Annotated in this window: 42 protein-coding genes; 12 read left to right on the forward strand and 30 right to left on the reverse strand. The window is 68.2% G+C overall.

All coding sequences use genetic code 11. The features are described 5' to 3' along the window. The first annotated feature begins 192 nt into the window (after positions 1-192). Positions 193-708: a GNAT family N-acetyltransferase gene (locus Q8Q77_RS20065; protein WP_305585795.1), complete on the forward strand. Its 516-nt coding sequence runs from the start codon at positions 193-195 to the stop codon at positions 706-708. A gap of 25 nt (positions 709-733) precedes the next feature. Further along, positions 734-1,150, forward strand: a complete 417-nt coding sequence (locus Q8Q77_RS20070; protein ID WP_305585797.1) for a VOC family protein — start codon at positions 734-736, stop codon at positions 1,148-1,150. Here Q8Q77_RS20070 and tpiA read toward each other — a convergent pair. Next, entirely contained in the window at positions 1,147-1,890 is a 744-nt protein-coding gene (gene tpiA / locus Q8Q77_RS20075) for a triose-phosphate isomerase (protein WP_305585798.1), read from the reverse strand. The two genes, Q8Q77_RS20070 and tpiA, sit on opposite strands and share 4 nt — an antisense overlap. A gap of 136 nt (positions 1,891-2,026) precedes the next feature. Between tpiA and Q8Q77_RS20080 the strand changes: the two genes are divergently transcribed. Together Q8Q77_RS20080 and trpE are read left to right on the forward strand one after the other, a co-directional pair. Then, positions 2,027-3,964, forward strand: a complete 1,938-nt coding sequence (locus Q8Q77_RS20080) for a peptidyl-prolyl cis-trans isomerase (RefSeq protein ID WP_305585802.1) — start codon at positions 2,027-2,029, stop codon at positions 3,962-3,964. Beyond that, entirely contained in the window at positions 3,961-5,493 is a 1,533-nt protein-coding gene (gene trpE / locus Q8Q77_RS20085) for an anthranilate synthase component I (protein ID WP_305585804.1), read from the forward strand. The genes Q8Q77_RS20080 and trpE overlap by 4 nt, the downstream gene beginning before the upstream one ends. Here the strand turns inward: trpE and Q8Q77_RS20090 are convergent. Then, positions 5,490-5,690 carry a hypothetical protein gene (locus Q8Q77_RS20090; protein WP_305585806.1) on the reverse strand — a complete coding sequence of 67 codons (201 nt, stop codon included), beginning with the start codon at positions 5,688-5,690 and terminating at the stop codon, positions 5,490-5,492. The genes trpE and Q8Q77_RS20090 overlap by 4 nt on opposite strands. Positions 5,691-5,770: 80 nt before the next feature. On the opposite strand from Q8Q77_RS20090, the gene Q8Q77_RS20095 reads away from it, so the two are divergent. The 5 genes from Q8Q77_RS20095 to lexA all read left to right on the forward strand — a co-directional run bounded on the left by Q8Q77_RS20095 (position 5,771) and on the right by lexA (position 9,934). After that, the gene (locus Q8Q77_RS20095; RefSeq protein ID WP_305585809.1) at positions 5,771-6,361 is read left to right on the forward strand and encodes an aminodeoxychorismate/anthranilate synthase component II; all 591 of its coding nucleotides are present in this window, start codon (positions 5,771-5,773) and stop codon (positions 6,359-6,361) included. Positions 6,362-6,365: 4 nt separating this feature from the next. Then, complete coding sequence (gene trpD / locus Q8Q77_RS20100) at positions 6,366-7,382, forward strand: anthranilate phosphoribosyltransferase (RefSeq protein ID WP_305585811.1); 1,017 nt, start codon at positions 6,366-6,368, stop codon at positions 7,380-7,382. After that, on the forward strand, positions 7,379-8,167 hold the full coding sequence (trpC, locus tag Q8Q77_RS20105) for an indole-3-glycerol phosphate synthase TrpC (RefSeq protein WP_305585812.1): 789 nt from the start codon (positions 7,379-7,381) through the stop codon (positions 8,165-8,167). Before trpD ends, trpC begins: the two co-directional genes overlap by 4 nt. Next, positions 8,164-9,129, forward strand: a complete 966-nt coding sequence (locus tag Q8Q77_RS20110) for a hypothetical protein (protein ID WP_305585814.1) — start codon at positions 8,164-8,166, stop codon at positions 9,127-9,129. The genes trpC and Q8Q77_RS20110 overlap by 4 nt, the downstream gene beginning before the upstream one ends. Positions 9,130-9,244: 115 nt before the next feature. Continuing rightward, positions 9,245-9,934 (forward strand): transcriptional repressor LexA, encoded by a 690-nt coding sequence (lexA, locus tag Q8Q77_RS20115; protein ID WP_305585816.1) that lies wholly within the window; start codon positions 9,245-9,247, stop codon positions 9,932-9,934. Here lexA and Q8Q77_RS20120 read toward each other — a convergent pair. Next, entirely contained in the window at positions 9,915-11,999 is a 2,085-nt protein-coding gene (locus Q8Q77_RS20120) for a ComEC/Rec2 family competence protein (protein ID WP_305585818.1), read from the reverse strand. The two genes, lexA and Q8Q77_RS20120, sit on opposite strands and share 20 nt — an antisense overlap. A gap of 103 nt (positions 12,000-12,102) precedes the next feature. Here Q8Q77_RS20120 and gltX point away from each other — a divergent pair, with 103 nt between their 5' ends. Continuing rightward, positions 12,103-13,506, forward strand: coding sequence for a glutamate--tRNA ligase (gene gltX / locus Q8Q77_RS20125; RefSeq protein ID WP_305585819.1), 1,404 nt, complete (start codon positions 12,103-12,105; stop codon positions 13,504-13,506). 54 nt (positions 13,507-13,560) lie between these two features. Then, the gene (gltA, locus tag Q8Q77_RS20130) at positions 13,561-14,841 is read left to right on the forward strand and encodes a citrate synthase (protein WP_305585821.1); all 1,281 of its coding nucleotides are present in this window, start codon (positions 13,561-13,563) and stop codon (positions 14,839-14,841) included. On the opposite strand, the gene lpxB is transcribed toward gltA, so the two are convergent. The 15 genes from lpxB to rpsB all read right to left on the reverse strand — a co-directional run bounded on the left by lpxB (position 14,838) and on the right by rpsB (position 29,617). Then, the gene (lpxB, locus tag Q8Q77_RS20135; RefSeq protein WP_305585822.1) at positions 14,838-15,995 is read right to left on the reverse strand and encodes a lipid-A-disaccharide synthase; all 1,158 of its coding nucleotides are present in this window, start codon (positions 15,993-15,995) and stop codon (positions 14,838-14,840) included. The genes gltA and lpxB overlap by 4 nt on opposite strands. Further along, positions 15,992-16,834: an LpxI family protein gene (locus Q8Q77_RS20140; RefSeq protein ID WP_305585824.1), complete on the reverse strand. Its 843-nt coding sequence runs from the start codon at positions 16,832-16,834 to the stop codon at positions 15,992-15,994. The genes lpxB and Q8Q77_RS20140 overlap by 4 nt, the downstream gene beginning before the upstream one ends. Before the next feature lie 10 nt (positions 16,835-16,844). Beyond that, positions 16,845-17,636, reverse strand: coding sequence for an acyl-ACP--UDP-N-acetylglucosamine O-acyltransferase (gene lpxA / locus Q8Q77_RS20145; RefSeq protein WP_305585866.1), 792 nt, complete (start codon positions 17,634-17,636; stop codon positions 16,845-16,847). A 2-nt stretch (positions 17,637-17,638) separates the two neighbouring features. Next, positions 17,639-18,109 (reverse strand): 3-hydroxyacyl-ACP dehydratase FabZ, encoded by a 471-nt coding sequence (fabZ, locus tag Q8Q77_RS20150; RefSeq protein WP_305585826.1) that lies wholly within the window; start codon positions 18,107-18,109, stop codon positions 17,639-17,641. Beyond that, a complete protein-coding gene (gene lpxD / locus Q8Q77_RS20155; RefSeq protein WP_305585828.1) occupies positions 18,106-19,125 on the reverse strand; it encodes a UDP-3-O-(3-hydroxymyristoyl)glucosamine N-acyltransferase in 1,020 nt (339 codons plus the stop codon). Before lpxD ends, fabZ begins: the two co-directional genes overlap by 4 nt. A 42-nt stretch (positions 19,126-19,167) precedes the next feature. Then, entirely contained in the window at positions 19,168-19,818 is a 651-nt protein-coding gene (locus Q8Q77_RS20160; protein WP_305585829.1) for an OmpH family outer membrane protein, read from the reverse strand. 8 nt (positions 19,819-19,826) lie between these two features. Further along, positions 19,827-22,223, reverse strand: a complete 2,397-nt coding sequence (bamA, locus tag Q8Q77_RS20165; RefSeq protein WP_305585831.1) for an outer membrane protein assembly factor BamA — start codon at positions 22,221-22,223, stop codon at positions 19,827-19,829. A 29-nt stretch (positions 22,224-22,252) separates the two neighbouring features. Continuing rightward, the gene (gene rseP / locus Q8Q77_RS20170; RefSeq protein WP_371130489.1) at positions 22,253-23,470 is read right to left on the reverse strand and encodes an RIP metalloprotease RseP; all 1,218 of its coding nucleotides are present in this window, start codon (positions 23,468-23,470) and stop codon (positions 22,253-22,255) included. A gap of 13 nt (positions 23,471-23,483) precedes the next feature. Then, positions 23,484-24,677, reverse strand: a complete 1,194-nt coding sequence (gene dxr, locus Q8Q77_RS20175) for a 1-deoxy-D-xylulose-5-phosphate reductoisomerase (protein ID WP_305585833.1) — start codon at positions 24,675-24,677, stop codon at positions 23,484-23,486. After that, positions 24,665-25,501, reverse strand: a complete 837-nt coding sequence (locus Q8Q77_RS20180; protein WP_305585834.1) for a phosphatidate cytidylyltransferase — start codon at positions 25,499-25,501, stop codon at positions 24,665-24,667. The genes dxr and Q8Q77_RS20180 overlap by 13 nt, the downstream gene beginning before the upstream one ends. Next, on the reverse strand, positions 25,479-26,240 hold the full coding sequence (locus Q8Q77_RS20185) for an isoprenyl transferase (protein WP_305585835.1): 762 nt from the start codon (positions 26,238-26,240) through the stop codon (positions 25,479-25,481). The genes Q8Q77_RS20180 and Q8Q77_RS20185 overlap by 23 nt, the downstream gene beginning before the upstream one ends. 37 nt (positions 26,241-26,277) lie before the next feature. After that, on the reverse strand, positions 26,278-26,844 hold the full coding sequence (frr, locus tag Q8Q77_RS20190; RefSeq protein WP_305585837.1) for a ribosome recycling factor: 567 nt from the start codon (positions 26,842-26,844) through the stop codon (positions 26,278-26,280). A 38-nt stretch (positions 26,845-26,882) separates the two neighbouring features. Further along, the gene (gene pyrH, locus Q8Q77_RS20195) at positions 26,883-27,602 is read right to left on the reverse strand and encodes a UMP kinase (RefSeq protein WP_371130490.1); all 720 of its coding nucleotides are present in this window, start codon (positions 27,600-27,602) and stop codon (positions 26,883-26,885) included. A gap of 98 nt (positions 27,603-27,700) precedes the next feature. Continuing rightward, on the reverse strand, positions 27,701-28,636 hold the full coding sequence (gene tsf, locus Q8Q77_RS20200) for a translation elongation factor Ts (RefSeq protein ID WP_305585841.1): 936 nt from the start codon (positions 28,634-28,636) through the stop codon (positions 27,701-27,703). A 96-nt stretch (positions 28,637-28,732) separates the two neighbouring features. Further along, the gene (gene rpsB, locus Q8Q77_RS20205) at positions 28,733-29,617 is read right to left on the reverse strand and encodes a 30S ribosomal protein S2 (protein ID WP_305585843.1); all 885 of its coding nucleotides are present in this window, start codon (positions 29,615-29,617) and stop codon (positions 28,733-28,735) included. 232 nt (positions 29,618-29,849) lie between these two features. Between rpsB and Q8Q77_RS20210 the strand changes: the two genes are divergently transcribed. Continuing rightward, positions 29,850-30,155: a hypothetical protein gene (locus Q8Q77_RS20210; protein ID WP_305585845.1), complete on the forward strand. Its 306-nt coding sequence runs from the start codon at positions 29,850-29,852 to the stop codon at positions 30,153-30,155. Between the two features lie 13 nt (positions 30,156-30,168). Here Q8Q77_RS20210 and Q8Q77_RS20215 read toward each other — a convergent pair whose 3' ends face one another. The 12 genes from Q8Q77_RS20215 to Q8Q77_RS20265 all read right to left on the reverse strand — a co-directional run. Continuing rightward, positions 30,169-30,537, reverse strand: a complete 369-nt coding sequence (locus tag Q8Q77_RS20215; RefSeq protein WP_305585847.1) for a VOC family protein — start codon at positions 30,535-30,537, stop codon at positions 30,169-30,171. A 4-nt stretch (positions 30,538-30,541) separates the two neighbouring features. Further along, a complete protein-coding gene (gene dnaE, locus Q8Q77_RS20220) occupies positions 30,542-33,979 on the reverse strand; it encodes a DNA polymerase III subunit alpha (RefSeq protein WP_305585849.1) in 3,438 nt (1,145 codons plus the stop codon). A 17-nt stretch (positions 33,980-33,996) separates the two neighbouring features. Beyond that, complete coding sequence (gene sidA / locus Q8Q77_RS20805) at positions 33,997-34,086, reverse strand: cell division inhibitor SidA (RefSeq protein WP_082531887.1); 90 nt, start codon at positions 34,084-34,086, stop codon at positions 33,997-33,999. Between the two features lie 102 nt (positions 34,087-34,188). After that, positions 34,189-34,878, reverse strand: coding sequence for an ABC transporter ATP-binding protein (locus Q8Q77_RS20225; RefSeq protein ID WP_305585851.1), 690 nt, complete (start codon positions 34,876-34,878; stop codon positions 34,189-34,191). Then, positions 34,871-36,157 carry a lipoprotein-releasing ABC transporter permease subunit gene (locus Q8Q77_RS20230; RefSeq protein ID WP_371130491.1) on the reverse strand — a complete coding sequence of 429 codons (1,287 nt, stop codon included), beginning with the start codon at positions 36,155-36,157 and terminating at the stop codon, positions 34,871-34,873. The genes Q8Q77_RS20225 and Q8Q77_RS20230 overlap by 8 nt, the downstream gene beginning before the upstream one ends. A gap of 298 nt (positions 36,158-36,455) precedes the next feature. After that, positions 36,456-36,719 carry a DUF1467 family protein gene (locus Q8Q77_RS20235; protein WP_305585855.1) on the reverse strand — a complete coding sequence of 88 codons (264 nt, stop codon included), beginning with the start codon at positions 36,717-36,719 and terminating at the stop codon, positions 36,456-36,458. Beyond that, on the reverse strand, positions 36,719-37,141 hold the full coding sequence (gene mce / locus Q8Q77_RS20240; RefSeq protein ID WP_305585857.1) for a methylmalonyl-CoA epimerase: 423 nt from the start codon (positions 37,139-37,141) through the stop codon (positions 36,719-36,721). The genes Q8Q77_RS20235 and mce overlap by 1 nt, the downstream gene beginning before the upstream one ends. A gap of 87 nt (positions 37,142-37,228) precedes the next feature. After that, on the reverse strand, positions 37,229-38,911 hold the full coding sequence (locus Q8Q77_RS20245) for a ribonuclease J (RefSeq protein ID WP_305585859.1): 1,683 nt from the start codon (positions 38,909-38,911) through the stop codon (positions 37,229-37,231). Continuing rightward, complete coding sequence (locus Q8Q77_RS20250; RefSeq protein ID WP_305585860.1) at positions 38,911-39,687, reverse strand: type III pantothenate kinase; 777 nt, start codon at positions 39,685-39,687, stop codon at positions 38,911-38,913. Before Q8Q77_RS20250 ends, Q8Q77_RS20245 begins: the two co-directional genes overlap by 1 nt. A 3-nt stretch (positions 39,688-39,690) precedes the next feature. Beyond that, entirely contained in the window at positions 39,691-40,431 is a 741-nt protein-coding gene (locus Q8Q77_RS20255) for a biotin--[acetyl-CoA-carboxylase] ligase (protein ID WP_305585861.1), read from the reverse strand. Next, positions 40,432-41,871: an NADH-quinone oxidoreductase subunit NuoN gene (gene nuoN / locus Q8Q77_RS20260; RefSeq protein ID WP_305585863.1), complete on the reverse strand. Its 1,440-nt coding sequence runs from the start codon at positions 41,869-41,871 to the stop codon at positions 40,432-40,434. It lies immediately after the preceding gene. Positions 41,872-41,887: 16 nt separating this feature from the next. Further along, positions 41,888-42,980 (reverse strand): NADH-quinone oxidoreductase subunit M (locus Q8Q77_RS20265; protein ID WP_305585864.1); only part of this gene is annotated, 1,093 nt, incomplete at its 5' end.

Consider the following 42,980-nt stretch of genomic DNA (forward strand, 5'->3'; position numbering starts at 1 on the left):
TTCGGAGCGCTGCAGCAGCACCACGCCGATGAGCGAGATGCAGACGATGATGTGGATGGTGAGCAGAATGCCGAGCAGCATGACGTGGTCCGATGCGTTCGGGCGGTCGCCCGCGCCGAAATGAAGCGCGCGCTCTACCACCGAGAGGATCGCAAGGCCATAGCTAGGGCGTCGCAGTTCGCAGGCAAGCCTATGATTCTCGAAACCGAACGCCTCAGCCTGAGACCCCTGGAGGCCTCCGACGCCGAACTGCTGTTCCCGATCCTCAGCGATCCGGAGGTCATGGCCCACTGGGACGTGCCCGAGATCGACGACCCCGACGTGGTGCGCGAGGTGGTCGAGGGCCAGGTCGCCGACGTGGAGGCCGAGCGCGCTCTTCACTGGACCATCTGGACCCTGGAAGAGGCGGAGTTCCTGGGCGCCTGCGACCTCTCCGACATCGACCGCCGCCACAAGCGCGCCGAGATCGGCTTCATGCTGGGGCGCGGAGCCTGGGGCCAGGGCTATGCGCTGGAGGCGATGCGCGCGGTGATCGCCTTCGCCGCCTCGTCAGGCTTCCGGCGGCTGAGCGCGCGGACCCACTTGGGCAACCTGCGCTCCGACACCCTGCTCCAGAAATTGGGCTTCAAGGAGGAGGGCCTGCTGCGCGGCCACGTGCTGCGTGACGGCGACCGCCGTGACTGCCGGCTGTTTGGCCTCTTGCTTTAGAGCCCCGCGCCCCGATCTGAGACCCATGAGCGAAAACCCGATCACCCTCGCCGGCTTCGACCACATCGTCCTGCGCATCGTCGACAAGCCGCGGATGCTGGCCTTCTACACCGAGGTCCTGGGCTGCGCCGTCGACCGGGACCGACCGGAGTTGGGCCTCACCCATCTGCGCGCCGGCGACGACCTCATAGACATGGTGACCATCGACGGCCGCCTGGGCTCGATGGGCGGCGCCGCGCCGGGTGTCGAGGGCCGCAACCTCGATCACTTCTGCCTGAGGGTGCGCCCCTTCGACGAGGCGGCCATCCGCGCCCACCTCGCGGCGCATGGGGTGAAGATCGTCGACGAGGGCGACCGCTACGGCGCCGACGGCGACGGCCTGTCGCTCTACCTGCTGGATCCCGAGGGCAATACGGTGGAGTTGAAGGGGCCGAGCGCCTAGAGCGCCCGGATGATGCCCAGGAAGTCCTCGGCCTTCAGCGAGGCGCCGCCGACCAGGGCGCCTCCGACCTCCGCCGCGTGCAGGATCTCGGCGGCGTTGGAGGGCTTCACCGACCCGCCATAGAGGATGGGCGGGGTCTTGCCGTGGTCGCCGAAGACCTCGACCAGGGTGGCGCGGATGGCCACATGGACCTCCTCGATCTCGGCGATGGACGGCGTCAGGCCGGTTCCGATGGCCCAGACGGGCTCATAGGCGACCGAAAAGGCCCTGCCCGCCAGTTCGGCGGGGAGCGATCCCCTCACCTGCCCGGTGACGATCTCCAGGGCCTTGCCGGCCTTGCGCTCTTCCAGGGTCTCACCGACGCAGACGATCGGCTCCAGGCCCGCGGCCAGGGCCGCCGCCGTCTTGGCGGCCACCAGGGCGTCGGTCTCGCCGTAACCGGCGCGGCGTTCGGAGTGGCCCAGGATCACCAGGCTGGCCCCAGCGTCGGCCAGCATCGCGGCGGAAATGTCGCCGGTGAAGGCCCCCGAAGCTTCGGCCCGGCAGTCCTGCCCCCCAATGAGCAGCTTGGTCTCCCGAAGCGCCCAGGCCGCCCGCGCGGTCAGCGTGGCAGGCGGGCAGATGGCGACCCGGGCGGTCGTTTCGCCAAGTCCGGCGGCGGTGGCGACCGCCTCGGCCAGCGAGGCCGCGACCCCGTTCATCTTCCAATTGCCGGCGATCAGGGGGGTGGGAGCGGTCATCAAGGCCTCGTTTGCGGATCGTCGCTGGCGCGTTAAGGCAAGCCGGTCTTTCTGTCACGCGCTTGCCGGGGGGAAGCCGCCTCCACTATACCCCCGGGTTCCACGCTTCACGCCGAACAGGCTCAGGTAAGATCAGATGCTCGCCGCCACACGCAAATTCTCGAGGTCCTGGGTCGCCGCCGTGCTGATCGGCCTCCTGGTCGTCAGTTTCCTGATCTTCGGCGTGAACGACGCCTTCAAGGGTAATTTCTCGAACGACGTGATCACGGCGGGCAAGCGCGGCGTCACGGCGGTCGACTTCAAGCGGGAGTTCGACCAGTTCCGCAAGAACGCCGAGCAGCAGATGGGTCAGCCCGTCACGCTTGAGATGGCGATCGAGAACCGGGTCGACACCCGCGTCCTGCAGGAACTGGCGTCCCGCGAGGCGTTCGGCGAGATGATGCGCAAGGCCGGGATCCGGCCGTCCCAGGCCCTGATCGAGAAGGAGATCGGCAAGATCCAGGCCTTCTTCAACCCGATCTCGGGCGCGTTCGACAAGGACCTGTTCCAGCAGCGGCTGGGCGAGGCGAGCCTCACCCCCGACAAGTTCTACCTGATCATGACCGACGAGATCGCCCAGTCCCACACGATCTCGGCCATGGTGAATGGGCTGCGTGTGCCGCGCGCCTACACCGCGCTGGGCGCGGTGTTCAGCATGGAAGCCCGCGACGTCGGCTACTTCCCAATCGATCCGCGCAGCGTCGAGCCGCCCAAGCCGCCCACCGATGCCGAACTCACAGCCTTCATGAAGCAGAACGAGAAGCAGCTCACCCGTCCGGAGCTGCGCGTCCTGACCGTGGTGGCCTTCAGCCCGGCCATGGTCCAAGGCGCCGTCGCTCTCGACGAGGCCGAGGTCCAGAAGCGCTACGAGTTCCGCAAGGACACCATGGCCCAGCCGGAGACCCGTTCGCTGGTCCAGGTCCCGGCCAAGGACGCCGCTGTCGCTCAGTCCGTTGCCGCACGCCTGGCCAAGGGCGAGGATCCCAGCACCATCGCCAAGTCCATGGGCGTCGAGGCCATCGTCTATGTTGACAGGCCCCGCTCGGCCGTGGCCGATCCGCGTGTCGGCCAGGCCGCCTTCACGCTCAAGGCCGGCGAGATCTCCGGCCCGATCCAGGGCGCGCTGGGCTATGCGGTGATCAAGGTGACCAAGGTGACCCCCGGCAAGACGATCTCGCTGGACGAGGTTCGGCCGCAAATCGAGGCCGAGCTGCGCAAGGACGCCGCCTCCGAGAAGGTCTATGCGCTGAGCCAGGCCTATGAGGACGCCCACACCAAGGGTGACAGCCTGCCCGACGCCGCCAAGAAGGCCGGCGTGCCCTCCATGACCATCGGTCCTGTGACCGCCCAGGGCGTGAGCGCACAGGGCCAGCAGATGCAGGGCCTCAGCCCCAAGATCCTGGAAGCGGCCTTCGCCCTGCCGGCTGGCGGGGAGAGCGACATCCAAGAACTCGGCAACGGCGAGTACTTCGCCGTCCGCGTCGAACGGGTCATTCCCCAGTCGATGCCGCCCCTGGCCGAGGTGAAGCCGCAACTGACCCGCGTCTGGATGATGCGCGAGCTGGTCAAGCGCCTGCAGGCCCGCGCCGACGGCTTCGCCGCCCGGGTGCGCAAGGGCGAGAGCCTGGAGGCGGTCGCCACGGCGGCCGGAACCAAGGTCACCCGCGTGGTCGGCCTGGATCGCCAGAACGCCAGCCAGTCGCAGGCCCTGTCGCGCGACGCCCTGGGCAAGGCCTTCGGCGGCAAGCCCGGCGAGGTCTTCGTGGCCGACGATCCGCGCTACGGCGTGGTGGTCGCCAAGCTGGAGGCCGTTCGCGCGCCGTCCGGCCCGACCCTGGCGAGGATCACCGAGGACACCCGTCCGCAGATGAGCATGGGGATCTTCCGCGAGATCGGCGAGTCGGCGCGCCGCGCCGCCCGCGACGAAGTGAAGGTGAAGATCTATCCGGACAAGGCGCGTGCGGCCCTGGGCCTGCCGCCGCTGACCGAGCAAGAGAAAGCCGGCGCCGCCGGCAAGACGGAGCTGGCGAAATGACGATCGAACCTGCGTTTGCGGCCTTTGAGGCGAAATATGCTCAAGGCGCGCCGCAGGTGGTCTGGACCCGCCTGATCGACGATCTGGAGACGCCGGTCTCAGCCTATCTGAAGATCGCTCACGGGCGCCCCTACGCCTTCCTGTTCGAGAGCGTCGAGGGCGGCGCGCACCGGGGCCGCTATTCGGTGATCGCCATGAAGCCCGACCTCGTCTGGAGATGCCGCGGCGACCAGGCCGAGATCGCGGTCGGACCCGACATCGAGGCGGGCCGCTTCCAGTCCCAGGCCGGCGGCGCGCTGGATTCGCTGCGCGACCTCGTGGCCCGTTCGCGGCTGGACCTGCCGGAGGGCCTGCCGCCGATGTCGGCGGGCGTGTTCGGGGCCATCGGCTACGACATGATCCGGCTAGTCGAGCGCCTGCCCAACGTCAATCCCGACCCACTGGACCTGCCCGACGGCCTGATGACGCGGCCCTCGATGGTGGCGATCTTCGACGCCATCGCCCAGGAGATCGTCCTGGTCACCACGGTGCGGCCGTCGGAAATGCCCGCCAAGGCCGCCTATGATGACGCCAAGGCCCGCCTGGGCGAGGTGATGGCCGACCTGCGCGGCTCAGCCCCGCCTCTGGCCGGCGACGGCGTGGCGGAACCCGACCGCTTCACGACCCCGGTGAGCCGGCAGGACTATCACGCCATCGTGGCGCGGGCGAAGGACTACATCCTGGCCGGCGACATCTTCCAGGTCGTGCCCAGCCACCGGTTCCGGGCGCCATTCAGCCTGGACCCGTTCGCGCTCTACAGGTCCCTGCGGCGGACCAACCCCTCGCCGTTCCTGTTCTATCTGAACTTCGGGGATTTCCAGCTCGCGGGCTCGTCCCCTGAGATCCTGGTGCGCCTGCGCGACGGCAAGATCACCATCCGCCCGCTCGCCGGCACGCGGCCTCGCGGCGCCACGCCCGAGGAGGATCGGCGGCTCGAGGCCGAGCTGATCGCCGATCCCAAGGAGCGCGCCGAGCACCTGATGCTGCTGGATCTCGGCCGCAACGACGTCGGCCGGGTGGCGATGCTGACGAGCGCCGGCGCCAACGAGCCGCCACAACCGTCCCGCGGTCCCCGAGTCCGCGTCACGGGCTCGTTCTTCGTCGAACGCTACAGCCACGTCATGCACCTGGTCTCCAACGTCGAGGGCGACGCGCCGGAGGGGCTGGATCCCGTCGACGTGCTGATGGCCGCCCTCCCCGCCGGCACGCTTTCGGGCGCGCCCAAGGTGCGGGCCATGGAGATCATCGACGAGCTGGAGCAGGAAAAGCGCGGCATCGCCTATGCCGGAGCGGTCGGATATTTCGGGGCCGACGGTTCGGTGGACACCTGCATCGTCCTGCGCACCGCCTGCTTCAAGGACGGGACCATGTACGTCCAGGCCGGCGGCGGGGTGGTCGCCGACTCCGACGCCGACGCCGAATACGACGAGACCATGCACAAGGCGCGCGCCCTGCGCAGCGCGGCCGAAGAGGCCTGGCGGTTCGTCTAGCGGGCCTGTTGCACCACGTGCGTCGTGGTGACCGGCGGCGCGACGATCATCGCCGTGGCCAGGGCCAGGGCGGCCGAGGCGGCGAAGGCCGCGGCGCAGAGGGCGGGCCAGACACGCTCGCGCACTTCCGGCCCGTGCAGCAGCCGGCGGGCTCTGGCGATCATCACGGCGTCGAGGGCGGAATCGGGCGGCGGCATGGTCACAACATCCCGCCAACCGCACGCAACCGCAATGCGGGCTCTTGGCGCAGCGCCAAGCCCGGCTTAGAGAACCAATCATGATCCTGGTGATCGATAACTACGACAGCTTCACCTACAACCTGGTTCACTATCTGAACGAGCTGGGCGCGGAGACGCTTGTCTATCGCAACGACGCCCTGACCGTTCAGGAGGCGCTCGGCCTGCGTCCGCAGGGCGTGCTGCTGTCGCCCGGTCCCTGCACCCCCAACGAGGCCGGCATCTGCCTGCCCCTGCTGGGCGCGGCGCCGGAGGACCTGCCGATCCTGGGTGTCTGCCTGGGCCACCAGGCTATTGGCCAGGCCTATGGTGGCGACGTGGTGCGCGCCAAACAGGTGATGCACGGCAAGACCAGCGCCATCAGCCACAACGGCAAGGGCATCTTCAAGGGCCTGCCCGACCCCTTCACGGCCACGCGCTATCACAGCCTGTCGGTCGAGCGCGACACCCTGCCCGCCGAACTGGAAGTGTCCGCCTGGACCGAAGACGGCGAGATCATGGGCTTCGCCCACCGCACGCGGCCGGTCCACGGCGTGCAGTTCCATCCCGAATCCATCGCCACCGAGGGCGGCCACCTGATGCTGGCCAACTTCCTGCAGCTCGCCGGCGTGACGCCGCTGGAAGTCGCCTAGCCCGATGTCGGACGCTTTCAAGCCGTTGCTGGGCCGCCTGGCCGATGGCGGAACCCTCACCGAGGACGACGCTGGCGAGTTCTTCGCCGCCTGCCTGCGCGGCGAGCCGACCCCGGCCCAGGTCGCCGCCGCCGTCACCGCCATGCGGATGCGCGGCGAGACGATCGGCGAGATCACCGCCTGCGCGCGCGCCATGCGCAAGGCCGCGGTGCATCTGGAACTGCCCTATGAGACGATGGACGTCTGCGGCACCGGCGGCGACGGCCTGCATACGCTGAACATCTCCACCGCCGTGGGCTTCGTGGTCGCCGGCGGCGGGATCAAGGTCGCCAAGCACGGCAACCGCGCCCTGTCGTCGAAGTCCGGGGCGGCCGACGTCCTGGCCGAAATGGGCGTCAATATCTCGGCCTCCTCGATCCGCCAGCGCCAGGCCCTGGACGAGGCCGGCATCTGCTTCATGTTCGCCCCGACCCATCACGGCGCCATGCGGCACGTCTCGCCGATCCGCGCGGAGCTGGGCTACCGGACCATCTTCAATCTGCTGGGCCCGCTGACCAATCCGGCCGGGGCCCAGCGTCAGGTCATGGGTGTGTTCGCCGACCGCTGGGTCGAGCCCCTGGCCCGGGTGCTGGGCGCGCTGGGCTCCACCCGCGCCTGGGTCGTCCACGGCGGCGGCATGGACGAGATGACCACCACAGGCGAGACCAGCGTGGCGGAATATCGTGACGGCCAGGTGCGGCTGTTCACCATCACGCCCGAGGCCGTGGGCCTGCCCCGTTCGGCCCTGGCCGACCTCACCGGCGGCTCGCCGGCCGAGAACGCCGTGGCGCTGGGCGAACTGCTGGACGGGGCGAAGACCCCCTATCGCGACATCGTGCTGCTGAACGCCGCCGCGGCCTTCCTGGTCGGTGACCAGGTCGAGACCCTGCGCGACGGCGTGAACCTCGCCGCCGCGGTGATCGACGACGGCCGGGCCAAGGCGACGCTCGCCAAGCTGGTGGCCGTCACCAACATCCCATGAGCGACATCCTCGACAAGATCGCCGCCTACAAGCGCGACGAGGTCGCCGAACGCAAAGGCCTCCGGTCCCCGGCCGATCTGGACGCCGCCGCCAGGGCCGCCTCCCCGCCCCGCGGCTTCCGCGCCGCCCTGGAGCGCCTCCACGCCCCGGGCCGCCTGGCCTTGATCGCCGAGATCAAGAAGGCCTCGCCGTCCAAGGGGCTGATCCGCGAGGACTTCGATCCCCCCGCCCTGGCGCGCGCCTATGAAGCGGGCGGCGCAGCCTGCCTGTCGGTGCTGACGGACGCACCCAGCTTCCAGGGAGCCGATAGCTTCCTGACCGCGGCGCGCGACGCCGTCGCCCTGCCCTCCCTGCGCAAGGAGTTCCTGGTGGATCCCTGGCAGGTGGCCGAGTCGCGCGGTTTCGGCGCCGACGCGATCCTGGTGATCCTGGCCATGGTCGACGACGCGGTGGCCGCCGACCTGATGTCGGAAGCCGCCCGCCTAGGCATGGACGCCCTGGTCGAGGTCCACGACGAAGCCGAGATGGCGCGCGCCGGCGGGCTCGGCGCGACCCTGGTGGGCGTCAACAACCGCGACCTGCGCACCTTCACGGTGGACCTGGCGATCACCGAGCGCCTGGCCGCCGCCGCGCCCAAGGACGCCCTGCTGGTCACCGAGAGCGGCGTCTTCACCCCCGCCGACGCCGAGCGCCTGGAGCGGTGCGGCGCCAAGGCCATGCTGGTGGGCGAGAGCCTGATGCGCCAGGCCGATGTGGCCGCCGCCACCCGGGCCCTGCTCGCTTGATCGGCGCGCGCCGCCGGGTCGCGGCCGCCAAGGCCCGGCAGGCGGGCAAGGCGCTGATCGCGCCCGGCGGCTGGGTGTTCCTGGTCAACGACACCCACGACTTCCTGAGCTGGCAGTTCGGCTTGAAGCGCTGGTCGCGCGCCGAGCGCGACCGGGTCGCCGCTACCCTCGTCGAGCGCCAACGGCTGATCGGCCCCGCGCCCTATCTGATGCTCATCAGTCCCGAGAAGAGCGTCGCCTATCGCGAATGGCTGCCGATGGGCCTGGACCGACTGAAGCTCTCGCGACACCGTCCGGCGCTCGCCCTGACCGCCATGGCTCCCCGCGCAGTCACCTATGTCGCCGATGCCTTCGAACGCCTGAAACGCCTCGGCCTGCTCTATTTCCGGGGCGACACCCACGTGAACTGGCTGGGTGCCTACCACCTCTACCGCATCGCCATCGAGGCTGTGCGCCTGGCCGGGATCGCGACCCATCCGCCCAAGACCTACGGCGAGATGCGCTCCTGGATCGCGGGGATGGAGGGCGACATCTATGTCCAGATCGACGAGGACCAGAAGGCCGAGTTCGAGGCCGAGGCCGCTCTCGGCCGGGCGCGCGGAACCATGCTGGAACTGACGATCGCACTTTCAATCCGCGACGAGGAGGTCAAGGCCCGGACCGTCGAGATTCCGCCGGACTACGCGGAGATCTTCGATGGCCGCGAGCTCATCATCAAGGAGCAGGACGACAAGAGCCTGCCGACCGCCGTGGTGTTCCGCGACTCGACCGCCACACTCAGCATCGACTTCCTGGCCGAGCATTTCTCGCGGTCGGTCTATGTCTGGCACGAGGGCGACGTGGTCGCCGACTTCATCGAGCGAGAACGGCCCGACGTCGTGCTGCACTTCGTGGCCGAGCGATTCCTGGCCGTCTATCCGACAACGCAGCCGCTGAGTCGCCTGCCGCCGAAACCGGCCTGACCGGTCCGCGAAAGGCCTGAAATTTCAAGGATCAAGCCGGTAACTTGACATTAACCGGGAACACCTAGAGAACATTACCAACGTTTGCGCTTTGTTCTCCAAGGGCTCGACTGCCATGCTAACCCGTAAACAGCACGAACTTCTCATGTTCATCCATGAGCGGATCAAGGAAAGCGGCGTCTCGCCGTCCTTCGATGAGATGAAGGAGGCGCTGGACCTGGCGTCCAAGTCCGGCATCCATCGGCTGATCACCGCGCTCGAGGAGCGTGGCTTCCTGCGCCGCCTGCCACACCGGGCCCGCGCCCTGGAGGTGGTGAAGCTGCCGCAGCAGGCGACGACCACGGCCCCGCCCAAGGGCCGCTCCCCCTTCAAGCCGCAACTGGTGGAGGCCGGCCAGGCCGCCCCCATGGTGGCCAACGACACCCGCGACCTGCCCGTCCTGGGCAAGATCGCCGCCGGGACGCCAATCGAGGCGATCCAGCAGGAACGCGACCGCCTCCCCGTCCCCGAGACCATGCTGGGCGCCGGCGAGCACTTCGTGCTCGAGGTGCAGGGCGACTCGATGATCAACGCCGGCATCCTCGACGGCGACTATGTGGTGATCCGCAAGACCGACGCCGCCAATTCCGGCGATATCGTCGTGGCCCTGATCATGGGCGAGGAAGCCACGCTCAAGCGCCTGCGTCGCAAGGGCGCCTCCATCGCGCTGGAGGCCTCGAACCCCGCCTACGAGACGCGGATCTTCGGTCCCGACCAGATTCAGGTCCAGGGCCGGCTGGTCGGCCTCATCCGCCGCTACCACTAAGCGTCCAGGGGCGCTGGCCCCGCAGGTCCTGCGCCCAGACGATCCGCCACCCGCTGGGTTCCCGATAGAGTTCGGCCGACCCACCGCGCGCGAAATCCGCCTGGGTAAGGGTCAGCGCGTTGGGGCAGGCCTGCGCCTCGCCCCGGACCACCACCACCTCGGCCCAGTCGCAAAATACCGGCAGCTTGCGGTCTATGGTCGAGGGCCGCCGGGTCATGATCGCCGCCACTCGGGGCGTCCTAGCGCCCTGACGGGGTGCGCAGGACCAGCGATCGCAGTCATAGCTGCGGTCGCGGATCGCCAGGCCGTCCTCCGCAATCTCCAGGCCACGCCGCCGGGCCCACAGTTCGGCGGCGAACAGCTTGGCGTCGGGACGGAACAGAATGGCGTCGCCGCCTGACCGCACCGCCGCCGTCGATCCGTCGGCGGATATCCACAGATCCGGCGCAGGCGGGCGGGGATAGAGGGCCACGGCCAGGGCGAACGGCAGCCCGACCCAGCGCAGCGGCCCCTTCCAGAGGCACAGCCAGAGGATACCCAGGAACGCCGCCGCCAAGGTCCAGTCCGGCGCGCTGGCGATGGTGAGCTGCGCGCCCGGGAGCGCGGCCGCGGTCGCGGCGATGCGGTTCATGGCGTCGATAGCGAGATCGGCCGCCGAGAGCGGGGCGGCGCCGAGCCCCAACGGGGTCAGGACGGCGCCCACGGCCAGGGCCGGCATCATCAGGAACGAGGAGATCGGCGCGACTAGCAGGTTGGCCGCCAGGCCGAAGGTGGCCACCCGGTTGAAGTGCTGCATGGCGAAGGGTCCGGTGGCCAGTCCCGCCACGAAACTCGCGCCCAGGCTGGCGGCGGTCCAGACGCCGACCGCCTGGACCGCGCGAATCGGCCAGGGGGTGTTGATCTCCTTGACGGCGCGGGGCCAGGCCTCCGCCAGGGCCACCAGCGCCGCGGTCGCGGCGAACGACATCTGGAAGCCGGGCTCCGAGACCGCTTCCGGGTGCAGGATAAGGATGCCGAGGGCCGCGATGGCCAAGGTGCGCAGGCTGATCGCCTGGCGGTCGACCAGGATCGCGCCGAAAGCCGCCGCCGCCGTGATGGCCGCGCGTTGGGCCGGGCTCGGCGCGCCCGACAGCACCAGATAGGCCAGCACCGCGGCGAAACCCGCCAGGGCCGCGACCTTCTTCGAGGAGATGCGCAGCGCCGCCCACGGCCAGGCGGCGATCAGCAATCGCATCAGGGCGAAGGTGAAGCCGCCGACGATGGCCATGTGCAGGCCCGAGATGGAGACGATGTGGGCCAGGCCGGACGCCCGCAGGGCCTCGACCTGTTCGCGGGGGATGAAGGCCTCGTGGCCGGTGACCATGGCCGCCGCCAGGCCGCCGCTTTCCACGCCCATCTCGGCGACGATCTGCCGGGCCAGCGACCAACGCGCGGCGTTGACCCGCATTTCCCAGTCCAGAAGCCAGGGCGGCGGCGCGGCCTCGATCTCGCGGACGGGGGTCAGGGCGAAGCCCACCCCGCCGATCCCGTCGAAGAAAGCGTCGCGGGCGAAGTCGTAGGAGCCGGGACTGGCCGGCGGCGGCGGCGCGTTCAGCATGCCCCTCAGGCGGATGGCGGTCCCGGGCGCAGGCAACGGGTCGTCGTCCTGCAGGGTCACGCGGGCCCGGATCGGCGTCGCCTGGGGCTCCAGGCCGCTGACCCGGATCGGGGCGATCACGACGCGGGGCCCTCCCTGCCCGGGGCTGACCACATCGACCACGAATCCCTCGAGGGTTATGACACCGGTCGCGGCGGGTGTGATCGGCGCGCGGACGGCCTGGGCGCGCAGCTTGCCGGCGGCGAAACCGCCAAGGCCGAAGGCCGTCAGGACCAGCAGGACCGTCAGGGTGCGGCGTGGGCTCCACTGGACCGCAGCGATCAGAAGAGCGGCGGCCGCCAGCGCCAAAAGCGCCACCAGGGTCAGGGGTTCAGCCGGCAGGGCGAGATAGAACGCGGCCCCAGTTCCGAAGGCGACGGGCGTCCAAAGGGTCCAGCGATCGGTCTGGGCGCGCGCCTGATCGGCCACCCATGTTGCGATGCGGCGAAAGCTAGGACCGGCGCGAAACCTCGTGCTAAGACGCGGCGCGCGCTCTCGCGGCGCAACGTCCTGACCCAAGACCTGAGTATCGATGCCCGACCGTCCCGTCGTCACCCGTATCGCCCCCTCGCCCACTGGCGCGATGCATATAGGCACGGCCCGGACGGCGCTTTTCAACTGGCTTTATGCACGTCATACGGGCGGCAAGTTCCTGTTGCGCGTCGAAGACACCGATCGCGAGCGTTCCACCGAGGCCGCCGTCCAGGTGATCTTCGAGGGCATGAAGTGGCTGGGCCTCGACGTCGACGCCGAGCCGGTCTTCCAGTTCGCCCGCGCCGACCGCCACGTCCTGGCCGCCCAGGACCTGCTGGCCGGGGGCCGCGCCTACCGCTGCTACATGAGCGTCGAGGAGACCGCCGCCGAGCGCGAGATCGCCCGCGCCGAAGGCCGGGCCATCCGGTCGCCCTGGCGCGACGCAGAGGCCAATTTCAACGACCGCCCCTATGTGATCCGCTTCAAGGGTCCGCAGGACGGTGAGACCATCGTCCACGACCGGGTGAAGGGCGACGTCTCCTTCAAGAACAAGGACCTCGACGACCTGATCCTGCTGCGCACGGACGGGACGCCCACCTACAACCTGGCCGTCGTGGTCGACGACCACGAGATGGGGATCACCCACGTGATCCGCGGCGACGATCATCTGAATAATGCCGCGCGCCAGACCCTGATCTATGAGGCCCTTGGCTGGGACGTGCCCACCTGGGCCCACCTGCCGATGATCCACGGCCCCGACGGCGCCAAGCTTTCCAAGCGTCACGGCGCCCAGGCGGTCAGCGAATTCGCCGACATGGGCTACCTGCCCGAGGCCATGCGCAACTATTTGGCCCGCCTCGGCTGGGGGCACGGCAATGACGAGCTCTTCTCCGACGAGCAGGCCATCTCCTGGTTCGAGCTCGAGGACGTGGTCGGCGCCCCGGCCCGGCTGGACTGGGACAAGCTCAACCACATCAACAACCACTACCTGCGTCTGGCCGACATCGACCGGCTGGCCGATCTGGCGACCGTTGTCCACAAGAGCCGCGACCTGCACCTGGCGGACGGCGACCGGGCCACCCTGGTCCGCACGATTCCGCTGGTCCGCGACGGCGCCAAGACGACCCTGGAACTGGCCGACGCCACCGTGTTCGCGCTTAGGCGCCGGCCGCTGGAGCTGCCGGAGAAGATCATCGGGCTGCTGACCGACGAGACCCGAGCGCGGATGTCGCGCCTGCGCGATCACCTCGCCACGCAGGATCCCTGGGCGGTTGCGGACCTCGAGGCCGCCCTGCGCGGCTTCGCCGAGGGCGAGGGCGTCGGCCTGGGCAAGATCGGCCCGGCGCTGCGCGGTATGCTGTCGGGCGGAGCCCCGGCGCCTGACCTCGCGGGAGCCTTGGTAAGCCTCGGAAAAGAAGAAAGTTTAAGCCGCCTCGACGATGCGCTTTCACCAGCGGCGTAAGGCGTTATAAGGCACGCCGAACAGGCGTTTTATTTTCATGCGGAAGGGGATGGCATGGGCGATACGGCGAAAGTGAGCTTTGACGGGAAGACCGTCGAGCTGCCGATCCTGAGGGGCACCGATGGCCCGGCGGTCGTGGATATCCGAAAGCTCTACGCCGAAGCCGACGTCTTCACCTACGACCCGGGCTTCACCTCCACGGCGTCGTGCGAGAGCAAGATCACCTTCATCGACGGCGATGCGGGGGTCCTCCTCCACCGCGGCTATCCGATCGACCAGCTGGCCGAGCAATCGAGCTTTCTGGAGGTCTGCTATCTCCTGCTGAACGGCGAACTGCCGAACGCCAAGGAGTTCGAGAAGTTCAACCACAACATCACCTATCACACGATGCTGCATGAGCAGTTCGATAGGTTTTTCATGGGCTTCCGTCGGGACGCCCACCCGATGGCGATCATGGTCGGCGCCGTCGGCGCCCTGTCGGCCTTCTATCACGACAGCACCAATGTGGATGATCCCGAGCAGCGGATGATCTCGTCGCACCGGCTGATCGCCAAGATGCCGACGATCGCCGCGCGCGCCTTCAAGTACTTCCGTGGCCAGCCCTTCGTGCACCCGCGCAACGACCTCTCCTACTCGGAGAACTTCTTGCGCATGTGCTTCTCAGTGCCTGCCGAGGACTGGAAGCCCAACCCGGTCCTGACCCGCGCCATGGACCGCATCTTCATCCTGCACGCCGATCACGAGCAGAATGCGTCAACCTCGACCGTCCGCCTGGCCGGTTCGTCGGGGGCCAACCCGTTCGCCTGCATCGCGGCCGGCATCGCCTGCCTCTGGGGCCCCAGCCATGGCGGCGCCAACGAAGAGGCGCTGAACATGCTCAAGGAGATCGGCACCGTCGATCGCATTCCCGAGTATGTCCAGGGCGTGAAGGATCGCCGCTATCGGCTGATGGGCTTCGGCCACCGGGTCTACAAGAACTACGATCCGCGCGCGACCGTGATGCAGAAGACCTGCCACGAGGTCTTGGCCGAGGTGGGCAACACCGACGACCCGCTGCTGAAGGTCGCCATGGAGCTCGAAAAGGTCGCCCTGAGCGATCCGTACTTCGTCGAACGCAAACTCTATCCGAACGTCGACTTCTACTCGGGCATCACCCTGCGCGCCCTGGGCTTCCCGCCCGAGATGTTCACCGTGCTGTTCGCCCTGGCCCGCACCGTGGGCTGGATCTCGCAGTGGAAGGAAATGATCGAGGATCCGTCGCAGAAGATCGGCCGCCCGCGGCAGATCTACACCGGCGCTCCCGCCCGCGACTACACGGCGGTCGACAAGCGCTAAGCGCGTTGCGCCAAGAGCTTTAGAACGGCCTCCGCGGCGGCCTCCGAGGGATCGGGGCCGCCGCGACCCATTTTGTCGAGCGCCGCGTACTGGGCCTCGATCTGCAGGTAGCGCATGCCGGGCACGTCCAGCCGCTCGGCCACGGCCTGGGCCAGGGCCTCGCCATTGCAGGCGTCCTGCATGAATTCCGGCGCCACGAAGTCCTCGGCGGCGATGTTGAACAGCGTGATGTAGGGCGGCTTGAACATCCGCTTCAGCACGGCATAGGTGAAGGCGCCCAGGCGGTAGCCCACCACCATCGGCACGCCGGCCAGGGCCAGTTCCATCGTCACGGTGCCCGAACACGCCAAGGCGACCGTGGCGGCCTTCATGGCGTCCAGCTTGGCGTCTTCGCCCTCGACGATCAGCGCCCAGCCGCCGGCCTGGGCCTTCACCGCCTCGGCGACGGTGGGCGCGGCCGGGATCACCACGGCGAGGTCGGGCCGCTGCGCCTTCAAGCGCGCCACCGCGTCGGCGAAGGCCGGCAGGACACGGGCGATCTCGCTGGGGCGGCTGCCCGGCAGCACCAAGAGGACGGGCGCATCGGGCGCGATCCCCAGGTCATCGCGCAAGCGCGCGCCGTCGGCGCCGCTGAAATCCACATTGAGCGCCGAGTTGCCGACGAAGGTCACCGGCAGGCCCTCGGCCTCGAAGTACGGCGCGTCAAACCTGTGGATCGAGAGCAGGTGGTCGACGGTGGCGGCCAGGGTCTTGGCGCGGCCCGGCCGGGTCGCCCAGACCTGCGGTCCCACATACTTCACGATCGGCAGGTCCGGCCACCGGGCCTTCAGCCCCTGGGCGACGCGCAGGGTGAAGCCCCAGGAGTCGATCAGGATGGCCACGTCGGGCTTTTCGCGCTCGGCCAGGGCGATGGTGTCCTTGACCCGGGCGACCACCCGACGATAGGCCAGAAGGCCCTCCAGCAGGCCCAGGATCGATATTTCGGCCATGTCAAAGGGGCTCTGGACCCCTTCCGCCGCCATCTTTGCGCCGCCGACGCCGACGAAACGCGCCTGGCCGCCCAGCCTGCGCCGCAAGGCCTGGGCCAGGCCCGCCCCGCGGTCGTCCCCGGAGGCCTCTCCGGCCACCAGCATGACGCACAGCGGCTGGGTCACGGCGTGTCCGGCGGCTCCACGCCGATCACGAAGAGGCCGAGCTCATCGGCCAGTTCGATCACCGCCTCGCGGTCGAGGACCAGGAGGCGTCCGGTTTCACCGGCGATGCCCGCCAGGCCCGCCTCAGCGGCGCGCCGGATGGTGTTGAGGCCGATGGTAGGCAGGTCGATGCGGGTTTCCTGGATGGGCTTGGGCGCCTTGGCGAGCACCCCGCGCGGGGCGTCCGGCGCGCCGCGTACGGCCGGCGACAGATGCGCCACCCGGCCCAGCATGGCGTCGGTGCCCTCCTGCGCCTCGACGGCCAGCACCAGGCCGTCGCAGACGACGGCCCCCTGCCCCACGTCCAGGCGGCCGATCTCGCGGGCCACGTGCAGGGCCTGTTGCACGTCTATCATCTGCTCTTCGGTGGGTGTGACCGCGCCCAGGGGTCCGGCAGGAAGGGTCAGGTCGCCCATCACCTCGTGAGCGCCCTCGACAGCGAAGCCTTCCTTCTCGAACTCGCCCATCAGGGCGCGCAGAAGGGCGTCGTCGCCCTTCCGGGCCGCCGCGATCACCGCCGGCAAAGCCAGCAGGCCGCGCATGTCGGGCGCCAGATTGCGGAAATCGGGGCGGTCGACGTTACCGACCAAGGTCACGGCGCGGCATCCCGCTCGCTTCAGCGCCTTGAAGCACTTGCCGAGCTCGGCCACGCCGATGTCGGCGCCGGGAAAGCGGGCGATCTCCGCGCCCGCGAAACCCTTCAGGCGCACAATGAAAAAGGGCCGGCCCGCCTGCTGGCAGTGTTCGGCGATCTCGACCGGAAGGGTCCCGCCGCCAGCGATCAGTCCAAGCTTCTGCATGGAGGCCAGCCTAGACCTCGCGTTCGGGCAAGCACAGGGGGCGACTTGCGTCGGCGCGGATGAAGTCGATGATCTCCATCACCTCCGGCGAGTCCGAATAGGTCTCCTCCGTGTCGTCGAGGCGCTCCTGGAAGGTGCCTTCGTCGGCGAACATCATGCGGTAGGCCGCGCGCATGGTGTTGATGGTCTCGCGGCTGAAGCCGCGGCGCTTCAGGCCCACCAGGTTCAGGCCCTCGAGGTGGGCGTGGTTGCCCCAGACCGAGCCGTAGGGGATGACGTCCTTCACGACCGCCGCCAGGCCGCCGATCATCGCGTGGCGGCCGATGCGGATGCGCTGGTGCACCGCGGCCAGGCCGCCCAGGATCACGAAGTCGCCGACCTCGCAGTGACCGCCCAGGGTCGCCTGTTTGGTCAGGATCACATTGTCGCCGACCATGCAGTCGTGGCCGATGTGGCACTCGATCATGTAGAGGCCGTCGGATCCGATTTGGGTCAGGCCGCCGCCGCCCACCGTCCCGGTGTTCATCGTCGAATGTTCGCGGATCAGGTTGCGGTCGCCGATCACCAGGCGAGTCGGTTCGCCCTGATAGGCCGTGTGCTGCGGCGGTCCGCCCAGCACCGCGAACGGATAGACTACGTTGTCGACGCCGATCTGGGTGTGGCCATCGATCACCACGTGGGAGACCAGCCTGACCCGCGCGCCCAGCTTCACGTTGGGCCCGACGGTGCAGAACGGCCCGATGCTCACCCCGTCGGCCAGCTCGGCCTTGGGATCGACGATGGCGGTGGGATGGACGTCGATGCTCACGGGGTCTCCACCAGCATGGCGGCGAACTCGCACTCGGCGGCGGTCTTGTCCCCCACCAGCGCCTTGCCCTCGAACTTGAACAGTCCGCCGCGGGCGCGCACGACGCGCACGTTCATGCGCAGCACGTCGCCGGGCCGCACCGGCGCGCGGAACCGGCAATTGTCCAGCGAGGTGAAGAAGATGGTCTTTCCCGCACGATCGACATTCAGCGACTTCGACATCAGCACCGCCCCGGTCTGGGCCATGGCCTCGACGATCAGGACGCCCGGCATGACCGCGTAGTCGGGAAAATGACCCTGGAAATAGGGCTCGTTGATGGTGACGCACTTGATGCCGACGATGGATTCGCTCGGCCGGTACTCCTCGGCCCGGTCCACCAGCAGAAACGGATAGCGATGCGGGATCCGCGCCAGGATCTCGGTGATGTCGATGGAGGTCTGCGCCTCGACGACGGTGGCCTCGCTCATGTGTCAGATCCTTTGCGGCCGCCGGACGACTTTGCGATCCAGGCGACTTCGCGCATCCATTTGCGGAACGGCTTGGCGGGAACGCCGCCCCAGGTCTCGCCGGCCGGCACGTCGCGGAACACGCCCGCGGCCGCGGCGATCTGGGCCCGGTCGCCGATGTTGACGTGGTCGGCCACGCCGGCGCGTCCGCCAAAGGCGACACCGTCGCCGATCGTGACGCTGCCGGAGATGCCGGTATAGGCGGCCATGACGCAGTTTCGTCCCACGCGCACGTTGTGGGCGATGTGGACCTGGTTGTCGATCTTGGTGTTCTCGCCGACCACGGTGTCGTCGAAGGCGCCTCGATCGACGCAGCTATTGGCGCCGATGGTGACGCCATCTTGCAGAATGGCCCGGCCCAACTGCGGCACGTCGATCACCCCGGTGACCGACCCCGTCGCCCCGAAACCCGGTTCGCCGATCCTCGCGCCCGCCAGGATGCGCACCCGGTCGCCCAGCAGGGCGAAGCCGACGCTGGCGTTGGCGCCGATCAGGCAGTCGCGGCCGATGGCGACGCCGGGGCCGATCACGGCGTTCGCCCCGATCTGGGTTCCGCGGCCGATCCGGGCCCCGGGCCCGATGACCACGCCGGGAGACAGGAGCACCCCCTCCTCCAGGACCGCATCGCGCGACACGGCCTCCCCATCGCCGTGGATGCGGGGACGATGCAGTCGTTCGGCGGCCATGGCGTAGGCGGCGTGCGGCGTCGGCGTCACCAGGATCGCGCAGCCCGCCGGAACGAGATCGGCGTTGGCGGCCGAGATGAAGACCGCGCTGGCGCGGGTTTGCGCCAGGGCTTCGCCGTACTTGCGATCGGTCAGGAAGGTGACGGTGTCGGCCTGGGCCTGGGCCAGGATCGCCACGGCGGCGATCGCGCGCTGGGCATGGCCTTCGTCGGCGAGCTTGGCGCCCGCCACCGCGGCCAGTTCGGCCAGGGTGACGGGTCCAAGGTCTTCAAAGAATCGCGGGTCGGGCATCGAAATCCTTCGGCTCGACCCGGGTCTAACGCGAGTCGCGGCCTACCGGCGGACGGCGGGAGTTTGCGCGGCGGGCGAAGCCTGGTCCAGGCGCTCGCGGTCGAAGTTGAACTGGGTTATCTTGGCGTTGAGCGCGGTGACCACCGGGCCCGAGATGTCCATGGCCGGATTGGCGATGACCACGGCGTCGCGGGTCAGCAGCAGGCTGCATTGGCGTTGCTGATAGACCTGACGGATGATCGGATCGAGCTCCTGGCCGACGCGGCCAAGCGCCTTCTGCTGGGTGGCCTGGAGCTCGCGTTCACGAAGCTGGGCCTTGCGCTGGAAGGCGTTGCCCTTGACCTGCAGAGCCGCGGCGCGGGTCTCGAAGGTGTTCTGGTCCAGGGTGGCTCGCTGGCCCTCGAGGGTCTTGGCCTCGGTCTGCAGGGCCGTGTCCTCGGCCTTCAGCTCGGCCTGCACCTGGGTGGCGATCTGCTGGAGACGGGTCTGGACATACTTGCCGACGGTCGAGGCGCCGATGACGCCTTCCAGCGCAACGATGCAATGTCCCGGCAGGGCCGGGCCATGGGAAACCGTCGGCGCGGCGGCCGCGGCCGCGGGCGCCGGCGCGGCGGCCTGGGCGAACGCGGCGCTGGAGGCGGACGCGGCGATGGCGGCGACACAGGTCGCCGCGACGAGGGCTTTGATCGTCATGAGTGGAATTAGAACCTAGTTGAGGTGGAAAACCGGAAGGTTTCGGTCTTGTCGTAGTTCTCTTTGGCCAAAACTTGGCTGAAGTCGAAACGAATCGGACCCATCGGCGAACGCCAATGGATCGAAAGGCCCGCCGTGGCCCGCAAGGACAGGTCATCGACGATCAAAGGATCGCGAGTTCCGGGGGGATACGGCAGGTTGGTGACCGGGTTGATGGCGCCGACCTGATAGTTCTTGTCGGCCTCGTCCAGCAGGCCCAGCGTCCCGAAGTCGGTGAACACAGCGGCCTTGATGCCGTACTGCTCCGGCAGGAACGTCGGCACGGTCAGCTCCACCGAACCGATGGCGTAGGCGCGGCCGCCCAGGGCGTCCGTCCGGTTCAGATTGGTGTCGCGCGGGCCGATGCCGGCGGTCTCGAAGCCGCGGAAGTTGTTGCCGCCCTTGTAGAAGCGGTCGTTGATCCGGATCGTGTCGTCGCTCCAGCCGGTGATGTAACCGCCCGAGCCGGTGACGCTGAGGACGAAGGTCTTGTTGAACCCGTGATACCAGCCGGCGGTCGCTTCGGTGCGCAGGTAGTTCACGTCGCCGCCGACCCCGGCCAGGTCCTGGGACACGTCGAAGCGGAAGCCCCGGGTCGGATTGATCGGATCGTTCCGGCGATCATAGAGGTAGGTGTAGCCGACTAGCGAAGTGATGAACTTACCGCGCTGGGCGCAGAGCGACAGCGAGACAAGGCCGGCGCTGCAGAGCGAGTTGTCGATCTGCACGTCGTCGCTGCGCAGCGTGTAGCGTGTCGACATCCGTGACGAGACCGTCAACGGGAAGGCGAAGCGGATATTGCCGCCGAGCGTGGCCGTGTCGTAGGCGGAGAATTCCGAATAGTCGTTGCGATAGTAGTAGAGGTCGACGCCCGCCCCGAGGTCCCGGCCCAGGAAGCGTGGCTCGGTGAAGCCGAAGTCGACCTGCTGGCGCAGCGAGCCCACGGAGACACGGGCCCGCACGCTCTGGCCGCGGCCGCGGAAGTTGCGTTCGGTGATGCCCAGGTCCAGCACGAGCTGGTCGACCGACGAGTAGCCGGCGCTGAACGAAAGCTCGCCCGTGGGCTGCTCCTCGACCTTGACCTGCAGTCCGGTGCGGTCCGGCGCCGAGCCAGGGACTTCCTCGATATCGACTTCCTTGAAGAAGCCGAGCGCGCGGATGTTGTTCTTCGACCGGTCAACCAGGGCGCGGTTGTAGGCGTCGCCCTCGACCAGGTTCAGCTCGCGGCGGATGACATAGTCCAGGGTGCGGGTGTTGCCGGTGACGTCGATGCGCTCGACATAGACCCGCGGGCCCTCGCGGACGTTGAAGACTACGTCGACGGTGTTGTTGACCTTGTTGGGCGCATAGCGCGGACGCACGTCCACCGCGGCGAAGCCGGCCGCGCCGGCCGCGAAGGTCAGGGCGTCGGTCGCCTGCTCGATCTTCTCGTCCTGATAGGCCTCGCCGGGCGAGATCGGTACGAGCTGCTGCAACACGTCCTTGTCGAGCTTCTGCAGCTCGGTCTCGACGGTGATCTTGCCGAACTTGTACTCCACGCCCTCCTCGAGGGTGTAGGTGATCACGAACCCGTTCTTGTCCGGCGCCAGCTCGGCGATCGCCGAGATCACGCGGAAGTCGTAGAATCCGCGATTGCGGTAGTGCTTGCGCAGCTGCTCCTTGTCGTACTCAAGCCGGTCGGGGTCGTAGTTGGCGTTCGATGAGAAGAATTTGTACCAGCTGGTCTGCTCGGTCACGACCACGTCGCGCAGGTCGTTGTCGGAGAACTCGCTGTTGCCCAGGAAGTTGACGCGCAGCACGCCGCTCTTGGGGCCCTCGTCGATCTCGAAGATCAGGTCGACGCGCTTTTGCGGCAGTTCGACGATCTTGGGCGTGACCGTCGCCGAGATGCGGCCGGACCGGCGATAGAGTTCGACGATGCGCTGGACATCCTGCTGGACCTTGGCGCGGGTGAAGATGCCGCGCGGGCGCACGGTGACCTCGTCGCGCAGCTTCTCTTCCTTCAGGCCCGAATTACCCTCGAACACCACCTTGTTGATGATCGGGTTCTCGACGACCGTGACGATCATGTCGGCGCCCTGCAGCTCGATGCGGACATCGGCGAACAGGTCGGTGCGGAAGAGGGTCTTCAGCGCCAGGTCGGCCTTGGCCGGATCCAGGATCTCGCCCGGCTGGATCGGAAGGTAGGACAGCACGGTCGACTGCTCGATCCGCTCATTGCCGCGGACGATGATCCGTTGGACCACGCCGGACTGCTGGCCCTGGGCCTGGGCCACGGCGAGCGTCGGGACGACAAGCGCGGTCGAGCCCATCAAGAGGGCAAGTCCGGAGGCGAGCGCGGCGCCGTGGGCGCGGGTTCTTTGCATCGTTTAAGCCGTTAGCGGAAAAGGGCGGGTCAGGAGAAGACGCCGCCGAGGATTTTGAACACACGCAGCTGTTGCAGATCGTTCCAGGTGGCGAACAACATCAATCCCAACAGCAGCGCAAGGCCCACCCGGTAGCCCGCGGCCTGAACCTTGGCGGCCAGGGGCCGGCGGGCTATGGCCTCGTAGGCGTAGAACAGCAGGTGACCCCCGTCCAGGACGGGGACCGGCAACAGGTTCATGAAGCCGATGCTCACCGAGACGAAGGCCGCGAGTTGCAGGAGATTGACCGCGCTGCCCAGCAGCATCGCACCGGGGGTGGAGGCGCCCTCGGCGCCGGCCTGGGCGACCTTGCCGGAGATTCGCGCGATTCCCAGCGGGCCGCTGAGCTGGTCGGCCGAGACCTGCCCGGTGACCATGCGGCCCAGATAGTAGACCGTCGTGCCGAGCGTGCTCCATGTGCGCTCCACCCCGCCGCCCAGGGCCTCGATCGGCGTGTAGCGGATGTGGATGACGTCGCTCGGCTTCTGGGCCGGCTCGAAGCCCAGCACGCCCATCCGGCGCTCGCCGGCGATCGGGTCGGAGCGAAGCTGCCACTCAGGCGTCGCCTTCAACGTGACCTCGCGGCCGCGGCGCTCGACGACGAGCTCCATGGGCACATTGGCGCGAACCTGGATGATGGTGCTGAGTTGGTTGAAGGTCTCGATCCGCTGGCCGGCCGCCGAGACGATCAGGTCGTCGGCCAGCAGGCCCGCGCGCGCGGCCGGGCTGTCAGGCACGACGCGACCCACCTTGGCCGGCAGGGCCTCGGAGCCGAACGCCATCAGCAGGGCGGCGAACAGGGTAATCGCCAGGACGAAATTCGCCAGGGGGCCGGCGGCGGTGACGATGGCGCGCTGCCAGACCGGCTTGAAATGGAAATAGCGCTGAAGCGCCTCTGAGCCCTCGCGGCGCACCACGTCCGCCCGGAGGCTCTCCAGGCTCTCGTGATCGGGCAGGCTGGCGGCGTTCTCGTCGCCGGAGAAGCGCACATAGCCGCCCAGCGGGATCCAGCCCAGGCGCCACTCGACGCCGGACTTGTCCTTCCAGACCGCCAGGGCCCGGCCGAAACCGATGGAGAACTGGTCGATGGCCACGCCGAACGCCTTGGCCGCCAGGAAGTGGCCCAGTTCGTGGATCGTCACCACCAGGCCGAGGACCAGCAGGAACGGAACGATGAAGGTCAGGGAGGTGAGGACGAAATCGATCACGGCGGGGTGCTCCTCAGCGGCCTAGACCGGCCACGACCTCGGCCGCCACGCGGCGGGCGGTCGCATCGATGTGCCGGGCCTGTTCCAGCGCGTCTCCCGAGAGGCCCGTCATCAGTCCCTTCCCGTCCACCCGGTCCAGGGTCTTGGCCACCGTGGCGGCAATATCGAGAAACCCGATCTGACGGTCAAGGAAGGCGGCCACGGCGACCTCGTTGGCGGCGTTCATCACCGCGGGCGCGGCCCCACCGGCCGCCAATGCTTCTTTCGCGATCTTCAAGGCGGGAAAGCGGCGCAGGTCGGGTTCTTCGAAAGTTAGTTGGCCCGCAGCGGCCAGGTCGAGTTTCGGCGCGGGCCACGGGAGACGGTCGGGCCAGGCGAAGGCGCAGGCGATCGGCGTGCGCATGTCCGGCGGCCCGAGCTGCGCCAGGGTCGAGCCGTCGGCGTACTCCACCAGGCTGTGGATGATCGATTGCGGATGGATCAGCACGTCGACCCGCTCGGCGGGCATGGAGAACAGGTAGGCCGCCTCGATCATCTCGAGGCCCTTGTTCATCATGGTCGCCGAGTCGACTGAGATCTTCACGCCCATGTCCCAGCGCGGATGGGCCACCGCCTGTTCCGGGGTGGCGTGCTCCATCTGGCCGATCGACCAGGACAGGAACGGGCCGCCGGACGCGGTCAGGATCAGGCGCGAGACGTGCTGGGCGTTCATCGGGTCCAGCACCTGGAAGATCGCCGAATGCTCGGAGTCCACCGGGATCACCGCCCCGCCGGCCAGCTTGGCGGTGCGCAGCAGCGAGGGGCCGGCGCAGACCAGGCTCTCCTTGTTGGCCAGGGCCACGACCGCGCCCGCCTTGACGGCAGAGAGGGTCGGCGGCAGGCCCGCGAAGCCCACGATGGCCGACATCACCCATTGGGCGTCGGCGCCCGCGGCCTCGGCCACGGCGTTCCCGCCGGCTGCGGCCTCGATTCCGGAGCCCTTGAGGCGGTCGCGAAGCTCGTCGAGGCGGGTTTCATCCTCGATCACCGCCAGCCTGGGCCGCCAGCGCAGCGCCTGCTCTGCTAGGCGCTCGACATTGCGCCCAGCGGTCAGGGCCTCGAACTCGACCTCGGCCCGCGCCTTGTCGAACAGGTCCAGGGTCGAGACCCCGACCGAGCCCGTGGAGCCCAACACGCTGACACGCCGCGGCAAGGTCAATTCGCCCACCCCCAGTGATTGATGAGGCGGGCCGCCGCCAGGACCACGACGGCGAACATCAGGCCATCGACCCGGTCCAGCAGGCCGCCATGGCCCGGGATCAGGTCGCCCGAGTCTTTCACGCCGAACCGGCGCTTGAGCATGGACTCCCAGAGGTCGCCGGCCATGGTCGCCAGGCCCGCGATGAACCCGATCAGGGCCCCGGCCTGCAGGCTGAGCACGATGTCGCTGAACGCGGCCATGGCGACCCCGGCCAGGGCCGCGGCGATCAGGCCGCCGACGAAGCCGGACCAGGTCTTGTTGGGCGAGAAGCGCGGCCAGAGCTTGGGGCCCTTGAGCGCGCTGCCGACCGCGAAGGCGGCGATGTCGGCGGCCCAGGCCACGGCGAACAGCAGCAGCGTCCACTGGCGGCCTTCCGGCATCCCGCGCAGCCAGACCAGGCAGACGATCGGGATAGCCAGGTAGATCACGCCATAGGCGGCGTTGGCCGGCCGTTCGGAGACCCCGCGCGCCACCAGGGCCGAGGCCGCCGCGCCGATCGCCAGGGCGCCCCAGGCCAGGGTCATCTGATGTTGATAGGCCAGGAAGGTCCCGGCCAGGATCGCCACCGTCAACGCCGCCGATACCCTGATGGGCGCGTTCGGGGCGGTCATGGCGCCCCACTCGATGCACAGCAGGGCGACCGCCACGGCGATCAGGACGAGGAACAGCCACCGCACGTCGTCGGCGAACCACACCGCGCCCAGCGCGGCGGGGACAAGCACGGCGGCCGAGGCCACGCGTACGCCCAGATTGGACCAGTCGAAGGTCCTAGCCCGTGGCAAGGACATCATCGGCGACGGCTCCGCCGTATCGCCGCTCGCGTTTCTGGAACTCCGCGATCCCCTCGGCGAGGTGTTGCGGCGTGAAGTCAGGCCAGAGCACGTCGGGGAACACGAACTCGGAATAGGCCGACTCCCAAAGCAGGAAGTTGGACAGCCGCTGTTCGCCGCTCGTACGGATCACCAGGTCAGGCGACGGCAGGCCGCCGGTGGAGAGCCGGGCTTCGAACAGGGAGTCGGTAATGTCCTGCGGCGCGATCCGGCCCGCGGCGACCTCGGCGGCCAGGGCGCGGGCGGCGTCGACGATGTCGGCGCGGCCGCCATAGTTGAAGGCCACCTGCAGGAAGAACTTGTCGTTATGGGCGGTCTGTTTCTCGGCGCGCTCGACGATCTCGGCCACGTCGGGCGGCAGGCCCTCGCGGCGGCCCAGGATGCGGATCTTGACCCCCTCGCGCACCAGCTTCTCGAGGTCGGAGTTCACATAGAGCTTCAGCAGCCGCATGACCTCTGCCACCTCGCCGGCCGGCCGGCGCCAGTTCTCCGTGGAGAAGGCGTAGAGGGTCAGCCAGCGCACGCCCTGGTCGGGGGCGGCTTCCACGACCTTGCGGATCGCCTCCACCCCCTTGGGATGGCCTACCTGGCGCGGCAGGCCGCGGCGCTTGGCCCAGCGCCCGTTGCCATCCATGACGATCGCAACATGCAGAGGGGCGTCTGGCGCGCCCTTCGGCTGCTCATTCTCGGCGATAGCCATGGAGTTCCCGTTCGTCCTTCAACCAGACCGCGGACGATCAAACCTGCATGATCTCTTGTTCTTTGGTTTTCAAGGCTTCGTCCACCCGCTTCACCGCCTCGTCGGTGAACTTCTGGACCTCGGCCTCCATCTTGCGATGTTCGTCCTGGTTGATGGCGCTGTCCTTCTCCGCCTTCTTCAGGTCGTCGTTGGCGTCGCGGCGCACGTTGCGGATGGCCACCTTCTGCTGTTCGGCGTACTTGCCCGCAAGTTTGGCCAGGTCCCGGCGGCGCTCCTCGGTGAGCGGCGGAATGGGGATGCGCAGGTTCTGGCCGTCGACGACGGGGTTGAAGCCCAGACCCGCATTGCGGATGGCCTTCTCGACCGAAACCACCAGGCCCTTGTCCCAGATGCTGACGCTGATCGAGCGTGGCTCGGGCACGCTCACCGAGCCCACCTGGCTGATCGGCACGGTCGAGCCGTAGGCGTCGACCATCACCTGGTCGAGCAGGCCGGCCGAGGCGCGGCCGGTCCGAAGCGAGGCGAACTCGTCCTTGAGGGCGAGAATCGCCTTGTCCATGCGGTCCTTGTACCTCGCAAGGACGGGCTTTTCCGCAGTCGCCATGGGGCTTTCTCCCGATCTTCTCGTTTGAGTCGCGTGGTTCAGGCGATGGTCGTGAAGACGCCCTGCCCCTGCAAGACCTTCATGAAATTGCCCCGTTCGCGGATCGAGAACACCACGATCGGTACGTTGTTGTCGCGCATCAGGGCGATGGCAGAGGCGTCCATCACCCGCAGGTCCTTGGCCAGGACCTCCTGATAGCTGAGCGTCTCGTAGCGCTGGGCGCTAGGATCCTTCTTGGGGTCGGCGGTGTAGACGCCGTCGACGCTGGTGCCCTTGAACAAGGCGTCGCACCCCATCTCGGCCGTGCGCAGGGCCGCGGGGGTGTCGGTGGTGAAGAACGGGGCGCCCAGGCCGGCGGCGAAGATCACCACCCTGCCCTTTTCCAGGTGCCGCAGCGCCCGGCGGCGGATGTAGGGCTCGCATACCGCCTCCATCGGGATGGCCGACTGGACGCGGGTATAGACCCCGACCTTCTCCAGAGCGCCTTGCAGGGCCAGGGCGTTCATCACCGTGGCCAGCATGCCCATATAGTCGGCGCTGGCGCGATCCATGCCCTTTCCCGCCAGCGAGACGCCGCGGAAGATGTTGCCGCCGCCGACCACCAGGCAGAGCTCGACGCCGGCGTCGACCACTTCCTTGATGTCCTCGGCCACCGCCTCGATGGTCTTAGTGTCGATCCCGAAGAGCGCATCGCCCATCAGGACCTCGCCCGACATCTTCAAGAGGATCTTCTTGTAGCGGGGCTTGGGTTCGGGCATCGGCGGCATCCGGAGAATCTTAGGCGGTACTTACATAAACCAAGGGCGTGGTGCGCGTCGAACGCACCACGCCCCCGTCGGTTCTTTTTAGTCTTGGATCAGGCCTGACCGGTCATCGACGCGACTTCGGCGGCGAAGTCGTCGACCTTCTTTTCCACGCCTTCACCGAGGGCGAAGCGCACGAAGCCCTTCACCGAGACCGGCGAACCGGTCTGCTTGGCGGTTTCGGCCAGCAGTTCCTCGATGGTCTGATCCGGGTTCATGACGAAGGGCTGCTTCAGGAGCACCACTTCTTCCTGCCACTTGCGGATCCGGCCCTCGATCATCTTTTCCACGACGCCGATCGGCTTGCCCGATTCCAGCGCCTGGTCGGTAAGGAACTTCTTTTCCTTCTCGACGGCGGCGGGATCGAGGTCGGCCTCGGTGAGCGCCAGCGGCGGGGTCGGGGTGCCGGCCACGTGCAGGGCGATCTTGCGGCCGACATCCTTCAGCACCGCCTGGTCGCCGGCGCCCTCGAGAGCCACCAGCACGCCGAGGCGGCCGACGCCGTCACCCTGCGCGTTGTGCAGGTAGAGGGCCACCGCGCCCTGGGCCACCGAGAGGCGGGCCGAACGGCGCAGGCGCATGTTCTCGCCGATGGTCGCGATCAGGTTGGTGATCACGTCGCCGACGACTTCGCCCTTGGCGGTCTTGGCCGCCACGATGGCGTCCACGCCCTCCACATCCAGGGCCACCGTCGCGAAGTCGCGCGCGGCGGTCTGGAAGGTGTCGTTCTTGGACACGAAGTCCGTCTCGGCGTTCAGCTCAACCAGCACGCCGGTCTTGCCGTCGTCGCTGAGCTTGCCGGCCACCAGGCCCTCGGCCGCGGCGCGATCGGACTTCTTGGCGGCCTTCGAGAGGCCCTTGGTGCGCAGCCAGTCGATCGAGGCTTCGACGTCGCCGTCGTTCTCCTGCAACGCCTTCTTGCAGTCCATCATGCCCGCGCCGGACTTCTCGCGCAGGTCCTTGACGAGCAAAGCGGTGATTTCCGCCATGGTCAGCTCCTGTATCTAAAATGGGTCGGCGAGGCCCGCATAGGGCCTCGCCGTGATCGTTTCATGTCGGACGGCGAGCGCTGGCGCTCGACCGGCCTATTCCTGCGTCGCGGTCGGGTCAGCCGCCGGGGCTTCCGCCGCGGTGGTCTCCGGTTCCGGCGCCGGGGCCTCGGCCATGGTCAGTTCCGGTTGCGGTTCCGCGGCAGGCGCCGGGGCCGGAGTCAGCTCTCGAGCCAGGGTCGGCTCGATCGGGGCCACCGAGGCGCCCAGGTCGACGCCGGCGGCCGATTGGCCGGCGGCCAGACCGTCGAGCACCGAGTCGGCGAGCAGGTCGCAATAGAGCTGGATGGCGCGCGCGGCGTCATCGTTGCCCGGGATCGGATAGGTGATGCCGTCCGGATTGCAGTTGGTGTCCAGGATGGCGATGACCGGGATGTTCAGCTTGCGGGCTTCCTGGATCGCGATCGCTTCCTTGTTGGTGTCGATCACGAACATCAGGTCGGGAATGCCGCCCATGTCCTTGATGCCGCCCAGCGACAGCTCCAGCTTGTCCCGCTCGCGGGTCATCTGCAGCAGTTCCTTCTTGGAGCGGCCGACGCTGCCGTCGCCTTCCAGCAGGCCTTCCAGCTCGCGCAGGCGGGCGATCGAACCCGAGACGGTGCGCCAGTTGGTGAGCGTGCCGCCCAGCCAACGGTGGTTCACATAGTACTGGGCCGAGCGCTTGGCGGCGACGGCAACGGGCTCGGAGGCCTGGCGCTTGGTGCCGACGAACAGCACGCGACCGCCGGAGGCGGCGACTTCGCGCACCTTCACCAGGGCCTGGTGCAGCAGCGGGATCGACTGCGAGAGATCGATGATGTGGATGTTCGACCGCGAACCGAAGATGTAGCGGTCCATCTTCGGGTTCCAGCGGTGGGTCTGGTGACCGAAGTGCGCGCCAGCTTCCAGGAGCTGACGCATGGAGAATTCAGGAAGCGCCATACGCTTTTAAGTCCTTTTTCCGGTTAACCGCCGCAGGCAAACCCCCCGAGTTGGGGACCGGAATGGATATGGCGGGATGTCTCCCCGTCATCGCCAAACACCTGCGTGTGGAATGAGGCGGGGATGTAGGGACAAAGCGCAGGAAAAGCAAGCCTCTCCGGGTTCGCAGCGGTCACAAGCCCTTGCAAGCTTGGCTGTTGATGTGCACTCTTAGGTGGATTTGGAGTGCGACATGAAACCCATTGTAGTGTTCGGTCTGGGCCTGACGGTCCTCGCCGCCGGCGGCTTCGGATCCTCGGGCGGAACCATGAAGGATAAGCCCGGAACCTGGGGCGCCTATCGGGCGCCGGCCGCGCCACGGCTGGGCGCGCCGCCCGCGGCCGCGCCGAACCCCTATTCTCCTCGACCCGTCGCGCCGGCCGCCGCGCCGTTCCGGCCTTATCAGGGGACCTCGACCTATTCCAACCGGGGCGGCGTCAACGCCTATCCCAGCGCGCCCAAGCCCAAGGGCTATATCAGTCCGTACGGCAAGCCTTGAACCCAACGCCCGCCTATTGGTGGACCGCCTCCAGGCGGTGGCCGTCAGGATCGGTCACGAAGGCCGCGTAGTAGCTCGGCCCATAGGCCGGCCGGAGCCCAGGTCCACCGCGGTCGGTTCCCCCGGCGGCCAGGGCCGCGGCGTGGAACGCGTCGACCGAGGCCCGGTCCGGCGCGTCGAAGGCCAGATGGAATCCAGGCCCGGGCGGACGGGCGTCGGCATGTGGGAACAGGTTGAGCTTCTCGCCCTCCCCCGGCCGGCCATAGCCCAAGCCCTTGGGATCGTCCCACAGCCGGATCCAGCCGAACGGACGCAGGACCTCGTCATAGAAGGCTCCGGCGCGGACCAGGTCCTTAACCCCGAAAGACAGGTGGCCCAGCACGGGCCTAGAGGTCCTCGACGAAGACCACGCCGGGCGAGGTCTTCAGCGCTCCGCGCACGGCCCCATCCAGGGTGAAGCGTCCGGGCAACTTCACCTCCACCTCGCGGCCCCCTTCGACCGCGGCCACCAGGATGATCTCGCCGCCCCGAGGATTGACCACGCCCTCCAGGCGCCGCTTCAGCGCCTCGATCTCCGCGCTGCGGGGGGCCAGGTGCACGCGAAGGCCGGCGACGGCGTTCTCCACGGCCTTGTCCACCGGCTCGGCGTCGTCGCCGAAGAACCGCACCTCGCCGTCCTTGGCCTTGGCGCGGACCTTGATCGCCACGGCCTTGCCGGGTTCCAGCAGGTCGCGGCACTTGCGCAGGGCTTCGGGCGGGAACAGCACCTCGTACTCGCCGGTCGGGTCCGACAGGGTCACGAAGGCGAACTTCTCGCCTGACGACTGCGAGGCGCGCTCCTGCTTGCGGCGCACCACGCCGGCCATGCGGAAGGCTTCGGCCCCAGCCTCGGCCTTGGGGATCACGTCGGCCAGCAGGTCCGTGCGCCGCCGGCGCAGGGCCTCGACCATGTCGTCAAGCGGGTGACCAGAGAGGTAGAAGCCGACCGCCGCCAGTTCCTCGTCCAGGCGCTGGACCGGCGTCCACTGCTCCATCTTGGGCAAGCGCGGCCGCTGGGCCTCGACCTGGTCGCCGCCGAACAGCGAGGCCTGCGAGGACGCCCGGTCGGCGGCCATGCTCTGGCCATGGCCGGACAGGACGTCGGCGGCGGCCAGGATCTGGGCGCGGTTGGGATGCAGGCTGTCGAAGGCGCCGGCCCGCGCCATGGTCTCGAAGGCGCGCTTGTTGACCTGCTTGGGATCGACCCGCTCGGCGAAGTCGAACAGGTCGCGGAACGGCCCGCCTTCCCGACGCACGGCCACCACATGCTCCATGGCCTGCAGACCCAGATTGCGGATTCCGCCCAGGGCATAGAGCACCTCGCCGTTCTCCACCTCGAAGTCGGCGCCCGAGCGGTTCACGTCGGGGGCGTGCATCTTCACCCCGAAGCGCTTGGCGTCCTGGTAGAAGACCGCCAGCTTTTCGGTGTTGGAGATATCGAGGCTCATGGAGGCGGCGAAGAACTCCGCCGGCGTGTTGGCCTTCAGCCAGGCGGTCTGATAGCCGATCAGGGCGTAGGGTGCGGCGTGCGACTTGTTGAAGCCGTAGCCCGAGAACTTGGCCATCAGCTCGAACAGAGTCTCGGCCAGGTCCTTGGGCACGCCGCGCTCGGCGGCGCCGGTGGCGAAACGGACCCGCTGCTGGTCCATCTCCTCCTTCTTCTTCTTGCCCATCGCGCGCCGCAGGAGATCGGCCTCGCCCAGGCTGTAGCCCGCCATGATGCGGGCGATGTTCATCACCTGCTCCTGGTAGACGATCACCCCGTAGGTGTCGGTAAGCACCGGCTCCAGCAGGGGGTGATAGACGTTCAGCGGCTTGCGGCCGGCCTTGCAGTCCACATAGGCCGGGATCGAATCCATCGGGCCGGGCCGATAGAGCGAGATCAGCGCCGTGACCTCTTCCAGCGAATTGGGCCGGAGCTGGCGCAGGGTGTCGCGCATGCCCTGGCCTTCCAACTGGAACACCCCGACCGTCTGGCCCGAGGCCATCAGCTCGTAGGACTTGGCGTCGTCCAGCGGCAGTTGCTCGAGGGGGAAGTCCGCGCCGCGCTTGGCCAGGTGCTTCATGGCCCGGTCGATCACGGTCAGCGTCTTCAGGCCCAGGAAGTCGAACTTCACCAGGCCCGCGCTCTCGACCCACTTCATGTTGAACTGGGTGGCGGGGAACTCCGACCTCGGATCGCGGTAGAGCGGGGACAGCTCGGTCAGCGGGCGGTCGGCGATCACCACGCCGGCGGCGTGGGTCGAGGCGTTGCGGTAGAGGCCTTCGAGCTGCAGGGCCACATCGAGAAGCTGGGCGACGGCCTCGTCGTCCTCCTTGGCCTGCTGCAGGCGCGGCTCGATCTCGATGGCCTTGGCGAGCGTCACCGGATTGGCGGGGTTGGCCGGCACCATCTTGGCCAGCCGGTCCACCTGGCCAAGCGGAAGCTGCAGCACCCGGCCGACATCGCGCAGCACGGCGCGGGCCTGCAGGGTGCCGAAGGTGATGATCTGGGCGACCCGGTCGCGGCCATAGTGCTGCTGCACATAGCCGATCACCTCTTCGCGCCGCTCCTGGCAGAAGTCGATGTCGAAGTCGGGCATGGAGACCCGCTCGGGGTTCAGGAACCGTTCGAAGATCAGCCCGTAGCGGATCGGGTCCAGGCCGGTGATCAGCAACGACCAGGCCACCAGCGAACCGGCGCCGGACCCCCGCCCCGGCCCCACGGGAATGCCCTGGGCCACGGCCCATTTCATGAAGTCCGAGACGATCAGGAAGTAGCCCGAGAAGCCCATGGACTGGATGACGCCGATCTCGCGCTCCAGCCGCTGCCAGTAGACGTCCTCGTCCTGCGACAGCTTGTGGCCGACCAGGCGTTTGCGCAGCCCCTCGCGGGCCTGTTCGGCCAGTTCCTCGGCCTCGGTGCGCCCGCCCACCGTGGGGAACCGCGGCAGGATCGGGTCGCGCTTCTTGACCATGAAGGCGCAGCGCCGGGCGATGTCGAGGGTGTTGTCGCAAGCCTCCGGCAGGTCGGCGAACAGGGCCCGCATGGTCTCGACGGTCTTGAAATAGTGCTCGGGCGTGACCCGCCTGCGTTCTTCCTGGCTGATGAAGGCGCCGTCGGCGATGCACAGCAGCGCCTCGTGGGCGGCGTACATCTCCTGCTTGGCGAAATAGACGTCGTTGGTGGCGACCAGCGGCACGTCGTTTTCATAGGCGAAGGCCACCAGTTCGGGCTCCGCCGCGGCCTGAGCCGCCATGCCGTGACGCTGGAGCTCCACATAGAACCGGTCGCCGAAGACCCTCGCCATCTCGGCGAGGGCCGCCTTGCCCTCGGGGGCCTTGCCCTGGGCGAACAGCGGATCGACCGGACCGTCGACGCCGCCCGAGAGCAGGATCAGGCCCTCCGCGTGGCGCGCGACCATCTCCCAGGACACCGAGACGTCCTCGGTCCCGTCGGCCTGCAAATAGGCGGCTGAGGACAGCTCGCTGAGATTGAGATAGCCCCGCTCGCTCTGGGCGAGCAGCAGGATGGTGGGGACCTTCGACCAGCGGTCGGTCTGGCCGCCGCCGATCCCGGTCACCGGCAGGGTGCAGCCGACGATCGGCTGGACGCCCGTCTCCTTGGTGATGACGGAGAACTCCAGCGCCCCGAACAGGTTGGCCCGGTCGGTCAGGGCCACGGCCGGCATCTCGGCCTTGGCGGCGAGCTCGCCGATCTTCTCGGCCTTGATCGCGCCTTCCAGCAACGAATAGGCCGAGCGGACCCGCAGGTGGACGAAGCCCTCGTTCACCGCGTCGCTCACCCAGAAACCTCCGTCTGCTAGGCCGCCAGTTGGGCCACGGCGCACATCATCCAGACAAACCCCGCCACCGACACAAAGGCCAGTGATTCCCGAGCCAAACGAACCATGTGCGACGCCCCTGCTGTGGATGTTCTGTGAATGTTCTTATTCTTGCTTTGTTCTCATCCGTCAAGAGCCTAAGTTGGATGGGGCTCTACCCCCACTTCCGTTCATCCCCGCACCTGTTCCTCGAGCCGGCCGTCCTTCAGCGCGACCACGCGGTCCATGTGGCGGGCCAGTTCCAGATTGTGGGTGGCCACTAGGGCCGCGACCCCGGTCTTGCGCGCCAGCTCGTAGAGGCTCTCGAACACCGCCGCGGAGGTGGCGGGGTCGAGGTTGCCGGTGGGTTCGTCGGCCAGCAGCAGGCGCGGCGCGTTGGCGAGCGCACGGGCGATGGCCACCCGCTGCTGCTCGCCGCCGGACATCTGGGCCGGCTGATGGTCGACCCGCTCGCCGAGGCCCAGGCCGGTCAGCAGCTCCAGGGCCCGCGCACGCGCGGCCTTGCGCGATCGGCCGGCGATCATCTGCGGCAGGGCGACATTGTCCAGGGCGGTGAACTCGGCCAGCAGATGGTGGGCCTGATAGACGAAGCCGATGGCGGCCAGCCGCACGCGGGTGCGCTGGCGGTCGCTGAGGTCGGAACAGTCGCGGCCCTCGATGTGGATCTCGCCGGCGTCGGGATGCTCCAGCAGGCCCGCGGCGTGGAGCAGGGACGACTTGCCCGACCCCGACGGCCCGATCAGGCCGACGATCTCGCCGGGCTTCACGTCCAGGTCGGCGCCGTCGAGCACGGTCAGCGTGCGGTCGCCGCTCTTGTAGGTGCGACGCAGGCCGCGGATGGAGAGGACGGGATCACTCATAGCGAAGCGCCTCCACCGGATCGAGACGCGACGCCCGCCAAGCCGGCGGCAAGGTGGCCAGGAACGACATGGCCAGGGCCCAGAAGGTGATCACGCCGACCTCCCGCCAGTCGATCTTGGCCGGGATGCGGCTGAGGAAATAGATGTCGGAGGAGAACACCTGGGCGCCGGTGATCCATTCCACGGCCTGTTGGATCTCGCCGATGAAGATGCAGAACAGCGAGCCGATCAGCAGGCCGGCCAGGGTGCCCAGCACGCCCACGGCCGCGCCGGCCATGAAGAAGATGCGCAGGATCGACCCCTGCCCCGCCCCCATGGTGCGCAGGATGGCGATGTCGCGGCCCTTGTTCTTCACCAGCATGACCAGGCCCGAGATGATGTTCATGGCCGCGATGGCCACCAGCATCATCAGGATCAGCCGCATGACATTGCGTTCGACCTTGAGCGCCCCCCAATAGGAAGCGTTCTTCTCGGTCCAGTCGGTCAGCAGGGCCGCGGGTCCAGCCGCCTTGGCCAGTGCGGGCTTCATGGCGACGGCTTCGTCGGGGTCCTGCAGCTTGATCTCGACATAGTCGAGACCGGTCTCGCGGCCGAAGAACAGCTGGGCCTGTTCCAGGGGCATGTAGATGAAGGCCTGATCGTACTCGCTCATGCCCACGGTGAAGGTGCCCGCCACGGTGTAGGTCTTGCGCAGCGGCGTGCCGCCGAAGGCCGTCGCCCCGCCGGTGGGCGAGACCAGGCTGAGCGCGTCGCCCGGCTGCACGCCCAGGGTCTGGGCCAGACGGTCGCCGACCAGGATCAGGTCGCCGCCGTATTCACCCTCCCCGAAGCCCGCCATCGTGCCGCGGGTGATGTTCTCGGAGACGAGTTTGGTGGCCTTGAGGTCCCTGGCCGTGATGCCGCGCACGATGGCGCCGCTGATCTGACCGTTGCCGAGGGCCATGGCCTGGGCCTCGACCACGGGGGTCACCTGGATCACGCCGGGCAGGTCGGCGATGCGGCGGACCATGGCGTCGCGGTCAGGCGAGTTCAGCACGCCGCCGGAAACGTAGAGGTGACCCGAGAAGCCGAGGATCCGCGAGAGCAGCTCGGTGCGGAACCCGTTCATCACGCTCATGACGATGATCAGGACCGCCACGGCCAGCATGATGCCAACGAAGGAGATGATCGAGATCAGCGCCACCCCGCCCTGGCTGCGCTTGGCGCGCAGGTAGCGCGTCGCCACGGCGCGCTCCCACTGGCCGAAGGGCGGCGCGCGGCCGTTGGTGCTGGCGGTCATGCTCATATGTCGGAATCGCCCCGTCGAGCTCGTTCAACGGCCCTGTTAGCCATTGGTTCGCCAGCTAGGCAATGAATGCCACGAAAAGAAGGCCGCCCAGGGAGGTGGACGGCCTTCAGTTATCGGGGAAAACGCCACAGCAGTTCCGAAGAGCCGCTCTGTCTGTCACCAGGGATAGCGGGGATGGCCGCGCCCGAGGCCGGCCGAGGCGGCTCCAGGATCACCTTTGCGAAAATCGCTCAAAAACTGGGCGGAAGACGTAACAGTTACATGTCTTCGCCGCGCCCTTAGGCGCCGGTCAGCTCCAGTGTCCCGGCATGCTGGGCAGGCTGACCAGTTGGAACTTCAGCACCAGGAACAGCACCAGCCACAGCACCGCGGCGATCCAGGTGGTGGTGAAGAACTTCTTCTTGAGCTTTGGGTCGACCGGCGCGCCCGGATCGCCGCCATCGCCCTTGTCGATCCCGGCCTCGGCGTGGCTGACCGTGCCCAGCGGCAGGATGGCGAACAGCACCGTCCACCAGATGGTCAGGAAGATGGCGATGCCGGTGGCGATGCCCATCAGTGCGCGCCCTTGGGGGTTTCCATCAGTTCGACCAGCACGCCACCCATGTTCTTGGGATGTACGAAGATCACCGGCACGCCGTGCGCCCCGATCCGCGGCTTGCCGTCGTTGAGCACCGTGGCGCCCTTGGCCTGCATGTCGTCGCGGGCGACGATGATGTCGGGCACCTCGAAACAGACGTGGTGCTGCCCGCCCTTGGGATTCTTGGCCAGGAAGGCGTGGATCGGCGAGGTCTCGCCATAGGGCTCGATCAGCTCGATCTGGCTGTTGGGCAGGTCGACGAAACAGACATAGACCCCCTGCTCTTCCAGGATTTTGGTCTCGCTGACCTGGGTGGCGCCCAGCATGTCGCGGTACATGGCGACGGACTCGGCGATGGAGGGGGTCGCGACCCCGACGTGGTTCAGTCTTCCGATCATGGCGTCCCTATAGACCTGTCAGCGGCGGGGCGCGAGATCACGTCACGTTACATGCCTAGCTCGTCGTCCGGGGGATGACCAGCGGGGTCACACCCGCAGCACCGTGGTCTCCACCACGGGGCGCTTGCCCCAGATGCGCTGGCTGGCCTTCTTCACCGCGCGGGAAAGCGCCATCTCGACCTCGGCGTCGATCTCGCGCTGGTCGCCTTTGAGCTTGCCGAAGGCCTGTTCGGCGTCCTCGGCCAGGTCGTCGAGGACCTCGTCCATCGGATAGTCTTCGTCGGCCGGGAGACCCAGGGCCTTGACCCGTGGGCCCGAGACGATCTTGCCTCGACCATCCAGCACCACGGACACCGCCAGCACGCCGTTATAGGCCGCGTGGCGGCGCTCGCGCAGGGCGTCGCCGTTCTCGGGCGTCAAGAACCCGGCGTCCACATAGATGCGGCCCGACGGGACCTCGTCGATGATCTCGGCGCGGCCGGGAGCCAGGCGGACCATGTCGCCGTTGCGCGGGGCCACGGTCTGCTTGATCTGCAGGTCCTTGGCGAAGGCGGCGTGCTCGAGCAGGTGGCGGCGCTCGCCGTGGGTGGGCACGGCGATCTCCGGCCGGGCCCAGGCGTACATGCGGGCCAGCTCGTCGCGGCAGGGGTGGCCGGAGACGTGGATGCCGGGATGGTCGCGCTCGGTGTAGAGGCGCACCCCACGGTCGGCGAGGCGGTTCTGCAGGTTGCGGATCGGCACTTCGTTGCCGGGGATGACTCGCGAGGAGAAGACGCAGGCGTCGCCCGCCCCGAGCTTGACGTGCTGGTGGGTGCCGTCGGCGATGCGCGACAGGGCCGCGCGGGGCTCGCCCTGGCTGCCGGTGCAGAGATAGAGGATCTTGTCGTCGGGGAAGTGCCTGGCCTCGCCGTCGGTCAGGAACTCCTTGATGTCGGAGAACAGGCCGACCGATTTGGCCGCCGCGGCCATGCGGTGCATCGAGCGGCCCACCAGGCAGACGCGGCGCCCGTTGGCCTCGGCGGCCCGGATGATCGAGTCCATTCGCGCCACATTGGAGGCGAAGCAGGCCACGGCCACCTTGCCCGACAGGCCGGCGACCAGCTTGGCCATGGCGTCGCGGACATCCGCCTCCGACCCCGCCTCGCCGTCGACGAAGACGTTGGTGGAGTCGCAGACCATGGCCAGGACGCCCTCGTCGCCCAGCTTGCGGATGGCCCCCTCATCGGTGACCGAGCCCAGCACCGGGTCCGGATCGATCTTCCAGTCGCCAGTGTGCAGGATGGTGCCCAGCGGCGTGCGGATCGCCAGGCCGTTGGGCTCGGGGATCGAGTGGGTGAGCGTGATCAGGTCGATCTCGAAGGGACCGAGCTTGATGGTCCCGCCCAGCGGCACCTCGGTGATCTCGGCGTCGGCGGCGTCCTCGTTCTCGCGCAGCTTCTCGCGCAGCAGGAAGGCGGTGAAGGGCGTGGCGTAGAGCGGCGCGCGCAGGCGCGGCCACAGCCAGGCCACGGCGCCGATGTGGTCCTCGTGGGCGTGGGTCAGCACGATGCCCAGGATGTCCTTGGCGTGCTTCTCGATGAATTCGGGGTCGGGGAGGATGATCTCCACCCCCGGCGTGGTCTGGTCGCCGAAGGTGACCCCCAGATCGACCACGATCCACTTGCGCGCATGGGGCGGGCCGTAGCCGTACAGATTGAAGTTCATGCCGATCTCGTTCGAGCCGCCGAGCGGCAGGAAGACGAGTTCGTCGGTCGGTTTTACTTTGGTCATTACGTCCTTGCCGCCGTGTTCCGGCGGTGAATTTCAAGAAGGCCCCGGATGGTCAGATCCGGGTCGAAGTGGTCGATGGCGCTCGTCGCCCCGTGGAACAGTGAGGCCACGCCGCCGGTCCCAATCACCGTCATCGGCTTGCCCCACTCGGCTTTGATCCGAGCCACGAGGCCCTCGATCAGGGCGATGTAGCCCCAAAAGACGCCCGCCTGCATGGATTCCACCGTGTCCTTGCCGATCACGTGGCCCGGCCGCTGGATCGCGATGCGCGGCAGTTTGGCCGCCGCCGTATGCAACGCTTCCATGGAGAGGTTGATCCCCGGCGCGATGGCGCAGCCCTCCAGGCCGCCGTCGGCCTCCACCACGTCCAAGGTCGTCGCGGTTCCGGAGTCGATCACGATCAGGTCGCCGGGATAGACGATGTGCGCACCGATGGCGTTCACCAGGCGGTCGGCGCCGGCCTCTGACGGCTTGTGGATCCGCACCTCGATGCCGAGCTCGGCGTTCTCGCCGATCACCAGGGGTTCGACGTGCAGATAGCGGCGAGCCAGGTTGCGCAGGTTGAAGATCGACTGCGGCACGACGCTGGAGATGATCGCCGCGTCCAGCACCCCGAACTGCAGCCCCGCCATGTTGAGCAGCTGCGACAGCCAGACGGCGTATTCGTCAGCCGTGCGGCTGGGGTCGGTGGCCGCGCGCCACTGGGCGATCCAGGTCTCACCGTCATGGACGGCGAACAGCGTGTTGGTGTTGCCCTGCTCAATGGCCAGCAGCATGGGTCAGCCCCCTCCGAAAAAGACGTCGCCGGCGGTTATGCGCAAGATCGCGCCGTCGTCCAGCTTCAGACGCAGCGCGCCGTCGGAATCCAGCCCCAGGGCAATCCCCTTGATCGTCTGGTTCGGCAGCCGGGCCTCGCAGGGTTCGCCCAGACCGTGGGCGTGAGCGGTCCAGCCCTTGGCGATGGGCGCGAAGCCGTCTCGCGCCCAGGCGCCACGCCAGTGCTCGAACCGCGTGGCGAGCACCTCCAGCGCGTCCAGCGGCGCGGGTGGCGGGGCGATCATGTGGTCGGCGAACGCCGTGGCCGGGCGTTCCACGTCCTGTGGGGCGTGGGCCAGGTTGATCCCGATCCCGACCGCCAGCCATAGGACCCCGTCGGGACGGGTTCCTGATTCCACCAGTATGCCGACCGCCTTGTGGCCGTGGACGAGGACGTCATTGGGCCATTTCAGCCGGGCCGCGCCGGCGCCCAGGCAGGTTTCGGCCAGATCGGCGGCGGCGAGCGCGGCGACGAACGAGACCTGCGCGGCCTCGCCGGCCGGCTTGTCGGTCGTGAGCAGCAGGGTGGCGGCCAAGTTGCCGCTCACGGTCTGCCAGGACCGGCCGCGGCGGCCGCGCCCCGCCGTCTGGACCAGAGCGGTGATCCAGACCGGGCCGACCTCGCCGGCCTCGGCGCGGCGGCGCGCCTCGGCGTTGGTGGAATCGAGTTCGTCGTAGGCTTCGATCGGCGGGTGAGCCGCCACCTAGCTCAGGCCGAAGGCCGCGGCGGCCGCATGGGCCAGCGGGTCCAGGAAGATGAGCGCGCCCAGCACTAGGGGGAAGCTGAACAGCGCCGCGCCATAGGCGATAGCGCGGGCCTCGCCCGGGATGGCGTCGGTCTGGCTGGGGGCGGTGTCGAACCACATGGTCTTGATCAGGCGCAGATAATAGAAGGCCGCCACCACGCTGCCGACGAGGCCCAGCACCGCGGCGATCTGGATCATCGAATCCTGTACGCCGATGGCCGCCTTGAAGACGTAGAACTTCGCCCAGAAGCCGGAGAACGGCGGCAGGCCCAGCGCCGACAGCGAGAAGGCGGTCATGGCCAGTGCGATGCCGGGCCGCTGCTTGAACAGGCCGGCCATGTCCTCGATGGACTCCATGGCCACCCCAGCGCGATTGAGCGCGGTGAGGCAGGCGAAGAAGCCCGTCACGTCGACCATGTAGAGCACCATGAACACCAGCATGGCCTGCACACCCTCGGCGTTGCCCGCGGCGAGACCAAGGATCGCGTAGCCGACATTGGCGATAGAGGAATAGGCCCAGAGCCGCTTCAGGTTGGACTGGGCCAGGCCTGCAAAGGCGCCCACGAAGATCGAGAACAGGGCGATGACCACCAGGACTTGGCGCCATTGCTCCACGGCGCCGGCGAAGCCCTCGGTGAGGACCCGGGCGAACAGCACCATGGCCGCCAACTTCGGCGCGGCGGCGAAGAAGGCCACGACCGGGGTCGGCGCGCCCTCATAGACATCGGGCGTCCACATGTGGAACGGGGCGGCGGAGACCTTGAAGGCCAGCCCGCAGATCAGGAAGATCAGGCCGAACAGCACCCCGGTGTTGGCGCCCGAACTCACCGCCACGGCGATGTCGTCGAACTTGGTGGAGCCCGCGAAGCCGTAGATCAGCGAGGCGCCGTACAGCAGCAGACCCGACGACAGGGCGCCCAGCACGAAGTACTTCAGGCCCGCTTCCGAGGCCTTGGCGTTGTCGCGGTGCATGGCGGCCAGGACGTAGAGCGCCAGGGACTGCAGCTCCACGCCCATATAGAGCGAGATCAGGTCGCCCGAGGACGCCATCATTCCCATGCCGAGCGCGGCCAGGAGGATAAGGATCGGGAACTCGAAATTACGCACGGACTGGCGCTCGAACCACTTCTGGCCCAGCGGCAGGGCGATGGCGCTGGCGGCGTAGATGGCCACCTTGGCGAAGGCCGAGGCCTGGTCGGCCACCATGCCGCCGGAGAAGCCGCGGCCGATCGGGCCCACGGCGGCGGCCCAGGCGGCGGCGGCGAGCGCCCCGATCGAGGCGAGCATCAGGAGGCCGGTGGAGCGCGGCGAGTAGGCGCCGACGACCAGCAGCAGCAGGGCGGCGGCGGCGAGGATCAGTTCCGGCAGGGCCAGGGCGAGGTCGGTCGAGAAGGTCATGGCTCTAAGGGGTCCCTCACCCGCCGATGGCCGCGCGATAGATCGCGGCGAGGTTGTCAGCCGAGGCTTGGGTCAGATCGAGGACGGCGGCCGGATAGACGCCGAGGTACAGGGTCGAGGCGATCAGCGGCGCGAAGATCGCCACCTCGCGCCAGTCGAGGTCGGTGATGTCGGCGAGCGCCGGGCTGGTGATCTCGCCGAAGATGACCCGCCGATAGAGGCTGAGCGCATAGACCGCCGAGAAGATCACCCCGGTGGCGGCCACGACCGCCGTCCAGGTGGAGACCTGGTAGACCCCCACCATGGTGGTGATCTCGCCGATGAAGCCCGAGGTGCCCGGCAGCCCGACATTGCCCATGGTGAACAGCATGAAGGTCGCCGCGTACCAGGGCATGCGGTTCACCAGCCCGCCGTAGAAGGCGATTTCGCGGGTGTGCATGCGGTCATAGACCACGCCGACGCAGAGGAAGAGCGCGCCCGAGATCACCCCGTGGCTCAGCATCTGGAAGATCGCGCCCTGGATGCCGATCGCATTGCCCGCGAAGATACCCATGGTCACGAAGCCCATGTGGGCCACCGACGAATAGGCGATCAGCTTCTTGATGTCGGTCTGCCGGAAGGCGACCAGCGAGGTGTAGACGACGGCGATGACGCTGAGCGCGAAGACCAGCGGGGCGAAATAGTCCGAGGCCTGAGGGAACATCGGCAGCGAGAAGCGCAGGAAGCCGTAGCCCCCCATCTTCAAGAGGATGCCGGCCAGGATGACAGAGCCCGCCGTGGGCGCCTCGACGTGGGCGTCGGGCAGCCAGGTATGGACCGGCCACATGGGCATCTTCACCGCGAAGGAGGCGAAGAAGGCCAGCCACAGCCAGGTCTGCAGTTCGGGGGCGAACTTGTAGACCATCAGCTCGGGGATCGAGGAGGTGCCCGCGACGCCAATCATGGCCAGGATGGCGGCCAGCATCAGCACCGAGCCCAGCAGGGTGTAGAGGAAGAACTTGTAGGCCGCGTAGACCCGGTTCTTGCCGCCCCAGATGCCGATGATCAGGAACATCGGCACCAGGCCGAACTCGAAGAAGGCGTAGAACAGCACCAGGTCCAGGGCGCAG

Source organism: Phenylobacterium sp. (genome assembly GCF_030698145.1).
Lineage (GTDB): Bacteria > Pseudomonadota > Alphaproteobacteria > Caulobacterales > Caulobacteraceae > Phenylobacterium.

What these genes read in the sequence shown, in the direction of transcription:
- bamA (WP_305585831.1), bottom strand. Translation starts at nt 22,223, where the DNA reads ATGCAAAGAACCCGCGCCCACGGCGCCGCGCTCGCCTCCGGACTTGCC.
- Q8Q77_RS20230 (WP_371130491.1), bottom strand. Translation starts at nt 36,157, where the DNA reads ATGACCGCCAGCACCAACGGCCGCGCGCCGCCCTTCGGCCAGTGGGAG.
- trpD (WP_305585811.1), top strand. Translation starts at nt 6,366, where the DNA reads ATGTCGGACGCTTTCAAGCCGTTGCTGGGCCGCCTGGCCGATGGCGGA.
- tsf (WP_305585841.1), bottom strand. Translation starts at nt 28,636, where the DNA reads ATGGCGGAAATCACCGCTTTGCTCGTCAAGGACCTGCGCGAGAAGTCC.
- frr (WP_305585837.1), bottom strand. Translation starts at nt 26,844, where the DNA reads ATGGCGACTGCGGAAAAGCCCGTCCTTGCGAGGTACAAGGACCGCATG.
- Q8Q77_RS20140 (WP_305585824.1), bottom strand. Translation starts at nt 16,834, where the DNA reads ATGCAGAAGCTTGGACTGATCGCTGGCGGCGGGACCCTTCCGGTCGAG.
- fabZ (WP_305585826.1), bottom strand. Translation starts at nt 18,109, where the DNA reads ATGAGCGAGGCCACCGTCGTCGAGGCGCAGACCTCCATCGACATCACC.
- sidA (WP_082531887.1), bottom strand. Translation starts at nt 34,086, where the DNA reads ATGGTTCGTTTGGCTCGGGAATCACTGGCCTTTGTGTCGGTGGCGGGG.
- Q8Q77_RS20065 (WP_305585795.1), top strand. Translation starts at nt 193, where the DNA reads ATGATTCTCGAAACCGAACGCCTCAGCCTGAGACCCCTGGAGGCCTCC.
- Q8Q77_RS20180 (WP_305585834.1), bottom strand. Translation starts at nt 25,501, where the DNA reads ATGATGTCCTTGCCACGGGCTAGGACCTTCGACTGGTCCAATCTGGGC.
- pyrH (WP_371130490.1), bottom strand. Translation starts at nt 27,602, where the DNA reads ATGCCCGAACCCAAGCCCCGCTACAAGAAGATCCTCTTGAAGATGTCG.
- lpxD (WP_305585828.1), bottom strand. Translation starts at nt 19,125, where the DNA reads ATGCCCGACCCGCGATTCTTTGAAGACCTTGGACCCGTCACCCTGGCC.
- Q8Q77_RS20160 (WP_305585829.1), bottom strand. Translation starts at nt 19,818, where the DNA reads ATGACGATCAAAGCCCTCGTCGCGGCGACCTGTGTCGCCGCCATCGCC.
- trpE (WP_305585804.1), top strand. Translation starts at nt 3,961, where the DNA reads ATGACGATCGAACCTGCGTTTGCGGCCTTTGAGGCGAAATATGCTCAA.
- nuoN (WP_305585863.1), bottom strand. Translation starts at nt 41,871, where the DNA reads ATGACCTTCTCGACCGACCTCGCCCTGGCCCTGCCGGAACTGATCCTC.
- gltX (WP_305585819.1), top strand. Translation starts at nt 12,103, where the DNA reads ATGCCCGACCGTCCCGTCGTCACCCGTATCGCCCCCTCGCCCACTGGC.
- Q8Q77_RS20235 (WP_305585855.1), bottom strand. Translation starts at nt 36,719, where the DNA reads ATGGGCATCGCCACCGGCATCGCCATCTTCCTGACCATCTGGTGGACG.
- lexA (WP_305585816.1), top strand. Translation starts at nt 9,245, where the DNA reads ATGCTAACCCGTAAACAGCACGAACTTCTCATGTTCATCCATGAGCGG.
- Q8Q77_RS20250 (WP_305585860.1), bottom strand. Translation starts at nt 39,687, where the DNA reads ATGCTGCTGGCCATTGAGCAGGGCAACACCAACACGCTGTTCGCCGTC.
- Q8Q77_RS20185 (WP_305585835.1), bottom strand. Translation starts at nt 26,240, where the DNA reads ATGGCTATCGCCGAGAATGAGCAGCCGAAGGGCGCGCCAGACGCCCCT.
- mce (WP_305585857.1), bottom strand. Translation starts at nt 37,141, where the DNA reads ATGATCGGAAGACTGAACCACGTCGGGGTCGCGACCCCCTCCATCGCC.
- Q8Q77_RS20210 (WP_305585845.1), top strand. Translation starts at nt 29,850, where the DNA reads ATGAAACCCATTGTAGTGTTCGGTCTGGGCCTGACGGTCCTCGCCGCC.
- rpsB (WP_305585843.1), bottom strand. Translation starts at nt 29,617, where the DNA reads ATGGCGCTTCCTGAATTCTCCATGCGTCAGCTCCTGGAAGCTGGCGCG.
- Q8Q77_RS20090 (WP_305585806.1), bottom strand. Translation starts at nt 5,690, where the DNA reads ATGCCGCCGCCCGATTCCGCCCTCGACGCCGTGATGATCGCCAGAGCC.
- Q8Q77_RS20225 (WP_305585851.1), bottom strand. Translation starts at nt 34,878, where the DNA reads ATGAGTGATCCCGTCCTCTCCATCCGCGGCCTGCGTCGCACCTACAAG.
- Q8Q77_RS20245 (WP_305585859.1), bottom strand. Translation starts at nt 38,911, where the DNA reads ATGACCAAAGTAAAACCGACCGACGAACTCGTCTTCCTGCCGCTCGGC.
- tpiA (WP_305585798.1), bottom strand. Translation starts at nt 1,890, where the DNA reads ATGACCGCTCCCACCCCCCTGATCGCCGGCAATTGGAAGATGAACGGG.
- trpC (WP_305585812.1), top strand. Translation starts at nt 7,379, where the DNA reads ATGAGCGACATCCTCGACAAGATCGCCGCCTACAAGCGCGACGAGGTC.
- gltA (WP_305585821.1), top strand. Translation starts at nt 13,561, where the DNA reads ATGGGCGATACGGCGAAAGTGAGCTTTGACGGGAAGACCGTCGAGCTG.
- Q8Q77_RS20095 (WP_305585809.1), top strand. Translation starts at nt 5,771, where the DNA reads ATGATCCTGGTGATCGATAACTACGACAGCTTCACCTACAACCTGGTT.
- Q8Q77_RS20070 (WP_305585797.1), top strand. Translation starts at nt 734, where the DNA reads ATGAGCGAAAACCCGATCACCCTCGCCGGCTTCGACCACATCGTCCTG.
- Q8Q77_RS20080 (WP_305585802.1), top strand. Translation starts at nt 2,027, where the DNA reads ATGCTCGCCGCCACACGCAAATTCTCGAGGTCCTGGGTCGCCGCCGTG.